The organism is Orlajensenia flava (genome assembly GCF_004801905.1).
Taxonomy (GTDB): Bacteria; Actinomycetota; Actinomycetes; order Actinomycetales; family Microbacteriaceae; genus Orlajensenia; species Orlajensenia flava.
Genome location: NZ_SSSN01000003.1, coordinates 908648 through 964863 on the forward strand (window position 1 = coordinate 908648; position 56216 = coordinate 964863).

The 56216-nt window shown below is 69.4% G+C and carries 55 protein-coding genes, 1 tRNA gene and 1 pseudogene (2 of these 57 running past the window's edge); 26 read left to right on the forward strand and 31 right to left on the reverse strand.

Going from position 1 to position 56216, the window contains the following annotated elements; translation table 11 throughout:
* Together E6C70_RS06215 and lysA are read right to left on the reverse strand one after the other, a co-directional pair.
* Positions 1-846, reverse strand: partial view of a homoserine dehydrogenase gene (locus tag E6C70_RS06215; protein ID WP_136423246.1) — the 5' portion only. The gene continues 471 nt to the left of window position 1, outside the view; only the first 846 of its 1317 coding nucleotides appear in the window; its start codon is at positions 844-846; its stop codon lies beyond the left edge, outside the window.
* A complete protein-coding gene (gene lysA, locus E6C70_RS06220; protein WP_136423248.1) occupies positions 843-2234 on the reverse strand; it encodes a diaminopimelate decarboxylase in 1392 nt (463 codons plus the stop codon). The genes E6C70_RS06215 and lysA overlap by 4 nt, the downstream gene beginning before the upstream one ends.
* Positions 2235-2399: 165 nt before the next feature.
* On the opposite strand from lysA, the gene E6C70_RS06225 reads away from it, so the two are divergent.
* The 3 genes from E6C70_RS06225 to E6C70_RS06235 all read left to right on the forward strand — a co-directional run bounded on the left by E6C70_RS06225 (position 2400) and on the right by E6C70_RS06235 (position 7485).
* Entirely contained in the window at positions 2400-3044 is a 645-nt protein-coding gene (locus tag E6C70_RS06225; RefSeq protein WP_168770865.1) for a DUF1345 domain-containing protein, read from the forward strand.
* A 94-nt stretch (positions 3045-3138) separates the two neighbouring features.
* A complete protein-coding gene (locus tag E6C70_RS06230) occupies positions 3139-5526 on the forward strand; it encodes a LuxR family transcriptional regulator (protein ID WP_136423252.1) in 2388 nt (795 codons plus the stop codon).
* A gap of 141 nt (positions 5527-5667) precedes the next feature.
* Positions 5668-7485, forward strand: a complete 1818-nt coding sequence (locus tag E6C70_RS06235) for a glycosyl hydrolase family 18 protein (protein WP_168770866.1) — start codon at positions 5668-5670, stop codon at positions 7483-7485.
* A gap of 96 nt (positions 7486-7581) precedes the next feature.
* On the opposite strand, the gene E6C70_RS06240 is transcribed toward E6C70_RS06235, so the two are convergent.
* The gene (locus E6C70_RS06240) at positions 7582-8331 is read right to left on the reverse strand and encodes an LmeA family phospholipid-binding protein (protein ID WP_136423254.1); all 750 of its coding nucleotides are present in this window, start codon (positions 8329-8331) and stop codon (positions 7582-7584) included.
* Positions 8331-10004 (reverse strand): arginine--tRNA ligase, encoded by a 1674-nt coding sequence (locus tag E6C70_RS06245; protein WP_136423256.1) that lies wholly within the window; start codon positions 10002-10004, stop codon positions 8331-8333. Before E6C70_RS06245 ends, E6C70_RS06240 begins: the two co-directional genes overlap by 1 nt.
* A 73-nt stretch (positions 10005-10077) precedes the next feature.
* On the opposite strand from E6C70_RS06245, the gene E6C70_RS06250 reads away from it, so the two are divergent.
* The 8 genes and pseudogenes from E6C70_RS06250 (at position 10078) to E6C70_RS06285 (ending at position 14625) form a co-directional block, all read left to right on the forward strand.
* The gene (locus E6C70_RS06250) at positions 10078-10683 is read left to right on the forward strand and encodes an iron ABC transporter ATP-binding protein (protein WP_136423258.1); all 606 of its coding nucleotides are present in this window, start codon (positions 10078-10080) and stop codon (positions 10681-10683) included.
* Positions 10684-10727: 44 nt separating this feature from the next.
* Positions 10728-10800, forward strand: a tRNA-Arg gene (locus E6C70_RS06255).
* A 147-nt stretch (positions 10801-10947) separates the two neighbouring features.
* Positions 10948-11277, forward strand: coding sequence for a helix-turn-helix domain-containing protein (locus tag E6C70_RS06260; RefSeq protein ID WP_136423260.1), 330 nt, complete (start codon positions 10948-10950; stop codon positions 11275-11277).
* A 109-nt stretch (positions 11278-11386) separates the two neighbouring features.
* Positions 11387-11647 (forward strand): annotated as a pseudogene (locus tag E6C70_RS06265) (family 4 glycosyl hydrolase); the annotation flags it as partial.
* Positions 11644-11925: a hypothetical protein gene (locus E6C70_RS06270; protein WP_136423264.1), complete on the forward strand. Its 282-nt coding sequence runs from the start codon at positions 11644-11646 to the stop codon at positions 11923-11925. The pseudogene E6C70_RS06265 and the gene E6C70_RS06270, both read left to right, overlap by 4 nt.
* Before the next feature lie 15 nt (positions 11926-11940).
* A complete protein-coding gene (locus tag E6C70_RS06275; RefSeq protein WP_136423266.1) occupies positions 11941-12762 on the forward strand; it encodes an arginase family protein in 822 nt (273 codons plus the stop codon).
* 60 nt (positions 12763-12822) lie between these two features.
* A complete protein-coding gene (locus E6C70_RS06280) occupies positions 12823-14265 on the forward strand; it encodes a dihydrolipoyl dehydrogenase family protein (protein WP_136423268.1) in 1443 nt (480 codons plus the stop codon).
* Positions 14266-14625 (forward strand): Fe-S oxidoreductase, encoded by a 360-nt coding sequence (locus E6C70_RS06285; protein ID WP_136423270.1) that lies wholly within the window; start codon positions 14266-14268, stop codon positions 14623-14625.
* A 16-nt stretch (positions 14626-14641) separates the two neighbouring features.
* Here E6C70_RS06285 and E6C70_RS06290 read toward each other — a convergent pair whose 3' ends face one another.
* The 3 genes from E6C70_RS06290 to E6C70_RS06300 all read right to left on the reverse strand — a co-directional run bounded on the left by E6C70_RS06290 (position 14642) and on the right by E6C70_RS06300 (position 18059).
* The gene (locus tag E6C70_RS06290; RefSeq protein ID WP_136423272.1) at positions 14642-15970 is read right to left on the reverse strand and encodes an HNH endonuclease signature motif containing protein; all 1329 of its coding nucleotides are present in this window, start codon (positions 15968-15970) and stop codon (positions 14642-14644) included.
* Between the two features lie 297 nt (positions 15971-16267).
* Positions 16268-17371 (reverse strand): sensor histidine kinase, encoded by a 1104-nt coding sequence (locus tag E6C70_RS06295; protein ID WP_136423275.1) that lies wholly within the window; start codon positions 17369-17371, stop codon positions 16268-16270.
* Positions 17364-18059, reverse strand: coding sequence for a response regulator transcription factor (locus tag E6C70_RS06300; protein ID WP_136423277.1), 696 nt, complete (start codon positions 18057-18059; stop codon positions 17364-17366). The genes E6C70_RS06295 and E6C70_RS06300 overlap by 8 nt, the downstream gene beginning before the upstream one ends.
* Before the next feature lie 86 nt (positions 18060-18145).
* On the opposite strand from E6C70_RS06300, the gene E6C70_RS06305 reads away from it, so the two are divergent.
* Complete coding sequence (locus E6C70_RS06305) at positions 18146-18751, forward strand: VanZ family protein (RefSeq protein WP_136423278.1); 606 nt, start codon at positions 18146-18148, stop codon at positions 18749-18751.
* Between the two features lies 1 nt (position 18752).
* Here E6C70_RS06305 and E6C70_RS06310 read toward each other — a convergent pair whose 3' ends face one another.
* The gene (locus E6C70_RS06310) at positions 18753-19442 is read right to left on the reverse strand and encodes a TetR/AcrR family transcriptional regulator (protein ID WP_136423798.1); all 690 of its coding nucleotides are present in this window, start codon (positions 19440-19442) and stop codon (positions 18753-18755) included.
* 127 nt (positions 19443-19569) lie between these two features.
* On the opposite strand from E6C70_RS06310, the gene E6C70_RS06315 reads away from it, so the two are divergent.
* On the forward strand, positions 19570-20430 hold the full coding sequence (locus tag E6C70_RS06315; protein ID WP_136423280.1) for an NmrA family NAD(P)-binding protein: 861 nt from the start codon (positions 19570-19572) through the stop codon (positions 20428-20430).
* Positions 20431-20521: 91 nt separating this feature from the next.
* Here the strand turns inward: E6C70_RS06315 and E6C70_RS06320 are convergent, their stop codons facing one another.
* Genes E6C70_RS06320 through E6C70_RS06345 form a run of 6 tightly spaced genes read right to left on the reverse strand, consistent with a single transcriptional unit; the run spans position 20522 to position 26906 of the window.
* Positions 20522-21547, reverse strand: coding sequence for an iron-siderophore ABC transporter substrate-binding protein (locus E6C70_RS06320; RefSeq protein WP_136423282.1), 1026 nt, complete (start codon positions 21545-21547; stop codon positions 20522-20524).
* Positions 21548-21593: 46 nt separating this feature from the next.
* The gene (locus E6C70_RS06325) at positions 21594-22400 is read right to left on the reverse strand and encodes an ABC transporter ATP-binding protein (RefSeq protein WP_136423284.1); all 807 of its coding nucleotides are present in this window, start codon (positions 22398-22400) and stop codon (positions 21594-21596) included.
* Positions 22397-23467: a FecCD family ABC transporter permease gene (locus tag E6C70_RS06330; protein WP_136423286.1), complete on the reverse strand. Its 1071-nt coding sequence runs from the start codon at positions 23465-23467 to the stop codon at positions 22397-22399. The genes E6C70_RS06325 and E6C70_RS06330 overlap by 4 nt, the downstream gene beginning before the upstream one ends.
* A complete protein-coding gene (locus E6C70_RS06335) occupies positions 23464-24516 on the reverse strand; it encodes a FecCD family ABC transporter permease (protein ID WP_235833296.1) in 1053 nt (350 codons plus the stop codon). Before E6C70_RS06335 ends, E6C70_RS06330 begins: the two co-directional genes overlap by 4 nt.
* Before the next feature lies 1 nt (position 24517).
* Positions 24518-25444, reverse strand: coding sequence for a siderophore-interacting protein (locus E6C70_RS06340; RefSeq protein WP_136423288.1), 927 nt, complete (start codon positions 25442-25444; stop codon positions 24518-24520).
* A gap of 34 nt (positions 25445-25478) precedes the next feature.
* Positions 25479-26906 (reverse strand): amidase, encoded by a 1428-nt coding sequence (locus E6C70_RS06345; RefSeq protein ID WP_136423291.1) that lies wholly within the window; start codon positions 26904-26906, stop codon positions 25479-25481.
* Positions 26907-26964: 58 nt separating this feature from the next.
* On the opposite strand from E6C70_RS06345, the gene E6C70_RS06350 reads away from it, so the two are divergent.
* Positions 26965-27777, forward strand: coding sequence for an SDR family NAD(P)-dependent oxidoreductase (locus E6C70_RS06350; RefSeq protein ID WP_235833297.1), 813 nt, complete (start codon positions 26965-26967; stop codon positions 27775-27777).
* A gap of 6 nt (positions 27778-27783) precedes the next feature.
* On the opposite strand, the gene E6C70_RS06355 is transcribed toward E6C70_RS06350, so the two are convergent.
* Genes E6C70_RS06355 through E6C70_RS06365 form a run of 3 tightly spaced genes read right to left on the reverse strand, consistent with a single transcriptional unit; the run spans position 27784 to position 29786 of the window.
* Positions 27784-28362: a GNAT family N-acetyltransferase gene (locus E6C70_RS06355; RefSeq protein WP_136423293.1), complete on the reverse strand. Its 579-nt coding sequence runs from the start codon at positions 28360-28362 to the stop codon at positions 27784-27786.
* A gap of 9 nt (positions 28363-28371) precedes the next feature.
* The gene (locus tag E6C70_RS06360) at positions 28372-29061 is read right to left on the reverse strand and encodes a uracil-DNA glycosylase (protein ID WP_136423804.1); all 690 of its coding nucleotides are present in this window, start codon (positions 29059-29061) and stop codon (positions 28372-28374) included.
* 5 nt (positions 29062-29066) lie between these two features.
* Entirely contained in the window at positions 29067-29786 is a 720-nt protein-coding gene (locus E6C70_RS06365) for a Type 1 glutamine amidotransferase-like domain-containing protein (protein WP_136423295.1), read from the reverse strand.
* Between the two features lie 193 nt (positions 29787-29979).
* Between E6C70_RS06365 and E6C70_RS06370 the strand changes: the two genes are divergently transcribed.
* Positions 29980-31146, forward strand: a complete 1167-nt coding sequence (locus E6C70_RS06370) for an epoxide hydrolase family protein (RefSeq protein ID WP_136423297.1) — start codon at positions 29980-29982, stop codon at positions 31144-31146.
* Positions 31147-31171: 25 nt separating this feature from the next.
* Here the strand turns inward: E6C70_RS06370 and E6C70_RS06375 are convergent, their stop codons facing one another.
* The 4 genes from E6C70_RS06375 to E6C70_RS06390 form a co-directional block, all read right to left on the reverse strand.
* On the reverse strand, positions 31172-32083 hold the full coding sequence (locus E6C70_RS06375) for a MetQ/NlpA family ABC transporter substrate-binding protein (protein ID WP_136423299.1): 912 nt from the start codon (positions 32081-32083) through the stop codon (positions 31172-31174).
* Between the two features lie 67 nt (positions 32084-32150).
* Positions 32151-32900: a methionine ABC transporter permease gene (locus E6C70_RS06380; RefSeq protein ID WP_136423301.1), complete on the reverse strand. Its 750-nt coding sequence runs from the start codon at positions 32898-32900 to the stop codon at positions 32151-32153.
* Entirely contained in the window at positions 32897-33904 is a 1008-nt protein-coding gene (locus E6C70_RS06385; RefSeq protein WP_136423303.1) for a methionine ABC transporter ATP-binding protein, read from the reverse strand. The genes E6C70_RS06380 and E6C70_RS06385 overlap by 4 nt, the downstream gene beginning before the upstream one ends.
* Before the next feature lie 152 nt (positions 33905-34056).
* Complete coding sequence (locus E6C70_RS06390; protein WP_136423305.1) at positions 34057-34539, reverse strand: hypothetical protein; 483 nt, start codon at positions 34537-34539, stop codon at positions 34057-34059.
* A gap of 54 nt (positions 34540-34593) precedes the next feature.
* On the opposite strand from E6C70_RS06390, the gene E6C70_RS06395 reads away from it, so the two are divergent.
* A complete protein-coding gene (locus E6C70_RS06395) occupies positions 34594-35220 on the forward strand; it encodes a class I SAM-dependent methyltransferase (protein WP_235833298.1) in 627 nt (208 codons plus the stop codon).
* Positions 35221-35312: 92 nt separating this feature from the next.
* Here E6C70_RS06395 and E6C70_RS06400 read toward each other — a convergent pair whose 3' ends face one another.
* Together E6C70_RS06400 and E6C70_RS06405 are read right to left on the reverse strand one after the other, a co-directional pair.
* Complete coding sequence (locus E6C70_RS06400) at positions 35313-35978, reverse strand: potassium channel family protein (RefSeq protein WP_136423309.1); 666 nt, start codon at positions 35976-35978, stop codon at positions 35313-35315.
* Between the two features lie 10 nt (positions 35979-35988).
* Entirely contained in the window at positions 35989-36786 is a 798-nt protein-coding gene (locus tag E6C70_RS06405) for an SDR family oxidoreductase (RefSeq protein WP_136423311.1), read from the reverse strand.
* A 41-nt stretch (positions 36787-36827) separates the two neighbouring features.
* On the opposite strand from E6C70_RS06405, the gene E6C70_RS06410 reads away from it, so the two are divergent.
* The 6 genes from E6C70_RS06410 to E6C70_RS06435 all read left to right on the forward strand — a co-directional run bounded on the left by E6C70_RS06410 (position 36828) and on the right by E6C70_RS06435 (position 43780).
* A complete protein-coding gene (locus E6C70_RS06410; protein ID WP_136423313.1) occupies positions 36828-37928 on the forward strand; it encodes an acyltransferase family protein in 1101 nt (366 codons plus the stop codon).
* 109 nt (positions 37929-38037) lie between these two features.
* A complete protein-coding gene (locus E6C70_RS06415; protein WP_136423316.1) occupies positions 38038-39369 on the forward strand; it encodes a bifunctional o-acetylhomoserine/o-acetylserine sulfhydrylase in 1332 nt (443 codons plus the stop codon).
* Positions 39370-39433: 64 nt separating this feature from the next.
* Positions 39434-40636 (forward strand): homoserine O-acetyltransferase MetX, encoded by a 1203-nt coding sequence (gene metX, locus E6C70_RS06420; protein WP_136423317.1) that lies wholly within the window; start codon positions 39434-39436, stop codon positions 40634-40636.
* 39 nt (positions 40637-40675) lie between these two features.
* Entirely contained in the window at positions 40676-41839 is a 1164-nt protein-coding gene (locus E6C70_RS06425; RefSeq protein ID WP_136423319.1) for a sensor histidine kinase, read from the forward strand.
* Positions 41836-43083 carry a hypothetical protein gene (locus tag E6C70_RS06430; RefSeq protein ID WP_136423321.1) on the forward strand — a complete coding sequence of 416 codons (1248 nt, stop codon included), beginning with the start codon at positions 41836-41838 and terminating at the stop codon, positions 43081-43083. The genes E6C70_RS06425 and E6C70_RS06430 overlap by 4 nt, the downstream gene beginning before the upstream one ends.
* Before the next feature lie 43 nt (positions 43084-43126).
* The gene (locus E6C70_RS06435; RefSeq protein WP_136423323.1) at positions 43127-43780 is read left to right on the forward strand and encodes a response regulator transcription factor; all 654 of its coding nucleotides are present in this window, start codon (positions 43127-43129) and stop codon (positions 43778-43780) included.
* A gap of 863 nt (positions 43781-44643) precedes the next feature.
* Here E6C70_RS06435 and E6C70_RS06445 read toward each other — a convergent pair.
* Both E6C70_RS06445 and E6C70_RS06450 read right to left on the reverse strand, forming a co-directional pair.
* A complete protein-coding gene (locus tag E6C70_RS06445) occupies positions 44644-45918 on the reverse strand; it encodes an MFS transporter (protein WP_136423325.1) in 1275 nt (424 codons plus the stop codon).
* Between the two features lie 55 nt (positions 45919-45973).
* A complete protein-coding gene (locus E6C70_RS06450; protein WP_136423327.1) occupies positions 45974-46324 on the reverse strand; it encodes an ArsR/SmtB family transcription factor in 351 nt (116 codons plus the stop codon).
* A 431-nt stretch (positions 46325-46755) separates the two neighbouring features.
* On the opposite strand from E6C70_RS06450, the gene E6C70_RS06455 reads away from it, so the two are divergent.
* Positions 46756-47163: an arsenate reductase ArsC gene (locus tag E6C70_RS06455; protein ID WP_136423329.1), complete on the forward strand. Its 408-nt coding sequence runs from the start codon at positions 46756-46758 to the stop codon at positions 47161-47163.
* Positions 47164-47178: 15 nt separating this feature from the next.
* On the opposite strand, the gene E6C70_RS06460 is transcribed toward E6C70_RS06455, so the two are convergent.
* The 3 genes from E6C70_RS06460 to E6C70_RS06470 form a co-directional block, all read right to left on the reverse strand.
* Complete coding sequence (locus E6C70_RS06460; RefSeq protein WP_136423331.1) at positions 47179-47487, reverse strand: thiamine-binding protein; 309 nt, start codon at positions 47485-47487, stop codon at positions 47179-47181.
* Between the two features lie 10 nt (positions 47488-47497).
* Positions 47498-48793 (reverse strand): glycosyltransferase family 87 protein, encoded by a 1296-nt coding sequence (locus E6C70_RS06465; RefSeq protein ID WP_136423334.1) that lies wholly within the window; start codon positions 48791-48793, stop codon positions 47498-47500.
* Between the two features lie 104 nt (positions 48794-48897).
* Positions 48898-49737, reverse strand: a complete 840-nt coding sequence (locus E6C70_RS06470) for an ADP-dependent NAD(P)H-hydrate dehydratase (protein ID WP_136423336.1) — start codon at positions 49735-49737, stop codon at positions 48898-48900.
* A gap of 24 nt (positions 49738-49761) precedes the next feature.
* Here E6C70_RS06470 and E6C70_RS06475 point away from each other — a divergent pair, with 24 nt between their 5' ends.
* Positions 49762-50418 carry an HAD family hydrolase gene (locus tag E6C70_RS06475; RefSeq protein WP_136423338.1) on the forward strand — a complete coding sequence of 219 codons (657 nt, stop codon included), beginning with the start codon at positions 49762-49764 and terminating at the stop codon, positions 50416-50418.
* Entirely contained in the window at positions 50415-51515 is a 1101-nt protein-coding gene (locus E6C70_RS06480; RefSeq protein ID WP_136423340.1) for an NADH:flavin oxidoreductase/NADH oxidase, read from the forward strand. The genes E6C70_RS06475 and E6C70_RS06480 overlap by 4 nt, the downstream gene beginning before the upstream one ends.
* Before the next feature lie 14 nt (positions 51516-51529).
* Here E6C70_RS06480 and E6C70_RS06485 read toward each other — a convergent pair whose 3' ends face one another.
* From E6C70_RS06485 to guaB1, 3 genes are all read right to left on the reverse strand, one after another.
* Positions 51530-52576 carry a hemolysin family protein gene (locus tag E6C70_RS06485; protein WP_136423342.1) on the reverse strand — a complete coding sequence of 349 codons (1047 nt, stop codon included), beginning with the start codon at positions 52574-52576 and terminating at the stop codon, positions 51530-51532.
* Positions 52573-53883 carry a hemolysin family protein gene (locus E6C70_RS06490; protein WP_136423343.1) on the reverse strand — a complete coding sequence of 437 codons (1311 nt, stop codon included), beginning with the start codon at positions 53881-53883 and terminating at the stop codon, positions 52573-52575. Before E6C70_RS06490 ends, E6C70_RS06485 begins: the two co-directional genes overlap by 4 nt.
* A gap of 231 nt (positions 53884-54114) precedes the next feature.
* Positions 54115-55554: a GMP reductase gene (gene guaB1, locus E6C70_RS06495; RefSeq protein ID WP_136423345.1), complete on the reverse strand. Its 1440-nt coding sequence runs from the start codon at positions 55552-55554 to the stop codon at positions 54115-54117.
* A gap of 133 nt (positions 55555-55687) precedes the next feature.
* On the opposite strand from guaB1, the gene E6C70_RS06500 reads away from it, so the two are divergent.
* On the forward strand, positions 55688-56216 hold the start of the coding sequence (locus E6C70_RS06500) for a multifunctional oxoglutarate decarboxylase/oxoglutarate dehydrogenase thiamine pyrophosphate-binding subunit/dihydrolipoyllysine-residue succinyltransferase subunit (protein WP_136423347.1). 3275 nt of this gene lie beyond the right edge of the window; 529 of the gene's 3804 nt are visible here — the first part of the coding sequence; it begins with the start codon at positions 55688-55690; its stop codon lies off the right edge, out of view.

The following is a 56216-nucleotide window of genomic DNA, read 5'->3' on the forward strand; positions in this document are numbered from 1 at the left end:
CGCGGCCAGCGGATGCGTGCGGCTCACCATCGCGGGGTAGACGCGCACCGAGACGCCGTCGCGCCCGTCGTCGTCGGTGAGGCGCTCGCAGATGGCGAGCAGCTTCACGACGTGGCCGGACCGCGCAGCGCTGGCGATCTGCGCCGCCGTCACGGTACGCATCCCCTCGCGGTGAACCGCTTCCACGGGGACGTCCGTGTGGAAGGCCAGGCTGGCGAGGATCGCCGCCTTCTGGGCTGCGTCGTACCCGTCGACGTCGGCGGTCGGGTCGGCTTCGGCGAGGCCGAGTCGCTGAGCGTCGGCCAGGACGTCCTCGAGTGCGCCGCCCTCGGTGTCCATGCGGTCGAGGATGTAGTTCGTCGTGCCGTTGACGATGCCCAGGATCCGCACGATACGGTCACCGGCCAGGCTCTCGCGGAGCGGGCGGATGATGGGGATCGCGCCGCCGACGGCCGCCTCGTAGTAGAGCTGCGCGCCGACCTGCTCGGCAGCCGCGAACAGTTCCGGGCCGTGCGTGGCCAGCAGCGCCTTGTTGCCGGTGACCACGTCGGCGCCCGACGCCAGCGCCTTGAGTACGTGCGTGCGCGCCGGCTCGATGCCGCCCATGAGCTCCACGACGACGTCGGCGCCGAGGATGAGCCGGTCGACGTCGGTGGTGAACAGCTCGCGTGGCAGGTCGACGCTACGGGGCGCGTCGACGTCGCGGACGGCGATGCCGACGAGTTCGAGGCGGGCGCCGACGCGCTGCGAGAGCTCGTCGCCGTCCTCCAGAAGGGCTCTGGCCACTTGGGCGCCGACCGATCCGCCACCGAGGAGGGCGACCCGCAGCGAGCGATAGGAGATCATCGGGCGTCTTCCGTCGGGGCGATGCCGGCGTCTCGAGCGAGGAGGTCGCGCTCGGTCTCGCCACGAACGATGACCCGGGGCTCTCCATCGCGTACCGCGACGACAGCCGGACGGGCCAGGTAGTTGTAGTTGCTGGCGAGCGAGAAGCAGTACGCCCCGGTCGCGGCCACCGCGAGGAGGTCGTCGGGCCGTACGTCCGACGGCAGGTACTCGGCGTCGACGACGATGTCGCCCGACTCGCAGTGCTTGCCCGCCACGCGCACGAGGGCGGGTTCGGCATCCGTCACCCGCGCCGCCAGGCGTGCCGAATAGTCCGCTCCGTACAAGGCGGGACGGGCGTTGTCGCTCATGCCGCCGTCGATGCTCACGTAGGTGCGGACACCGCCGTCGACCTGCACCGGCTTGACGGTTCCGACCGTGTAGAGCGTCACGCCGGCCGGGCCGACGATCCAGCGCCCGGGCTCGATGGCGATGCGGGGAACCGGGATGCCGTGCTCCGCGCACGCGGCACTCACGGCCTCGGCCATGCCGATCGCGATCTCCTCGATGGGAGTCGGCGTGTCCGCCGACGTGTACGCGATGCCGAAGCCCCCGCCGAGGTTGAGTTCTGGCACGTCGGCCCCGAGCTGGGCGTGAACGGCGATGAGGCGCGAAGCCGACTCGGCGAAGCCGCCCGATTCGAAGATCTGCGACCCGATATGGCAGTGCAGCCCGAGGAATCGGAGCGAGGCGTGAGCCCGGATGGCCTCGACGTGGGAGGGAGCATCGGCGAGCGGGACGCCGAACTTCTGATCGTCGTGGGCGGTGGCGAGGTAGTCGTGGGTGTGCGCGTGCACGCCGCTGTTCACCCGCAGCCGCACCGGCTGCACCCGTCCGCTGGCTGAAGCGGCCGCGGCGACGCGATCGATCTCCTCGCGACTGTCGATGACGATGGCGCCGACCCCGGCGGCGACCGCCCGTTCGATCTCGGCGACCGACTTGTTGTTTCCGTGGAACCCGAGCAGGGCCGGGTCTGCGTCGGCGGCCAAAGCCACGGCGAGCTCTCCGCCCGAGCACACGTCGACGCGGAGACCCTCCGCTGTGACCCAACGCACCACCTCGGTGCACAGGAACGCCTTGCCGGCGTAGTAGACGACGACCTCGGCACCGAAACGGTCGAACGCCTCGGCGAACGCGGAGCGGATGCGCACGGCGCGCGATCGCACCTCCTCCTCGTCGAGCACATAGAGAGGAGTGCCGAACCGGGCGGCGAGGGCCGTGACGGGGATGCCGGCGATGAGCATCCGTCCGTCCTCGCGGAGAGCGGATGCCGGCCACACCCCCTCCGCGAGCGCGTTCGCATCGGCGGGCACGTCGAGCCACTCGGGGGCGGTGGGACGGCTGGACACGGTGGATCCTCGCAGGGAGTCGGCGGAGCGAGCGGGAAGCGCGGTGCGAGCGGGCCCGGATTGGCCCCTGAAGCGGCAGGGGAATTCTATCGGTGACGGCGCGCGAGGCCCGAATCGATGACGCGCCTGGCCGGGTGCGACCGTCTTGCGTGGCACCATGACGCTATGGACACGACCCCTCGACCGCGCTCGGCCTGGCGATTCATCGGCATGCTGGTGATCGGGCTCGTGCTCGGAGTGGTGGTCGGGACGCTCACCCGGTGGCAGTACGGTCTGCTGGTGGGATGGGCTGCAGCGTGCGGCACCTACATCGGCTCATCGGTGGCCATCACGATCAACCTCTCCTCCGCCGAGACGAAGACACATGCACTGCGCGAGGACCCGGGTCGCGCGGGATTCGAGATCGGCATCATCGCGGCCAGCATCTCGAGCATCGTCGTGATCGTCGTGCTGCTCATCGGCGCGGACGCGAGCCACGGGATCGACCGCTACGCGATCCCCATCGTGGGCCTCGTGACGATCTTCCTCACCTGGACGCTCCTGCAGACGCTGTACACCCTGCGTTACGCGCGCCTGTACTACGGCGGGGACTCCGAGGGCGGCATCGACTTCAACGGCAGCGGCGACCCCGACTATCGCGACTTCGCCTACGTCGCGTACACGCTCGGCATGACGTACCAGATCTCGGACACGAACATCTCGTCCAAGGACATCCGCTGGACGATCCTCCGGCACTGCGTGCTGTCGTACCTGTTCGGCGCCGTCATCCTGGCCTCGACGGTCAACGTGGTGGCGGGACTCGCTGGTTGATTCGGGGGACAGAACACGGCAAGATGGGTACAACCCTTTTGTAAGGACGACTAACATACCGCGCGACGGACGAGCGGATGTTCCGGGAGGCCGCGTGAGACGACCCGCTCGACAGGATGAGAACGCATCCCTCGCCGATCTGCTCGCGACCGGCATGCTGATCGCCCCGGACGTGTGCGACCTCCTCGAGAACCGCCTCGGGCGCGACGCAGCCTCAGTGCGCGAAGTGGCGGCGCGACTGACGGACGGCCAGCGTCGCGGGGTCGCCGCGCTGCCCGATCCGCTTCCCGTCACTCCGGCCCAGTCCGAGGTGTACGACCCCGTCATCGAGCGCCTCACCGACATCGAGCGCAGCATCCTGCTGATCGCGGCGGTGAGCGTCGTGGATCGCACGGACGTGCTGCTCGAGGCGGCGTCAGCCGGCATGGACGCGATCATCGACGGCGACCTCGCCCGCCACCTGCGGCTGGTTTCCGGCAGGTTCGCGATCGCGGATCCGCGGTTGCGAGCGGTCACTCACGAACGGGCGGACCTCGGCGAGCGCACCGCTGCACACGCGGCGTTGGCGAGGACGCACGCCCGTCGGGGGCAACGCCTCCTGTCGGCGTGGCATGCGGCCCTGTCGACACTGGAGGGCGATGAGACCCTCGCGCCCCCGCTCATCGAACTGGCCAGGGATGCCCTCGTCGCCGGCGACGCTCGCTGGGCGTTCGCGGTCGCGCGGGAGAGTGCCAGTCACGCGATCGGGGCCGATCTCGCCCGCTCCCTCCGACTCGCCGGCACCGCGGCGCTCCACGCGGGCTGGGTGGAGGACGCCGCCGCGTGGCTCAGCCGATCGGTCGACTCGGATGACGATGTCGAAGCCGCCCGCGGTCTCGCGAGCTACGCGACGGCCGTGACGCTCTCCTCCGGCGTCGTCCCCGAGGACGAGGTGCTCTCCTTCGCCGCTGACGTCGAGGCTGGCCACGGGAGCGACATCCAGGCGTCGATCGCGGCGGCACTCGACGCCACGGCGGCGCTGTTCGCGGAGCGCGGGGACGCCGGCTGCGCGGAACGGATGCGGAAGCGCGCGAGCAGCCACGATCCGGTCGGACCCGGACCGTTCCCGGTGCGGCCGAGCGCCGCCTGGTGCGATGCCCTGCTCGCTGGCCTGCCCTCGACCGACTCCGCCGCCGGCGATCACGGCCGGATGCGGCGGCCGATGCACGTGTTGCCCGCTGCGAGCCCCGGCGTCGAGTCGGTCGCCGACCGCTGCGCTCGCGCCATCACCGAGGCGGTGGTCCTCGCTCGGTCCGAGAACTTCGACGCCGCCCGAGTCGTGCTCTCCCGGGCCGCACGGCGCTTCGCGCCGACGGGCGGATTCCCGAGTCCGGGCTCGCGTGATGCGCCGCCTCGCCCTCGCGCGACGCCGCTCGTCGAGGCGCACCTCGTGGTGGCGCACGCGCTGGTGGACGCCTGGTCGGGTCGCTTCGACGCCGCGGCGACCGAACTCGCCGATGCGGCCGTGCGCCTGCCGATCGGTCTCCCGTTCGCCGGAGCCGGTGTGGCTCTCGCCCGGCGACTCGAGGTGCTGATGGACCTTCCCGCGTCGACGACGACGGAAGCGCTCAGCGTCGCGACACCGGCTCTCGAGCGCGAGGGCGAGATCGTCGACGGCCTCATCGACGCGGCCATCCGCCGTCGCCGCGACGGCGACCTGCTGGGGGCGGCATCCCGGCTCGCGATCGTCTCGACGCGACCGTCGCCGGGACGCGCCGCCTCCTTCCCCCTACCCGAGGGCGATCGGGTCGTCGTGCTCGCTCGCGCCGGCATGCTCGACCGGGCGGAGGACGAGCTCGGCCGCCTCCACCGTGCCGACCCTGACGTGTTCCCGTTCGCCCGGCTCGGACTCATCGCTCGAGCCGAACTCGCCATGAGCACGGTGTCGGAGCTGCCGGGGCGGGCGGTCGCCGCGGAGGCCATCGCCGGGCGGCTGCCCTCCCCGTTCGATCGGGCGATGACCAACCGCGCGGTCTCCGAGGCGCTGTACGAGCTCGACGACGCCCGTCGGGCTCGACTCGCGCAGGTCGCCTCGCTCGAGCACCTGCGCGAATCCGGTGCTGCCGAGCTCGACCAAGCCGGCGACGATCGATTCGACCTCGGTCGAGCCGTGACTCGACGGGCCTCCGGGACGCTCATCGCTCGCGTGGCGCAGGACATGCGCGACGTGGCCGCCGTGGAGCACGCCGGAGAGGAGCACGCCGTCGAGGAACACTGGGCGCGCGACCTGACGACCCGCGAGCGAGAGGTGGCCGGGCTCGTCATCCGCGGCCGTTCCAATCGTGAGGTCGCCGCAGCGTTGCACGTCGCCGTCCGCACGGTCGAGGTCCACCTGGGCCACGTCTTCGCCAAGACTGGAGTGCGCTCACGCACCGAGCTGAGCTTTCTGGCGTCCCGGCCGTCCGAGACGGTTCGACGCGCGGTCGGCGACTCCTCTACGTGATTACCCGTAGGCCCATCTCGATGAGCGGCCGATTCCTGTGGATTGCCGCGATCCGCTCGGCGCTGCGGGCTCCTACCGTGGGGGCATCCCCCGCGACCCGGTCGCGACGGGACCCCTTCCACTGACGCAAGGACAATCCGAATGGAACGAAACTCCAGAACGCTCCGTCGCTGGCTCGGCACCGCCGGGGTGCTCGCCGGCGCGGCGATGATCGCGGGGGCGGTGGTGTCGATCCCGGCGCAGGCCGCCACCGCGCCAACGAGCGGCATCAACGGCTACCGCAACGTGGGCTACTTCGCACAGTGGGGCGTCTACGCCCGCGGCTACAAGGTGAAGGCGATCGACACCTCGGGCGCGGCGGACAACCTCACCGCCATCAACTACTCCTTCGGCAACATCGACAACCAGAGTCTCAAGTGCTTCATCGCCAACAAGGCGCAGGGCACGGGACCCAACGGCTCGGACGGCGCGGGTGATGCCTGGGCCGACTTCGGCATGGGCTACTCGGCATCCGACTCCGTCTCCGGCGTCGCGGACGCCTGGGATCAGCCGCTCGCCGGGTCGTTCAACCAGTTGAAACAGCTGAAGGCCAAGCATCCCGGGGTCAAGCCCGTCATCTCCCTCGGCGGCTGGACCTGGTCGAAGAACTTCTCGCGGGCCGCGGCGACGGATGCCTCGCGCAAGACGCTGGTGTCCTCCTGCATCGACCTCTACATCAAGGGCAACCTGCCCGTGATCGATGGGCGAGGGGGAACGGGTGCCGCCGCCAACGTCTTCGACGGCATCGACATCGACTGGGAGTGGCCCGGATCGCCCAACGGCCTCGACGGCAACTACGTCGACGCGGCCAACGACGCCAAGAACTTCACGCTGCTGCTCAAGGAGTTCCGCACCCAGCTCGACGCCTACGGGGCGACCAACGGCAAGCACTACACGCTCAGCGCGTTCCTGCCGGCGAACCCCGTCGACATCGCGGCCGGCGGATGGAACAAGCCCGAGAACTTCAGCTATCTCGACTATGGAAACATCCAGGGCTACGACCTCTGGGGCGCCTGGGATCCCACCCTCACCGGCCATCAGGGCAACCTCTACCCCGATCCGACCGACCCTCGCCCGAAGAAGTTCGACATCGACACGGCGGTGAACGCCTACATCAATGCGGGCATCAAGCCGTCGCAGCTGGGACTCGGCCTCGCAGCCTACGGACGCGGATGGCAGGGCGTGAAGTCGAGCACCCCGTGGAGTGCGGCGACCGGCGCTGCGCCGGGCACGTACGAAGCCGGTAACGAGGACTACGACAAGCTGAAGACCCTCGGCACCGACTACTACGACTCCAAGGTGGGCGCCGCCTGGCGCTACGACGGCAACCAGTGGTGGTCCTACGACAACCCGCGCTCGATCGCCCAGAAGGCGGATTACATCGTGTCCAAGGGCCTCGGTGGCGGCATGTGGTGGGAGCTCTCCGGCAACCGCGACGGCAGCCTGATCTCGACGCTGACGACCAAGCTGCGCGCGGCGACGACGGGTCCGGTGGCCACTCCGGTCACGCCGACGCCGACGCCTACTCCCACCTCGACGCCGACGCCAACCCAGACGCCCAAGCCGACCTCAACGCCCACTCCGACCCCCAGCCCCACGACTCCGCCCGGCACCTGCTCGGCGAACGCGTGGAGTACCACAGCGGTTTACACCGCTGGCGCCGTGGTGAGCTACCAGGGCTCGGAGTACACCGCCAAGTGGTGGACGCAGGGTGAGACGCCCGGAACCGCCGACGTGTGGTCGCTGAGCAAATCCTGCTCGGGCAGCACGCAACCGCCGGCATCGAACGCGTGGGTCTCGACCAAGGCGTACGTGGGCGGCTCGATCGTCACCTACAACGGCAAGACCTACAAGGCCGCCTGGTGGACGCAGGGCGATGTGCCCGGTGCCGACCCGGCCGGTCCGTGGAAGCTCGCCTGAGCTCTCCAGCCCGCTGAACGCGAGGGCGGATGGTCGACGCGAGTCGATCATCCGCCCTCGTCGTTCATCTCCGAAGCCCCTATATCGTCGAAGCCTCTAGCAGGTACCCGTCGTGCCGGCGTCGGCGAGCACGAGGTCCTTGGCCGTGAAGCCGATGCGCGCCTGGCCCGGAGTCACGGCGATGTCGGAGATCTGCAGGCCCGCCGGGAGCGAGGATGCGACGCAGACGGAGAAGCCCGAGTCGCTCACCACGCTGTCGACGAGAGAGGAGACGTCGAAGGATGCCCCTCCCGCGGTGAGCTTCGCGCTCTGCGGGGTGAAGACGATGGTGCCGCCCTTCGGTGCCGCGGCGGCGGTGACCGTGAAGCCGAGCGGAATGCCCAGGAATGTCTTGTCGACCTCGTAGCCGACCGTCCCCGATTGCAGGGTGACCGCGGCGTCGTTGCCGCTCGCGGCGACGAGCGCGTTCACGGCCGCCTCGTCGAGCACGGCCGACCCCTCGACATCGCCGATGGGCTGTGTCGTGTCGGTGGGCACGGACGCGGCGCGTGCGTGCAGCGTGATCGGTGCGCCCTGCACCTTCACGTCCGCGGCGTCGACGACGACGGACTCGAACCGGCCGGACGCCAGTTGGGCGAGGAAGCTGACTCCCCCGATACCGACCGTCACCTGGCTGGGATCGGCGCCGGGGATGCGCGTGGCGATCTCGCTGCTCACCTGCTTCTCCGCGATGCCGCGGGCGATGTTGTCTGCGACGAAGAAGGCGCCGACGAGCGCGGCGAGCACCACGATGACGATGATGAGCGCGAGCGGCCCGCGGCTCCGGCGGCGGGCGTCCGTCGTCATCACATCCGCTCCGGGGCCGACACTCCCAGCAGGTCCAGACCGTTGCGGATGACGACGCCCGTAGCGTCGTTGAGCCACAGCCGGGTGCGATGCACGTCGCCGACCGGCTCATCGCCGAGCGGAATGACGCGGCAGGTGTCGTACCACCGGTGATAGAGGCCGGCCACCTCCTCGAGGTACCGGGCGACGCGGTGGGGCTCGCGCAGTTCAGCGGCCTGGGCGACGATGCGCGGGAACTCCTGCAGGGCGCCGAGCAGCGCAGACTCGGTCTCATGCTCGAGCAGCTCGGGGGCGAACACGCTGCGGTCCACGCCGGCGGCGAGCGCGTTGCGCGCGACCCCCGAGGTGCGGGCGTGCACGTACTGCACGTAGAAGACGGGGTTGTCGTTGGTGCGACGACGCAGGATCTCGGGGTCGATGGTGAGCGGCGAGTCCGCGGGGTAGCGGGCGAGTGTGTAGCGCAGCGCATCCGTCCCCAGCCATGCCTGCAGGTCGTCGAGCTCGATGATGTTGCCGGCGCGTTTGGAGAGCTTGGCGCCGTTGACGCTCACGAGCTGGCCGATCAGGATCTCGATGTCTTTCTCGGGGTCATCCCCCGCCGCGCCGGCGAGCGCGCGGAGGCGGTGCACGTAACCGTGGTGGTCGGCGCCGAGGAGGTAGATCTTGTGGTCGAAACCGCGGTCGCCCTTGTCGAGGTAGTAGGCGGCGTCAGCGGCGAAGTAGGTGTACACGCCGTTTCCGCGACGGATGACGCGATCCTTATCGTCTCCGAAGTCGGTGGTGCGGACCCAGACCGCGTCGTCGTCGTCGAAGACGTGGCCCTGGGCGCGCAGCCGCTCGACCGCCGTGTCAACGGCGGAGAGGCCATCAGGGCCCGGCTGCTGCAGGGCACGCTCACTCGCCCATACGTCGAAATGCACGTTGAAGCGATCGAGGGACGCCTCGATCTCAGCGAGCTGCAGCTCGTAGGCGATCTCGCGAGCCGTGTGCAGGGCGACGTCGTCGTCGAGCTCCAGCAGGCGCGGTTCGCGCTCGAGCACCCGCGCGGCGAGGTCGGCGATGTAGCTGCCGGGGTAGCCGCCCTCGGGGGTCGGTTCGCCCTTGGCCGCGGCGAGGACGGAACGCCCGAAGGTATCCATCTGGTTGCCCGCGTCGTTGATGTAGTACTCGTTAGCGACGTCGGCGCCCGCAGCGCGGAGGACGCGGCTGATCGAGTCCCCCAGGGCCGCCCAGCGGGTGTGACCGATGTGGAGTGGACCGGTGGGGTTCGCCGAGACGAACTCGACGTTGATGCGTGGTCCGGCGAGCGAATCGGACCGGCCGTAGTCCGCCCCCGCCTCGACGATCGTCTTCGCGAGCGCGCCCGCCGCAGCCGCTTCGAGACGGATGTTGATGAAGCCGGGCCCGGCGACCTCGACGTCGGCGATGCCGTCGACCGAGCGGATGCCCTCCGCCAGCTCGGTCGCGAAATCGCGCGGGTTCACGCCGAGGCGCTTCGCGAACCGCATGGCCACGTTCGACGCCCAGTCTCCGTGATCGCGGTTGCGCGGACGCTCGAGCACGACATCCGTCACCGAGATCTCGCCGTCGAACTCGGCTCCCTCGCCGCGGCGTCGCTCGACGAGCACGCTGAGCTGGTCGAAGAGGGCCTGGGAGAGTTCGAGCGGAGTCACGGTGCCCCATCCTACCGGGGCTCGCCGGGGCGTCGGCCGGGAGCGGATGGGCCCGATTGGTAGGGTTCTGCCCATGCGCCGACGCCCCTACGCCCTCATCGTCCCCGCCGCCGTCGTGCTCCTGGCACTCGCCGGATGCACCCCTGGTACGACCGGTCCGACGGCGACGAACATTCCCGGTGAGACCCTGACGCCACGACCCACGTCGACCAGTACGGCGACCGTTGCACCCACCTCGACGGCGGCACCGGGCACGCCCGTGACCGTCACCTGCGAACAGCTGCTGAGCCCGCAGGACATCTACGACTTCAACCCCAACTTCGGCGTCGCGCCGAACTACGCCCCGAAGGCCGGAACTCCGCAGAAGGCGGCGGTCGACGATGGCGGGATCGCGTGCGGTTGGTCCAACCAGACCAGCGGCGACCTGATCGAACTGGCCGTCTCCCACCCGTCTGCCGAGCACCTGACGGAGCTGCGGACGCAGGCGGCGGCATCCCTCAGCGCGGTACCCACCTACGGCACTCCCCCGGCGGTCGACGGATTCTTCGCTTCGAAGGATGGCGCCGGAAGCCTCCAGGTGTTCACCGACACGTACGCGCTGGTGGGGTCGTCCACCGCGTTCTTCGAGCCCGGTGACGCCGCCCAGCTGGTGCAGGCGGCGCTCTCGCACCTCTCCTGACGGCGTCTGTCGGCTCCCGTGCGATGGGGTAGTCTCGACACCGCGCCTCCGTAGCTCAGGGGATAGAGCGCCGGTTTCCGGTACCGAAGGTCGGGGGTTCGAATCCCTCCGGGGGCACACTTTTCTGATCATCGCCGTGCGCGGGCACTGCTCGGCTCCTCGCGCGGTCAGGACCCTGTTCTGCTGTGAGCAGAACAGGGGGTTCTCGCCTGTCCGCAGGTCCCGGTGCTGGCTAGTGTCATCCTCAGACGAGAGGAGCGACGGATGCTGCTGCGCGACGCGATCGGCGGGGTTCTGCGACAGGCCCGCGAACGCCAGGGCAAGACTTTGACCGATGTCGCCGGCGATGGCCGACTCTCCGTGCCGTACCTCTCGGAGATCGAGCGCGGACGCAAGGAGGCGTCGTCGGAGGTGATCGCGTCGGTGTGCATCGCTCTCGGCATGGATCAGTCCGAACTCCTCCTACGGGCGAGTACGCTCCTGCAAGCGCCCCGGCCGGTTCTCGACCTCACTCCGCGCATACGCGAGAGCTCGTCCGTGCTCGAGATCGCTTCGATCGGCACCGACTCCGCCCGGGTCGCGCTCGCTGCCTGAGTCTCCTGGCTCACGCGCATCGTCGCTGTGCCGACGCCCGACCTCATCGTTCTCACAACATCGGTAACGATCGTGTTTCCACTCTTTCTATAAATGCCCCGACGACCACGTCATCGAGGTGCCAGCGGTCGTACGGGCGGGCGGGCTGGAGCCTCTGCCGGTCCCGGCGCTTCCCGACGACATGACCGGGCTCATCTCGGCCGTCGCGGGCTACGAGCGACTGGCACTCGACGCCGCCGTCCATGGCGGTCGCGACCGAATGCTGCGGGCGATGCTCGCGCATCCGCTCGTCGGCCAGGTCGACCGGGCCGAGAAGCTGACCGACCTGCTGATGGCCGGCAACCGACGGCATCTCGCGTGGGCGCGGTGACCCAGGCGGTCGTGGCGCTCGATGGCGGCGGATCCACGACCCCCGCGGTGCTGCTGGATCTCGACGGGCGCGAGCTGCGACGCGCTGAGGCTGCATCGGCGAGCCCGCGGCGGTGGGGTCGTCGCGGCACGGCATCCGCTGCTGCTGGAGCGGATCGGGTCGGGCCTCCGCGCGTCTGCGCCGCTCGCCGAGCTGACGCTCGTGACCGAGCCGCCGGTCTCGGGCGCCATCGCGCTCGCGCTCGCGCACGTGCGGCGGGAGCGCCGCTGGTCTCCTGACGGCATACTGATGTCATGGCGGCGACGTTCGTGGTGATCCCCCAGTGGCAGGGTTCGGTGTCGGCTCGCGCCATGCGGCTCGCGGACGGGGCGGACGCCATCCGGGGTGACCTGCCCGCATCCGCCACCCGTGTCGTCGAGGTGCCCGTCGGGGCCGGCGAGGCGCTCGGAACGGGCGTCCATCGCTACTCGTCGCTGTTGCGCGTCGCCGAGCACGCCCGCGAGGAGCTCGCTGCGGTCGCAGGACAGGCGGTCGTGATCGGCGGGGACTGCGCGGTCACGCTGCCCGCCATCGAGCGGGCGCTGGCGACGGATGCGGACACGACCGTGCTGTGGTTCGACGCCCACCCCGACCTCAACACCGCCGAGACCAGTCCATCAGGGGCGTTCGGAGGCATGGTGCTGCGCGCGCTGCTGGGCGATGGGCCTGAGGATCTCGTGCCGTTGACCCCGCTCTCCCCCGCGCGCGTGGTGCTGTGCGGCGTTCGGGACATCGACCCCGGCGAGGAGGAGTACCTCCAGAACGCCGGCATCACCCTGCTCGACGTCGACCAACTGACCGATGCCGACGCGCTCTTGGCCGCACTCGGAGACACGTCGAGCGTCTACCTGCACATCGATCTTGACGTGCTCGACCCCGCTACCATCGCGGGCCTCGACTACCCGATGCCGTTCGGCCTGTCGGTCGAGTCGCTCACGGCGCTGATCGCGGCGGTCAAGGGACGAGCATCCGTTCTCGGCGCCACCATCGCCGGCTTCGCACCGGCCTCTCCCGCCGACGCTGCAGACGACCTGCCGAGCATCCTCCGCATCATCGGTGCCATCACGCGCGGCTGAGACACCTCCGAGTGGTCAAGCCCTGCTGATGACGGACGCCCCGGCCGTAGGCTCAAAGGCATGCAGACATACGACGTGATCGTGATCGGAGCAGGACCCGTCGGCGAGAACGTCGCCGATCGAGCGCAGGCAGGCGGCCTGTCGGTCGTGGTCGTCGAGTCGGAACTCGTCGGCGGTGAGTGCTCGTACTGGGCGTGCATGCCGTCCAAGGCGATCCTCCGACCGGGCGCAGCACGCAGCGCCGCTCAGCGGGTCGCCGGAGCGGCGGAGGCCGTCACGGGCGAACTCGATGTCGAGGCCGTCCTGAAGAGGCGCGACTCGTTCGTGCACGACTGGGACGACTCCAGCCAGGTCGAGTGGTTGGACGGCATCGGGGTCGACTTCCTGCGCGGGCACGGTCGCATCACCGGTCCTCGCCGCGTCAGCGTGACGGCTCCCGATGGCGCTGTCACCGAACTGGAGGCGAACCAGGCGGTGGTCGTGAGCACCGGATCCGCCGCCGTCCTGCCCGATATCCCCGGCCTGGCCGATGTCGAACCGTGGACCAGCAGGGAGGCGACCGGGGCGAGCACCATCCCCCGTCGACTCGCCGTGCTCGGCGGCGGTGTCGTCGGAAGCGAGATGGCGACGGCGTACCTCTCCTTCGGCACCGAGGTGACGCTCATCTCGCGCACCTCTCTGCTCGGGCGGATGGAGCCGTTCGTGAGCGACGCGGTGGTCGCCTCCCTGCGTGAGGGCGGTGCGACCGTGATGTTGGGCCGCTCGCTGGCGCACGCGGAACGCAATGAGGCCGGTGAGGTCGTGCTCACTCTCGACGACGACTCGGTCGTCGTGGCGGATGAGGTGTTGGTCGCGATCGGCCGACGACCGCGCACCGAGGACCTGGGGCTGGAGACGGTCGGCCTCAAACCCGGCAGCTGGCTGGAGGTGGACGAGACGCTGCGCGTGCAGAGCGGCGGACATCCGTTGCTGGATGGCGGCTGGCTCTACGCGACCGGCGACGTCAACCACCGCGCCCTCCTCACCCATCAGGGCAAATACCAGGCCCGGGCCGCGGGCGACGTCATCGTCGCGCGGGCGAAGAGCGACACGGTGCACAGCGGCGAGTGGGGCATGCACGCCGCCACGGCCGACCACAAGGCCGTCACCCAGGTGACATTCACGGATCCGGAGGTCGCATCCGTCGGCATCACCGCCGCCGAGGCCGAGGAGGCCGGACTCAACCACCGCGTTCTCGATTACGACCTGGCCAGCGTCGCCGGCTCCTCGCTGCACGCCGACGGCTACGCCGGTCATGTGCGTGCGATCGTCGACGAGGACCGGCAGGTCATCGTCGGCATGACGCTCGTCGGACAGGATGTCGGCGAGATGCTGCAGTCGGCGACCATCGCGATCGTCGGCGAGGTGCCGATGGAGCGTCTCTGGCATGCCGTGCCGGCCTATCCGACCATCAGCGAGTTCTGGCTGCGTCTGCTCGAGACCTACGGCCGCCCGCAGGCGTAGATGCGTTCTCTTCTGCTGGATTCGCCCATCAGTCGGCTCGGCTACCTGTGGGGGACGACGGTCGGGTTCACCTGGGGTTTCATCTGGAGCGCTGGGCGGGTCGAACGCCGCGGTGGACTCTGGGTGTTCCGCGGGATGCCGAACTGGACGTTCGGCCGCGGCGGCGTCTGCGTCGGCGGCTGTTATCTCACCCACGACAACGTCAGCGACACCGTGCTCGAGCACGAGGCCGTTCACCAGCAGCAGTGGCGGCGCTACGGGTTTCTGATGCCGTGGCTGTACGCGATGGCCGGGCGGGATCCGCTGAAGAACCGGTTCGAGATCGAAGCGGGTCTGGAGAAGGGCGGATACCTCCGCTGAGCCGGGGCGCCCGGTCTCAGAAGGGTGGGCCGTCGCGGTTGTAGCCGTCGCTGTCGTACCCGCTCGAATCACCATCGGGTCGGTCCCGGCCTAGTCCGTCGCTGTCGTACCCGGTTGGCGTCGTCACCCGGATACCTCCGTGTGGTCTGGCGGCGAAGGTGATGCCCGTCATGGATTTCAACCGGTGCAGCCGGGGCTTCAGCGGCAGGAGGTTCTCGATCTCGGTCATCCCGCCGTGCTGTCTCTCATGAACGTGGTCGATCTCGGCATCGATGGAGACGAAGTCGGTCGCGTCGGGATCGAGTCCGTAGCGAAGGGTGAGCCAGTCCCGCTGAACCTTGTTGGGACGGTAGGTGTTTCGGTCGATGGTGAGTCGAGCGGGACGGATGGGGTCGCGGTAGAGACGACCGAACGACGGGCAGTCTCGGAGAGACTTTCCGGCACCGGCCGGGTCGACCAGTCCGAAGCCTTGTAAGTCGCCGGTTCCGTCAGGATTGACGAGCAGGTACGGCCGCACGATCGCCGCCGTGGGAGTTCCGTCTCCCGCGAGCCAGGCGACGGCGGCGTCCGCCTTGAGTTGAGCCTTGGTTCTACTCTGCCCCGGCTCATTCCCCATGCGCACCGCGGTGCGACTGAGGCGAGCATCTATGCGCACCGCGTCGACGGCGGCGATATACAGATGCATCCACGCCATGGCGTCGGGAGTCGGTTCGACCTCGATTCTTCGCGCGTCGAGGGCCCGATCGTGGCGCGCCTGGAGCGGCTCGGTCGCAAGCTTCCCAGCCAAGGCGAGCGCCGCCCGGCGGAATGCGCCCGGTGCCATCCGTCCAGCGGCATCGGCCAGTTCGGAGTCGTAGCGGGCGAGGCCCGATGGGTCGGTCACCGCACTGGCGGCTTCGACGGCCGTTCTCACCTGCACGTACGGAGCGACCCCGGCGAGGAAACGATCCCGAAGCAGTGGCATCGCCGCATCGAGCGTTTCCGCCACGTGCTGGTGGCGCCTGACCGTCTGTTCGGACAGGTGTAATCGAACTGCGAGGTCGAACACGGCGCCCCGCTCGCTGAAGTTCACGGCGTCGCTGTCCCGAACCTTGGCGCCCGGGCGATGCGGCACGTAGATCTCGGGATGAGCCCGTGCGATCGCGAGCGTATCGCCCACCGCCATAACGAGAAGGGCTTCCTCGCGATTCGCGGCCCATTGCCGCGACTCGGCAACGCTCAGCGTGCGTTGAATTCCATCCATCGCCCGGTCTTCGCTGGAGTTCGACTCCAAATCGAGGTCGCTGTGCAGGATGTCGGCCTCGTCAATGAGGTCGTCCATCCTGTCCGCGAACCCGATCTCCATGCTTCGACACTACGGACACCCACCGACATTGACTCGGCCGCCGATACACCGTCCGGTCAGGAGACCTTGGACAGTGGAACGGGCCGCGGCTATCAGTCCTCTCGGACTTCGTCGGGCAACTCCGCGGGATCGAGGATTACCCTCCCGGGTGGCGCCGAGTGGAACGGCAAGGGCTCTGCCAGGCTGCCGGTCAAGCGGAGCTGGCCGACGTTGCGAAAAGCGTCGGCGGCGCTCGACGCGTCACCGCGTCCGTAGACGAGGTGACGGATGCGTCTCATCAACGACACGCGGCTGACGCTACCTGACGAGCACAGCGGACAACCGCACGGTGACGCGAAGGCCGCCTCCCGCGCGAGGCGCGATCGAGAGGGTCCCGCCGTGCGCATCCGTGATGCTCTTGACGATCGCCAACCCGAGACCGACGCCCGCATGATCGGTGCGCGTGCGATCACTGCCGCGTTGGAACCGTTCGGTGAGCAGCGGGATCATCCGGGGGTCGAGTTCCTCGCCGGTGTTGGCGACGTCGATCGAGACACCGTCGTTGTCCGCTGACGCGGTCACCCAGACGACCCCACCCGCGGCGACATTGTGGACGATGGCGTTGTGCAGAAGGTTCATCGTGAGTTGCAGAAGGAGTGCGCGCGAGCCGCTCGCAGTGGCGATCTCACCGGACGTCTGGATGGCCACGCCGTTCTTCTCGGCCAGGGGAAGCAGCGTCTCGACGGCCTCCTCCGCGACGAGCGAGAGATCCACGCGCTCTCGAGCGAAGGATCGTTGATCGGCACGGCTCAGGATCAGGAGTGCCTCGGTGAGGTCGATGGCGCGTTGGTTGACCGCCTGAAGACGCTCTACGAGGACATGGTCGTCACGATCCTGCGGGTCGCGGGCGGCGACGTCGAGAAGGGTCCGGGTGATCGCCAAGGGTGTGCGCAGTTCGTGGGAGGCGTTCGCTGCGAACCGCTGCTGTTCGGCGACCTGCGCTTCGAGACGGCCCAGCATCGTGTCGAAGCTGTCGGCGAGTTCGCGGAACTCGTCCTGTCGGCCGTCCAACTCGACACGGTGGGACAGCGAGCCCGACGCCGCACGTCTGGTCGCGTGGGTGATGCGGGCGAGCGGGGCCAGCATCCGGCCGGCGAGAAGCCATCCCCCGACGAGACCGAACACGAGAAGCGCGAGAAGTGCCCAAGCGGCTGCTGGTACGAAAGCACGCACGAGATCCTCCTGGCTCGGACTCGCGCCACGAAACAGGTCGCCGCTGGCGGGCTGCTCGGAATAGGTCGGCACGTAGCGAAGCAGGAACACCCAGACGGCGGTGAGCAGCACGACTGCGGCAACCATCAGGAACCCGGTATAGCTGAGGGTGAGCTTGAGCCGTACGCTCGGCCCTGGCGGCCTATCCACGCGCGCCCTGCTCTCCCGGTGCGTCGAGACCGGTGCCGATCCGGTAGCCGACACCCGGGACCGTCGTGATGACCCAGGGTTCGCCGAGTCGCTTCCGCAACGCCGAGACGGTGATGCGCACGGCATTCGTGAACGGATCGGCGTTCTCATCCCACGCCCTCTCCAACAGTTCCTCGGCGCTGACCACCCCACCCTCCGCAGCGACGAGGGCCTCGAGAACCGCGAACTGCTTGCGGGTGAGCGCGACGTAGCGACCGTCGCGGTACACCTCCCGGCGAAACGAATCCAGACGCAGGCCCGCTATCTCCCTCACCGGCGGTCTGTTGTTCGCTCGCCTCCGGTCGAGCGCTCGTATCCTGAGGACCAGCTCTCCCAATTCGAACGGCTTGGTCAGGTAGTCGTCGGCCCCGAGGCCGAACCCGGAGGCCTTGTCGTCGAGACGATCAGCGGCCGTGAGCATGAGGATGGGCATGCCCGATCCGGAAGCGACGATGCTCATCGCCACCGCGTCTCCCGACGGCCCGGGGATGTCCCGATCCAGGATGACTATGTCGTAGGCGTTGATGCTCAACAACTCGAGGGCGCTGTCACCGTCGCCGGCGAGGTCGGCCGCGATCGCCTCCAGGCGCAGCCCATCGCGGATGGCGGTGGCCATCAACGACTCGTCCTCGACAACCAGCACGCGCATGGCCCGATCCTACGAGCCGAGGCATATCGTCGGCATATCGGCATTCTGATACGCGCTGGCAACACGCCATCTTCTTGACTCGACGTATGACTGAAAGCTCGCCGTCCACGGAGGCATCCAGAGACCGGATGCCCGGCAAGGCGCTCCCCATCGCGCTGTTCTCAACCTACCTGCTCTTGCTCACCTGGGTCGTGTTGTGGAAGCTCGAGATCCCCTGGATCGGCAGGGATGCCGACCGGACCATCAAACTCATCCCCTTCGTGGCCGGCGGCGGCTCCGGCGCCAGTGCTCCGTTCGAAGTCGCCGCGAACCTCGCACTCTTCGTGCCATTCGGCGTCTACCTCGGCCTGATCGCGCGCTCGTGGGCGTGGTGGCGGTCGGCGGCCGTGATCGGGGCGACGAGTCTGGCGTTCGAGGTTGCTCAGTACGTCTTGGCCGTCGGCAGCTCCGACATCACCGATGTCATCGTCAACACCACCGGCGGAATCGTCGGAATCGGCCTGCTCGCCCTCGTGAGGCGAACATCGCGCTCGCCGGCGCTCGTCATCCGCATCTGCTCCGTCGGCACCGTGCTCGCCCTTCTGGCAGGCGCGGCTGTGCACTTCTCACCCCTGCGTTACGGGCCACCGGGTGCCGGCCCGGGTGGATTCGATGACCTGCGTCGCGAGAACTCGCGAACGCTCGAGCCGTGAGTCAGGAGTCCGTCACGACAACCCGGTCCAGCCATTCTGCGAGGAGCAGCCGTTCCGAGGAGCTGAGCTGGTCGAACGTCGGCGCCCACGATCGGAAGGCGACGGTCGCCGCAAGGCGTCGGTCGTCGGCCGCGACCGGAGCGTCCGAGAGTATCTGAGCCAGGACGCCCTCCAGTGCGGCGTGGGTGAGGCCCGGATCGCGGTCATCGGGCGGCGTGGCGAGGACCGTCGTGATCACTCCGACGCCCGCGGCCTGGAAGAGACCGACAGCACGTTGCTCAGTCACCCGAAGACGCCCCGTGACGGCGACGCGATGGATTCGAGCTTCGAGCACCCGCAGCCCTCGACGCGCTGCAGCAGAACTCGCAACGCGGCTGGGGTCGCTCAACAGCCGAAAGAGGGCCGGGTTGCTCAGGCCGAAGTCGATCTGCCCGTTCCATCCCGCGCGAAGGTCCTCGACGGGATCGAGGTCGTCGGCTTCGGCCGCAGCGACCGTCGCGGCCTTGGCGGACACGAAGTCGGCCATGACGTGCTCGGCCACCGCTTCCAGAAGGCCGTCCTTGTCTCCGAAGAGGCGATAGATCGCCGGCGCCTGAACGCCGGCCCGCGCGGCCACGCCGCGGGTCGTCACGGCGCCAGGCCCGTCCTCTCTCAGCAGCCGCGCCGCTTCCTCCACGATCCGAGTACGCATATCGGTTGGAGTCGTCGTTTCAGCCACGGTATCGATGATACCGTATTTGTGATTCCTTTGATATCAGCGCGATCTCGCCCCGGATCCCCTGTGCATTGGCACACCCCCGCTTCGGAAAGGCTTTTCCATGATCATCATCACCGGCGCAACGGGCGCCCTGAACGGCGCCACCGTCGACCACCTGCTAGAGACCATCGCCCCCGACGAGATCGTCGTCGTGGCCCGAGATGCCGCCAAGGCCGCCCGATTCGCGGATGTCGGCGTCGAGGTTCGCACCGGCGACTACGCCGACGCCGCGTCCCTGCCTCGAGCCTTCGCCGGCGCCGACCAGCTCCTCCTGGTCTCCTCGAGCGACCCGCACGCAGACGCCGTCAGCCTCCACCGATCAGCCATCGAGGCAGCCAGCGCAGCGGGCGTCGGGCGCATCCTGTACACGAGTCATCAGGGCGCCGCGCCCGAGACTCCCTTCGGCCCCGGGAGAGACCACTTCGCGACGGAGCAGATCCTCGCCGACTCGGGCATCGCGTGGACCTCCCTGCGCAATGGCTTCTACGCCCACAGCCTCACCTGGTTCCTCGGAGCCTGGCGCGACAGTGGCGTGATCCAGGTGCCGACGGATGGACCGGTCTCGTGGACCGCACGCGAGGATGCCGCGGAAGCGGCCGCGCGCATCCTTCTCTCCAACGGCGCCTACGACGGTCCGACGACTCTGACGGCGCGAGACGCGCCCACCTTCACGCAGATCGCCGCGATCGCGACCGAGGTCGCCGGTCGCCCGGTCGAGACGCAGGTGCTGGGCGCAGACGAATGGGTCGCTGCACAGGTGGCCTCGGGTCAACAGGAATTCATGGCCCGATTCATGCTGGACATGTACCAGGCGGCGGCCGACGGGTACTTCGCCGGCACGAGCCCGCTTCTCGGCGAGCTGCTCCACCGCGAGCCACGCACCGTTCGGAGCCTGCTCGAGGCAGATGCGGCAGTGCACTGAGAGCGGCGGCATCCGCCGCGAGTCGGAAGGGTCTTCCTCCTCGCGGGCCGGCGCTCCCGCGGACCTGCCACGAGAGCGCCGACCGCAGGACTCACGCCTTGGCGGCCGCCCCCGCGAGCGCCGTGGTGAGGTCGTCGAGACCCCACGTGAGGGAGAGCGCCGTTGGGGGCGAGACCGCGGCGACGAACTCGGTGCCGACGACCTGCGCCACCGCGCCCCGTCCAACGGCGGGGATGGCCTGCATGGTCGGCGAGGCGAGGAACGCATCGGCGTCGGCTTGATTGTCCGAGTAGTTGACCACGATGTCGCTGTCGAGCTTGTCCAGCTGCTCGTAGCTGAGCGTGTAGTAGAAGGTCTCCGAACCGTTGGCGAGAGCGTCGACGGACGGCGCGTTCTTCAGGCCGAAGCCGCTGAGGAATTCCACGCGCGCATCCGCGTGCTTGTAGACGTAGAAGGTGCCTCCGACATCCCAGACCGCCGCCACCGTCTTGCCGGCGAGCTCCGGGTTGGCTGCGGCCTTCGCGGCGACGGTCTTGTCGAGATCGGCGATGACCTTCTTCGCCTGCGCCGACTTTCCGAGCGCCGTGCCGACCGTCGTGATGACGTCCTTCCACGGCGTCGACCAGGCGTCGCCCGTGTACGCGACGACGGGAGCGATGTCGCTCAGCGTCTCGAACTGATCCTTCGTGAGACCCGAGTACGGGGCGAGGATGACGTCGGGCTTGGCCGCGATGACCTGCTCGTATGGCACGCTCTCGCCGTCATCCTTCAGGATGGGCGGGGTCTTCTCGCCCATGTCCTTCAGCTTCTTCGCCACCCACGGCAGGACGCCGTCCTTGTTCGCCGCGTAGGTCTGCTGCGCCATCGCCACCGGAGCCACGCCGAGAGCCAACGTCGCCTCCGTGGATCCCCATCCCCAGGTCGCGACGCGGGTGGGCGCCTTGTCGATCGTCGTGGTGCCGAAGTTGCTCTCGAGAGTGACAGGGAACGCCCCATCGCTCGCGGCGGCTGAAGTGGTGGCGGACGGCTCGGCTCCGCTCGCGCAGCCACTCAGCGCGATCGCCGTGATGGCGGCCGCGAGAACGGCGGTGATGCGGATGCTGGGTCTGAAGGGCACGGTCTCTCCCGGAGATTATCGATGGTGTGAGGTTAGCCTAACCTAATTAAGCACCCGGCGCTGACCGGTGATGCCGTCCGATCGGCACGATCAGCGGCGTGCCGGCCACGGGATCGACCGTCACGACGCTGTCGAGGTCGAAGGCGTCGGAGATCGTCGACGCCGTCAACACCTTCGTCGGTGAGCCGGACGTGACGATGCGCCCAGCCGACATGACCACGAGATGATCGGCGTAGCGGGCGGCCAGGTTGAGATCGTGCAGCACCATCACGATGGTCGCCCCGCGGTCGCGGTTGAGGTCGGTGAGCAGGTCGAGCAGCTCGAGCTGGTGGGTGGCGTCGAGGAATGTCGTGGGCTCGTCGAGCAGCACGATATCGCTGCGCTGAGCGAGCACCATGGCGATCCACACGCGCTGTCGCTGCCCCCCCGAGAGCTCCTCCACCCGTCGGTCTGCCAGGCCGAGCGTGGCGGTCGCGGCCAGAGCGTCGGCGACGATGCGATCGTCGTCGCTCGAGCGGGAGCGGAACCAGCCCTGGTGCGGATGGCGCCCGCGGGAGACGAGGTCGGCCACGGTGACGCCATCCGGTGCCACCGGCTGCTGAGGCAGTACGGCGATGGTGCGCGCCACCTCCCGGGGCGCGATCTGGTTCAGGTCTCGTCCGTCCAGCATGACGCGGCCCGCGCTCGGCTTCAGCAACCGCCCGAGCCCGCGCACGAGCGTGGACTTGCCGCACGCGTTCGGGCCGACAATCGCCGTGATGGCGGCGTCGGGCACGTCGAGGTGCAGGTCATCGACGATGGTGCGTCCGTCGTAGCCGAGGGTGATGCCCTCGGCGCGCAGTCGTGCGGTCATCCGTCCGACCCCTTCCGATTGCCGGTGGCGATGAGCCAGAGAAGATAGGGAGCGCCGATCAGCCCGGTGACGATGCCGACGGGAACGCTGATGCCGCCGGGCAGCGCGTACTGGCCGACGAGATCGGCGACGAGCACCACGAGGGAGCCGACGAGAGCGGATGCCGCCAACGCGGACGCTCCCCCGCGCACCAGGGAGCGGGCGATCGGCGCCGAGACCAGGGCGACGAAGGCGACCGGACCCGCCAGCGCCGTCCCGGCGGCCACCAAGGCGACCCCGAGGACGATGACACCCGCCCGCGCGCGGCCGGCATCGACCCCGAGGGAGCGCGCACTGTCATCGTCGAGTTGCAGGACGGGCATCCGACGGGACACGCCGGCCACCACGATCAGGAGGCCGAGGATGGCCACGCCGACCACCCCGATGGCCGGCCAGGAGGTGTCCCCGATTCCGCCCACCGTCCAGACCAGCGCCCGGCTCGCGTCCCGCACGTCGGCCCGGGTGATCAGGTAGCCGAGGGCCGCCTGCACGAGGGCGGCGAGCGCGACGCCGATGAGCACGAACCGGTACCCCACGAGGCCGCCGCGCCAGGCGAGCGCCCACATGAGGGCCGCGACGATGAGGGCGCCGGCGAAGGCCGCGACGGCGATGCCCGGCCCGTCGACGCGCAGGATGAGCGTGGCGAACACGGCCGCGAAGCTCGCGCCCGCCGTCACACCCAGGATGTCGGGACTCGCGAGCGGGTTGCGCAGTGTGCTCTGGAACAGCGAGCCGGCCAGCCCGAACGCCGCCCCAGCGAGCACGGCCGTGGTCGCCCGCGGAAGCCTCAGCCGGAAGACGACGAAGTCGGAGAGGCGATCGCCGCGGCCCACGAGGGCGGCCAGTGCGTCGCCCAGTCCGAGCCCGGTCGCCCCGAGGGAGAGCGAGACGACGACGGCGACCACGATGAGCGCGGCGAGCACGGCGGTGACCGTGACGGCACGGCGCCGACGGCGGTGGCGCCCTTCGGCGACGATGCTCGCCGCATCCGTCGTTCCGGGGCCGTCCCCGATCACAGGTGTCGTCATACGCCCGCCAGCTTCGCTCGACGGATGATGGCGATGAGGAGGGGAGCCCCGATGAACGCGGACACGATGCCGGCCTCGAGCTCGGCGGGAGCAACGACGACACGGCCGATGACGTCGGCTGACAGGAGGAGCACGGGACCCAGCGTGAGGCAGAACGCCAGGACCCAGCGGTAGTCGGGGCCTGTGATGCGGCGAGCCACGTGCGGGACCACGAGCCCGATCAGGGCGATCGGACCTGCGAGCGCCGTGGCCGTTCCCGCGAGCACGACGACTGCCACGGCTGCGAGCGCGTGAGTCACGGCCGGCCGGTCGCCGAGCCCGCGCGCAACGTCATCGCCGAGTGCGAGCAGGTTCAGTCGACGGGCGAGGATGGCCGCGAGAAGGATTCCGACCACGAGGAACGGCCACACCGCGCCCGCTGTGTCCAGCGGTCGCCCGACGAGCGCGCCGACCGACCAGAACCGGAACTGGTTGAGGGTGTCGAGGCTGCTCAGCAGCACGATGGTGATGAGCGGCGTGAACGCGGCCGTGACCGCGGCGCCCGTGAGCGCGAGCTTGACCGGCGTGGAGCCGTCCCTTCCCCGCGAGCCGACGACGAACACGATCACGGCGGCGAGCGCGGCGCCGGCGAACGCGAACCAGACGAAGCCGCTCGGCGAGACGATGCCGAAGACCGAGATGGCCAGCACCACCGCGAAGGACGCGCCAGCGTTGATGCCGAGCAGTCCCGGGTCGGCGATGGGGTTCCGCGTGACGCCCTGCAGGATGGCCCCGACGAGCGCGAGCGCGGCTCCGGCCATGAGGCCGATCACCGTGCGCGGAACCCGCAACTCGCGCACCACCACTTGGTCGACGTCACCGTGCCGAGGCGCGAACAGGGCGCCGAGCACCTCGTCGAACGACAGCGGCCGGGCGCCGATGGTGAGACTCGCGACCACGACCACGACGAGCAACAGGACGGATGCGACGAGCCAGGCGCTCCGCACCATCCGTCGTCGGCGCACGCCGCTCACCACGCCGGCGGTCGCGGCGGTCGTCGAGACGCTCACGTCAGTCGAGTTCTGCGCGGCCGAGCCGCCAGTAGCCCATGAAGGCGACGGATCGGCGGTCGAGACCCGCCTCGGAGACGAGGAACCGACGCAGGTTCTTGATGACGGATGCCTCGCCGGCCAGCCACGCGTAGAACTCACCGTCGATGCTGCGACCGGGCGGCACGTCCCACAGCAGATCGCGGTCGACGTCGATGTCGTCGAGGGGCTCCTGGTCGGTGGTCGCCGACAGGCGCCGCGCGGTCCAATCACGCACCGCCGGAATCAACGTCGAACCGTGCGGCACTCCCCCGCCGCGGCCGAGCCAGCGCACGTCGACTCCGGCCGGAGCGGTCACGTCCATCGCGTCGTCGGGAGTGGGCACCTCGATCATGGCGCAGCCGGTCGCGTCGGCAGGGAGGCTCTCGAGCACGGCGCAGATCGCGGGGGCGGCCGTCTCGTCTCCGGCGAGCATGACCGTCCGCACGTCGCCTGGCCGCCAGTCGATGCCGATCGCGCGGCCGGCGCTGCGCTCATCCGGCCCGATCAGCAGGGCCGCGTCGCCGACCGAGGCGTTCACGGCCCAGCGCGAGGCCGGTCCCGTCTCGCCATGACAGACGAAGTCGATATCGACCTCACGCTGCAGCGGGCGCACCCGGCGAACCGTGTACGTGCGGAAGGGATTCCGCTTGTCCTCGGGCAGTTCGCGCCAGTCGCGGTACCACTCGTCCGAGCGGGGGAAGTGCTCGAACCCACCGTCGAGCGGGAGCACCACCTTCACGCGCTGGTCGAGCCCGGCCGTGCCGAACGCCGCGAGCTGGTCGCCTCCGAACGTCACCCTCAGGAAACTGCTGCTCAGCCGCCGGACGGCCACGACGCGAGCGTCGAAGGCACGGTATGCCGGTCGATCTTCACGGGCGCGTGCGACGGCGGCGGGTGAGGTAAGCATTACCTAAGTCTTACACAACACCTCGCGAAGCGGCTCACCAGATCGGCGGCCGCCGGTTCGGCCAGCGGATGCGACGCTCCAGTTGAGCGCCGAGGGCGAACAGCGCCGCCTCCCCTCCCGGCCGCCCGATGAGCTGCACCCCCATCGGCAGTCCGGCATCCGTCTGGTGCACAGGGAGCACGATCGCGGGCAGCCCCGAGACGTTCACCATCGACGTGAACGGGGTGTAGAGCACCTGCTGCGCGAAGTTGCGATCGCCGTCCTCCTGGTCGTACCAACCGATCGGACGAGGGGTCATCGCCAGCGCGGGCGTGAGCACGGCGTCGAACGGCGCGAGCCGCGCGATGAACGACCGCTCGAATGTCGTGAGCGCATCGAGGGCCTGATTCAGTTCCCACGCGAGCAGCGACCGTCCTCGACCCACGAGCCATCGGGTGAGGGGTTCGAGGAGATCGAGGTCGGCGGCCGACTCGACCGGGATGCCGCCCGCGCCCGCCTGCCAGAGCGTCCGGAAGGCCGGAGCATACGTCTCGTCGGTCGGCAACGAGACCTCCTCGATGCCGTGCCCCATCGACGAGAAAGCCTCGACGGCCCGGTCGAAGGCAGCCATCGCCTCGGGCTCCACGAGCACGTCGTAGGCCGCATCCCATGCCGAGCTCGTCATCGCGCCCAGTTGGTATCGCCCCTCGCCGTGAACGGCGGCGGACAGGAACGGGCCGTCCTCCCCCGGCGCACGCAGGGCGTAGTGGTGATCGGACGGCGCACCGACCGGCTGGATCATGGCGTCGAGCAACAGTGCCGCGTCCGCCACCGTCCGGGCGATCGGCCCACCGACCACCAGCCCGCCCAGGCTGTCGATGCCGCTCGCGGAGGGAATGCGTCCTCGCGACGGCTTCACACCCACCAGGCCGCATGCCGCTGCGGGAATACGAACGGATCCGCCGCCGTCCGAGCCGGGCGCGAACGGCAGCATTCCGGCCGCGACCGCTGCTGCCGCTCCCCCACTCGACCCGCCCGGCCCGAGCTCGGTGTTCCACGGGTTGCGCGTCGCGCCATGGGCGATGCTCTCGGTGTAGGAGGGGAAGCCGAACTCGGGCGCAGCCGTCTTGCCGAGGCTCACGGAGCCCGCCCGCTCCAGGACGTCGACGATCTCGTCCGACGCCTCGGGAACGAGGTCGGCGAACAGGCGCGAGCCGAACCCGGTCGGTACACCGGCGGTGCGCCAGAGATCCTTCACCCCGATCGGCAGGCCCCACAGTGGCGCGGCGCGTGACGGATCCCGCTCGAGGGCGTCGGCGCGTTCGAAGGCGCGATCGGCTGTCACCGTGACGAACGCGCCGATCTCCGGGTCGATGCGCGCGATCCGCTCGAGATAGTGCTCCGCGAGCTCGCGTGGTGTCAGCTCGCCCTGCTGCAGCAGGCGCCACTGCGTGAGCGCGGTGTATTCGTGAAGGTCCGCCATCCTCGTGAACCTAGCCCGGCACCGGCATGGCGGCAACTCGCCTCGCTACGCTGGAGGGATGCCGAGACATTACGACCCGATGGGAACCACCGCACTCGTGACAGGCGCCTCGAGCGGCCTCGGCGTGGAATTCGCACGCGAGCTGGCGCGGCGCGGCGCCGATCTCGTGCTGGTCGCCCGCCGCCAGGATCGCCTCGAACAGTTGGCCGTGCAGCTCGCGGAGAGCTACGGCACGGTCTCGACCGTCATCCCCATGGACCTGACGGCGTCGGATGCGGTGAGCGAGCTCCGCGCCGACCTCGCCGAGCGTGGGGTGAGGGTCGCCACCCTCGTCAACAACGCCGGGTTCGGTACCTTCGGGCGGCTCGACGGGATCGCCGAGCAGCGGGTGCACGACGAGGTGAGCCTCAACGTGCTGGCCCTCACCGAGCTCACCCGCGCGTTCTGGCCCGAGCTCGTCGCCCACGCCCGCACGTCGCCGGGCAACGGAGCACTCGTCAACATCTCGAGCACCGCCGCCTACCAGCCGATCCCGTTCATGGCGGTCTACGGGGCGACCAAGGCGTACGTCCGCAGCTTCACCGAGGCGCTCTGGTGGGAGGCCAAGGGCACCGGGCTCAAGGTCACCGCCCTCGCTCCCGGCGCGACCGACACGGAGTTCCGTCAGGTCGCGGCCAACGACCCGGTGATGGTCGGCCCGCACCAGGACGCCGCGACGGCCGTCGCCACCGCGTTCCGGGCGCTCGACGCACGCTCGACCCCGCCATCCGTCGTCAGCGGGGCACTCAACGCCGTCGGCGCGCGCGGAGTCGGGTTCGTGCCGCGCCGCTCCCTGCTCACCGTGCTCGGCCGGTCGATCGCGCCGAGCTGAGCTGAGCTACTTCAGGCTCTTCTGCATCATGACGGTGCCGAGCCAGCGGTCGAATTTGAAGCCGACCCGACCCATCCGGCCGATCTCGTGGAAGCCGAACGTCTCGTGGAGGTGGATGGACGCGTCGGCGCCCTGATCGGCGATCACCGCGATGATCTCCTTGAGGCCCGCCTTTTTGGATCGCGTGATGAGTTCGCCGAGCAGTACCTTGCCGAGGCCCTTGCCCGCGGCAGCAGGCCCGAGGTAGATCGAGTTCTCGACCGTGAAGCGATAAGCCCGCTTCTGCTTCCACGGCGCGACGAGGGCGTAGCCGAGGATGAGCCCGCGCGGTGACTCGGCGACGATGAAGGGCATGCCGAGCTTGTGCAGGTAGGCGAACTTCGACTTCCACTCCCGCAGGGTCATGGCGTCCAGGTCGAAGGTGACCGTGCTGTTGGCGACGTAGTAGTTGTAGATCTCGCGGACATGCGGCAGATCGGCCGGCCTGGCCTCGCGGATCGTGTACTCGAACAGAGGCTCCTGCTCGGCCGGCTTGCGCAGGTGAGGCGGCAGGCGCCTGGGCTGCTGGTATTCCTCCTCGAGCATTGCTACAGGCTACGCCAGCGACCAGTCGACGGGCGGGGCGCCCCGCTCGGCCAGCAGTGCGTTGGCCCGGCTGAACGGCCGGGAGCCGAAGAAGCCACGGTGCGCGGAGAGCGGGCTCGGGTGAGCGGACTCGATGACCGGGGTCTCACCCAGCATCGGCACCAGGCTCGCCGCATCCCGCCCCCAGAGGACGGCGACGAGTGCGGCATCGCGGGCGACGAGGGAACGGATGGCGTGCTCGGTCACCCGCTCCCAGCCCTTTCCACGGTGCGAGCCGGCCTCCCCGGGGCGCACCGTGAGCACACGGTTGAGCAGCATGACGCCGTTCCGGCTCCACCCGGTGAGGTCTCCGTGCGCGGGCGGGGCGATCGCGAGGTCGGCGGTGAGCTCGGTGTAGATGTTCGCCAGGCTGCGCGGGAGTGGTCGCACGTGCGCGTCGACGGCGAAGGACAGGCCGATCGGATGACCGGGAGTCGGGTACGGGTCCTGCCCGACGATGAGCACGCGCACGTCGGCCAGCGGGTAGCGGAAGGCACGCAGCACGTTCTCGCCGGCGGGGAGGTAGCCGCGGCCGGAGGCGGTTTCGGCGCGGAGGAAGTCGCCCATCGCAGCGATGTCTGCAGCGACGGGCTCGAGCGCCTCGGCCCAGCCGGCATCCATCAGCCCCGCGTCGCCGAGCTCCGTCAAGGACATGGGCATCGCGCTCATGCCCCCAGGGTGCTCACGATCACGCCCGATTCGGCCGGGATGACGCGCCAGACACTGCCTGCGCCCGAGACCGTCAGCCCGCCCTCGCCGACGACGAGCACGGTGTCCTCGTCGATCGCGAGTCCGCCATCGACCAGGCCTGCCTCGGCGGCGGCCACGAGCCGGGAGAGCGTGCCCCATTGGGCCGCGTGCACGTCGATCGAGACGTCGACGAGTCCGACGCCCTGTTGCACCGTCAGCTCGTCCAGGTCTTCCGACGCGTCCTCCGGGGCGACGGGAACGCCGCCCACCTGCCAGCCGCCGATGACGGCACGATCGGCGGCGATCATGGCGCCTGCGGAGAAGCCGAGGTAGGGCACGCCGTCGGCGACCTGGCGTCGCAGCTCGAGAGCGTGCGGCATGACGGCGTCCAGGTAGGCGGGCGTCAACCCGCCGCCGACGACGATGCCGTCGACGTCCGCTAGCGCACGAGGGGCGAGCTCGTCACCGTGGTCGATGACGGTCGCGTGCGCATCGAACTCGCCGGCCGCCGAGAGCAGGGCGACCAGGGTGTCGGAGTGCGTCGCATCCGCCCCGTCCCGCACGGTGATGATCGCGATGCGGGCCGGGTCTCGGCCGACGGATGCTGCACGCGCCGCCGCTTCGATCAGAAAGGCTCCATAGACCTCGGGCGCGGGGTCGGGCGAGGCGCCGCCGCCCACCAGGTGGATGCTCATGATCCGAGCCTAGGGCGCGGACGTCCCGCCGCGAGTCGTCCCGCCGCGTCTCGTCTCGTCCCGCCGTGTCTCGTCTCGTCCCGCTCGTCTCGTCTCGTCCCGCCGTCTCGTCGCGGCGCGCCGCGTCTCCGCTCGCCTCGTCTCGTCCCGCTCGTCTCGACGGTGCGGGCGAGCACGGCAGTATCGTCGGTGCATGTCGGACACCCGCATCGAACCGTTCACGGCGCACACCGATCCGGCGACCATCGCCGACCTGAGGGCGAGGCTTCGCGCGACGCGCTGGCCCGACGTCCCCGGGGACATCGGCTGGGGGCTCGGCACCGACATCGACTACCTGCGCGAGCTGGAGGAATACTGGGCGAACGACTTCGACTGGACGGCGCGGGAGGCGGACCTCGCTCTCCTTCCTCGCTTCCGCGTCCCGATCGGCGGCGGCCGGATCCACTTCGTCCATGCGCCGGCCGCAACGGCAGCGGACTCGACCATTCCCCTCATCCTCTGCCACGGCTGGCCCGACTCGTTCTGGCGCTACAGCAGGGTGATCCCGCTGCTGACCGACCCCGGCGCTCACGGAGCCGACCCGGCGGACGCGTTCGAGGTGATCGTTCCCGACATGCCCGGTTTCGGTTACTCCGACCCGCCCGTCGGACCCGCGCTCGACTCGATCGCCGTTGCGGAGCGGTTCGCTGAACTCATGACCGTCCTCGACCACGAGCGGTTCTTCGCGGCCGGCGGGGACATCGGCTCCCACGTCAGCCGCTACCTCGCGCTCGATCACCCGGAGCGGGTGGTCGCCGTGCATCGCATGGACGCCGGCCTGCCCGTGCCGGGGTTCCAGAACGACCTGACCGACGAGGAGCGGCAGTGGCTCACCGGCGCTGCCGCGTGGGGCGCAGCCGAGGGCGCGTACGCCGCCATGCACCGCACGAAGCCGCAGACCGCCGCCTTCGGCCTCACCGACTCCCCGGTCGGTCTCGCCGCCTGGATCGTCGAGAAGCTGCGCGCCTGGAGCGACTGCGGTGGAGAGATCGAGCGGAGCTTCAGCAAGGACGAGATCCTCACCGACGTCACGATCTACTGGCTCACCGGGACGATCGGATCCTCGATGCGGATGTACAACGCCAACGCCGCGATCCCTCCCGCACAACTCTCCCGCCGGGTCGAGGTGCCATCGGGATTCTCGCTCTTCCCGGCAGACATCGTGCGACCTCCCCGCGCCTGGCTCGACCGCTCGACCAACCTGCAGTACGTGAGCGAGCCGACGCGCGGCGGCCACTTCGCGCCGTTCGAGGAGCCCGAGCTCTACGCGCAGGAGCTGCGCGACTTCTTCCGCCCGTACCGGGAGACGGCGAGCGGATGACGCCCGCCGTCTCCCGCAAGCCCGGTCAGTTCGCGTCGAGCGGCAGCAGGATGCCCTTGACGCGCGAGTCGGTGGCGAGGAACTCCTGCACAGCCGGGTCCTTGAACGCGGCGACGAGGGCGGTGATGTTCTTCGTCGATGAGAAGCGCGACCCGATCGTCAGCTGGCCGGCGAACTCGTCAGGCGCGGGCGGCGCGTAGATCTGCTTGGACTCCGGGATGCCGGCCGCGAGGTAGTACTCGGTGTACCCGACGGCCGCGTCGAGATCCTGGAGAGAACGCGACTGTGCGGCGAAGTCCAGCAACGTGAACGTGAGGTTGCGGGGGTTATCGGCGATGTCGTCCTGCGTCGCCTTCCACTTGTCGACGCCCGGCTTGAGCGTGATCAGGCCGGCTCGTTCGAGGATCCAGAGGCCCTGAGCCTCGTTGGCCGGGTCGGAGTAGAGCGAGATGTTCGCTCCATCCGGAATCTCGTCGACGCTCTTCCACTTGTCGCTCCACAGGCCGAACCCCCAGCGGAACACCGCGGTGGCGGCCTTCTCCTTGAAGTCCGGATTGGCCTGCAGCACCTGGCCGAGCCAGAGCTTGTGCTGGTAGACCGTTCCGGCGATCTCCCCGTCGCTCACCGCACGGTTGAGCGTCGTGCTGTCCGAGAGCCCTTTGAAGGCCACGTGGATGCCGTACTTCGGTGCCACCTCCTTGGCGACGAACTCGACGAGCGCCTGTTCGCTCGCGTTGCCTTCCGCGGTCGCGACGACGAGGGTGGCGCCCTCGGTGTCGTTGGCTGACGCCGACGGAGCGAGCCGAGGCACGATCACCGCGGCGGCGATCGCCACGACGATCACGGCGCCTCCCACGATCCACGGCCACCGCCTGCGACGGCGAACCGTGAAGCCGTGGTCGGTGGGAGTCGGGGCGGTCGGAGTCGTTTCGGGCATGGCCGTACCTTTCGAGATTGGTGAAGGGGGGTGAGGGAAAGCGAGGGGGGGATCGGTGGGCTTCGGTTCAGACGGCGACGTCGACAGGCTGACGGGGAACCGCGCGTCCGGCTCGTCCAGCGCGTCGAGCCGTCGGCGTCAATCGCCGGACCGCAGCGTCGCCCGCCCACTGGATGAGGGCGACCGTGGCGATCAGGACGACGATCGTCGTGATCATGACGACGTGGTCGAAGCGCTGATAGCCGTAGGTGACGGCGACGTAGCCGATGCCGCCGGCTCCGATCGTTCCCGCGATCGCCGAGTACTCGATCATCGCGATCGTGTTGATCGTCAGGCCGCCGACGAGGGACGGGATGGCCTCGGACAGTTGCGCGGTGCGGATGACCTGCACCGGGGATGCACCCGATGCGAGAGCCACCCGTGCGTACTCCGGCGGCACCCCGCGCAGCGAGTTCTCCACGATGCGGGTGAAGAAGGCGATGCCCGCGATCGACATCGGTACGATCGCGGCGGGGATGCCGATGTTCGTGCCCGTGATGAGGCGCGTGAACGGGATGATCGCAGCCATCAGCACGAGGAATGGCAGCGATCGACCGACGCTGACGATCCAGCTCAGCGTGGTGTGCGCGGTGCGGTGCGGGAACAGGCCCGACGGCCCGAGGTTGTGCACGAGCGCGCCGAGCGGCACGCCGACGACGACGACGATCGCCATCGTGATGCCGACCATGATGAGCGTGTCCCCGAGGGCGGGCAGCACGAGTGGAGCGAGCTGGTCGAGCGGCACGAGCACCTGCTGGTGCGGGAGGACGGCGCTCATGCGACCTTCTCCAAGACGATCGCATCACGCAGAACGGCGGATGCCGGCGCTCCGTCGAGACCGAGTTCGTCGAGGGCGGCGCGCAGGTCTTCCACGGCCGGCGCGGGAATCCCGATCACCGCGCGACCCACTGGTTCACCGCCGACGGTCTCAACCGCTGCGCCGAGCAGCGAGATCGGCTCGCCGAGCCTCGTCCCCAGCCGCAGCAGCCAGTCCGGCTCGACGGCACCGGAGCGATAGCTGACCTGCCAGGCCTCATCGCCGGCACGCGGCGACAGGTAGGGGCGAGTCGGTCGCAGGAGGGAACCAAGCGGGGACGACGGGTCGCGGAGCAGCTCGACGACGGTGCCGCTCTCGGCGATGCGACCGTCGTGAAGCGCTGCCACGGAATCCGCAACCTCGACGACGGCGTCCATCTCGTGGGTGATGAAGAGGATGGAGAGGCCGAGATCGTCTCGCAGCTCCCGCAGCAGGGCGAGGATCGATGCGGTCGAATCCGGATCGAGGCCCGAGGTGGCCTCATCCGAGAGAAGCACGCTCGGCCGCAGCGCCAGGGCCCGCGCGATGCCGACGCGTTGGCGCTGGCCGCCGGACAGCTCGTGCGGAAACGCGCCGGCGCGGTCGCCGAGCCCGACCCGCTCGAGGAGTTCGCCCACCCGCGTGCGGATCTCCGGTCGCGTCACGCCGAGGTACTCCAGCGGCAGCGCCACGTTCGCGGCTGCGGTGCGCCGCGCGAACAGGCCGTCGCGCTGGAAGATGGTGCCGATCCGTCGCCGTGCTTCGCGCAGGTGCGCGGCGCCCAGAGCGGTGAGGTCGACGCCGTTCACGAAGACCGAACCGGATGTCGGCCGCTCGAGCAGGGTGACGCACTGCGCAAGGGTGCTCTTGCCCGCTCCGCTCGGGCCGACGATGGCACGGATCTCGCCGGCGTCGACAGAGAGGTCGAGGCGGTCGAGCACGTTCTTCGTGCCGTAGCTCTTCGAGAGCCCTTCGATGAGGATCATGGTGCCCGACCCTATGAGTCGACTCCGCTCTGCGGGGCCAACGTGACAGCGTGCGACCCCGCATTACCGCGGATTTCGCGGCCGTTGCGGTCGACGGTGCTGACCAGATCGAGTCGTCGAGCGCGCGGCCGCCGACTCGGAGCGACCCACCGTCACGGAATGGCGATGCCCTCACTCGTGCGGGGATCGACGATGAGGTTCGCGCTGATGAGCTGCTCCCCGTCCGCCGCCTCGGCGCCATCGGGGACGAGTCGGAACGTCGGACCCCTCGAAGGTTCGACCGCGACCGCACCGCCGCCGCAGCCGACCAACCAGCCGCCCTCGACATCGGGAGTCGGATTGACGATGAGGCAGTACCCGGTGCCATCCGAACTCCGGGCGGCGAAGACCGGCATCGTCCGGTAGGCGCCGAGGTAACGAGCCGAGTCGAGGTCGAGCATCATCGCCGCGTGCTTCGACAGCGACGGAAGGGCGTCGGCATCCGTTTTCGGGCGATCGAGGTCGGAGTAGGCCTGTCCGCTCAGGCAGGCCGTCAACGCGAGTGCGGATGCCGTCGCCACCGCGAGTGCGACCGCGATGCGGAACGATCCGCGCATCCGTTCGCGCACGCTCATGCGCCGGCCTCCATCGCCCATCCCGACATCATGCCGTTTTCGCGTCTGATCGGGCAAGCGCGTTATGGTCGAACGGTGATTCCCGGGACGGATGCCGACGTGCGCGCGGCCTACGTCGCCCGGGCGGCCGAGTACGTCTCGGTCATCGGTTCGGTGGAGCTGAACGACGGGCGCGACCGCGGACTCATCGCGCGGTGGGGGCGTGCGCGGTCGGGACACGTCATCGACGCCGGGTGCGGGCCCGGCCACTGGACGGACCTCCTTCAGCGCGAGGGCTGCGACGTCGAGGGCGTCGACCTCGTTGCCCCATTCATCGATCAGGCGCGCGTTCGCTTTCCCCGCGTGACCTTCCGCGTCGGGTCCATCGACGATCTCGGCGACGCGGACGGGCAAGCGGATGGCATCCTCTCCTGGTATTCGCTCATCCACGCCGACCCTGAGCGTGTGCCGACGATGCTGGCGGAGTTCGCACGCTGCCTCCGTCCCGGCGGAAGTCTGCTTCTCGGGTTCTTCGACGGCGAGCGCGTCGAGCCGTTCCCCCACCGGGTGAGTCCGGCGTGGTTCTGGCCCGTCGACGAGATGGCTCTGCGACTCGTCGAGGCGGGATTCACGGTCGAGGAGACGCACACCCGCGTCGACCCGGGCCATCGCCCGCATGCCGCCATCGTCGCGCAGCGCACCGGTTCTCCACTCGACCTCTGAAGCCGAAGCACCCTGAGCAGTGCGATATCGACCGGAGCCGCCTTCAGCCGGCCGAGCCGAGCGTCGGAACGATGGTCAGGCGCCGGAGGTGCTCAGTCCTCCTCATCGTGGTGACGGGAGCGGACGTTCTCGTTGACGTAGGAGATGACCGTCGCCGAGGCGACGCCGACGATGGCGATGCCGCCGATCATCAGCAGCACGGCGAAGAATCGTCCGACCACCGTGACCGGGTAGGTGTCGCCGTAGCCGACGGTCGCCATCGTCACGCACGCCCACCAGACCGCGTCGCCGAACGACGTGATGGTCGCACCCGGGGCGTCCCGCTCGACGCTCAGTTCGGCCAACGCGATCATGTAGACGTAGAGGATGGCGAAAGTGGCCGCGTAGGCCACCAGCCTCGTGCGCACCGCATCCCCGCTCCGCCGCCGGAAGTAGGGGATGTCGCGCATTCCGTGCATCAACCGGAACACGCGGAAGACCGGCAGGAAGACCGCGGCCAGATCGGCGAGGTTGTGGCGGATGAACGCCCAGCGCCCGTGCGGACTGAGCGCGAGGCGCACCACGTAGTCGATCGCGAACGCCGCCCAGCACAGCACCAGCACGCCCACCAGCAGCGGCCGCCACGGATCCGCCTCATCAGGGGCGAGCACGTGGATGGAGTAGGCGATGAGGAACACGAGGGCGATGATCAGCATCGGCCACGCGGTCGCCTTCTCCCACGCCGCCCTGCGTGGACCGATCGTCTCCTTCGTCGACATCCGCGCGCCTTCAGCTCTCGGGTGCGGCAGGCGACTTGGGCGAGAGCGCGCCCTTGGCCACCAGGTGAGGCGCGGACTGCGCGACCGGCTTGATGACGATGAGGTCGAGGTCGACGTGGAACGGTCGCCCGATCGCGTGGACGATCTCCTCGGCGACGTCATCGGCCGAGAGGGGATTCGGCACCTCGGCGTAGACGGCATCCGCCCGCTCCTGGTCGCCATCGAACCTCACGAGGGAGAACTCCTCGGTGTGCACCATGCCCGGGGCGACCTCGATCACGCGGATGGGCTCGCCATTCAGTTCGAGACGCAGCACCGCCGTCATCGCGTGGGCGGCGAACTTGGCGGCGTTGTATCCGCCCCCGCCGACGTAGGCGACGAGGCCCGCGATTGAGGTGACATTGAGGATGTCGACGCTGCCGCCCTCGTCGGCGACCGTGCGCCGAAGCAGCGGAAGGAGCGCACTCGTGACGCGCTTGACGCCGAGGACGTTGATCTCGAACATCCACGCCCAGTCGTCCACATCGCTGGCCTCGACCGAGTCCAGCCCCTTCGCCCCTCCCGCGTTGTTGACCAGTGCGTGCAGCGGGCCGGTCGCGGCGAGGTGGTCGCGCAGGGCGTCGACGTCGGCCTGCTGGGTGAGATCGGCCACGAAGACGGATGCCCCGGTCTCCGCGGCGAGCGCCTCCAGGCGGTCGGCTCGCCGAGCGACGCCGACGACATCCCAGCCGTCGCTGCGGAAACGGCGAACGGTCGCCGCCCCGATTCCCGAGCTCGCACCGGTGACCACAACACGCCTGTTCGCCATGAGGTCATTCTGTCAGCCCGCCCACCCGTGAGAATGGAGGCATGACGAGCCTCGATCCTCAGCCGCGCGTCCGTCCCCGTCGACGGGTGCCGCTGTGGGACAACGCGCGCTGGATCGCCATCACCCTCGTCGTGATCGGCCACGGCATCCTCCCGCTCATCGGCGCCTCCGACACCTCCTACTCCGTCTACCTGTTCATCTACGCCTTCCACATGCCCGTCTTCGTGCTGGTGAGCGGTTACTTCGCCAAGTCTGGACCGCCCGGGCCGAGCCAGCTCAAGCGCGTGATCACCGACATCGTGCTGCCCTACCTGATCTTCGAGACCATCTGGACCCTCGTGCACTGGTTGGTCGGCGGGAACTTCTGGCTGGACTACGCCACGGCCAGCTGGACCCTGTGGTTCCTGCTCTCGCTCGCGGTGTGGCGCATCGTGCTGCCCTACCTCGTCATGCTGCGCTATCCGCTGGCGATCTCGATGGTGGTCTCGGTGTTCGCGGGATACTTCCCCTCCATCGACTCGACCTTCTCCCTCTCGCGCACCATCGCCCTCCTGCCGTTCTTCGTCTTCGGATGGGCGATCCGGCAACGTCAGCTCACCGGCCGATGGCTGGCACTGCCGCCGCGCATCATCTGGCGCTGGCGCGGGGCCGCCATCGCGTTGTTCACGGCTCTGGCGGTCTTCATCGCGCTGAACATCGACTGGCTGCGGGCCATCAAGATCCGTCGATTCCTGCTGTTCGACGAGGCGTATCCCACCATCGGCTACGACCAGTTCTGGGCGGGTGGCATCCGTCTGGCGGTGATGGTGCTCGCCATGGTGCTCGCACTGGCGTTCCTCGCGCTCATGCCCCGACGGGCGACCTGGTTCACCGCACTCGGCTCGGCGACCATGTACATCTACCTCCTGCACACCTTCCTCCTCTACCCGCTGCGCGAGACGCCGGTGCTCGCGGGCGACAAGCCGTGGTGGGTGCTCCCCGCCGTGATCGCGCTGTGCATCGCGATCGCGATCGTGCTCTCGCAGCCGTTCATCCACCGCATCTTTCGCCCGCTCGTTGAGCCGCGGGCACGCTGGCTGTTCCGGCAGGAGCCCCGCACCGAGACGGGAACCCTCGTGCTGCCTCCGGACATCCGCGGCTGAACCCCCGCATTACCGCGTGTGTCGACGCGCATTGATACGTCTGCATCGGATGCCTAGCCTCGTGCAGGAGTAGCGGAGGAAGGTCCTCCAGCACCCCAAGGAGAACCCGATGAGCGAGACCAACGCGACCTGGGCGTTCGAGACGCAGCAGGTGCACGCCGGAGCCGCCCCCGATCCGACCACCAACGCCCGGGCGACGCCGATCTACCAGACCACGTCCTACGTGTTCAACAACGCCGAGCACGCCAAGAACCTGTTCGCGCTCGCGGAGTTCGGCAACATCTACACCCGCATCCAGAACCCGACCCAGGCGGTCGTCGAGGAGCGCGTCGCTGCGCTCGAAGGCGGAACCGGCGCACTGCTCGTCGCGTCAGGACAGGCAGCCGAGACCTTCGCGGTGCTCAACATCGCTCAGGCGGGCGACCACATCGTCTCGTCGTCGTCCATCTACGGCGGCACGTACAACCTGTTCAAGTACACGCTCGCGAAGCTCGGCATCGAGACCACGTTCGTGGAGAACCAGGACGACGCCGACGAATGGCGCCGTGCGGTGCGCCCGAACACCAAGCTGTTCTTCGCCGAGACGATCGGCAACCCGAAGATCAACATCCTCGACATCGAACTGGTGGCGGGCATCGCCCACGACAGCGGTGTTCCGTTGATCGTCGACAACACCATCGCCACGCCCTACCTCATCCGTCCCTTCGAGCACGGCGCCGACATCATCGTGCACTCGGCCACCAAGTTCCTCGGCGGCCATGGCACGACCATCGGCGGCGTCATCGTCGACGGCGGAAAGTTCGAGTGGTCGAAGAACGTCGAGAAGTTCCCCGGCCTCACCGAGCCCGACCCGTCCTACCACGGGGCGAGCTACACGGCAGCGGTCGGCGACGGTCTGGCCTACGTCATCAAGGCTCGCGTTCAGCTGCTCCGCGACCTCGGCGCCGCGATCGCGCCGAACAGCGCGTGGCTGCTCATCCAGGGCATCGAGACGCTCTCGCTCCGCATCGAGCGGCACGTGCAGAACGCCCAGGAGATCGCCGAGTGGCTCGACAACCACCCCGACATCGCCTCGGTGAACTACTCGGGCCTGCCGGAGAGCCCGTGGTACGCCGCCGCCAACAAGTACGCCCCGAAGGGCGTGGGCGCGGTGCTCTCGTTCGAGCTCAAGGGCGGCGTGGACGCCGGACGGGCCCTGGTCGACAACCTCAGCCTGTTCAGCCATCTCGCCAACATCGGCGACGTCCGTTCGCTGGTCATCCACCCCGCATCGACGACCCACTCGCAGCTGACACCCGAGCAGCAGCTCACCACCGGCGTCACGCCCGGACTGGTGCGCCTCTCGGTGGGCATCGAGAACGTCGAGGACCTCAAGGCCGACCTCGAGGCCGGGCTGGCCGCGGCACGCGCCGTGACCGCAGCGGCCCTCGTCGCCGAGTAGTCCGCACCGACCAGCACCCCGTAACAAACCGAGTGCCGCCGGTGGTCTGCCGGAAGATGGAATCATGGACTGGCAGACCCCGGCGGACTACTCCACCACGGTGATCACCGAGGCTCAAGTCCGTCAACTGGCGGGCAAGCCGCCCGTGTCCGGCGCGTGGCGCGACGGTGATCCAGCCGGTGAGCGCCGATTCGCACCGGTCGGTCGCATCGAGCTCGAGTCCGGTGAGTCGATCCCCTTCGTGCGCGTCGCCTTCGAGACCTGGGGCGAGCTCTCCCCCACCGCGGACAACGCGGTCCTTGTGCTGCACGCCCTCACCGGCGACAGCCACGTCACCGGCGATGCGACCCGCGGTCACGTCACGTCGGGCTGGTGGAAGCACATGGTCGGGCCGGGAGCTCCGATCGACACCGACCGCTACTTCGTCGTGGCGCCCAACCTGCTCGGCGGATGCCAGGGCTCCACCGGCCCGGCGTCGTTCGCCCCCGACGGCGTCGAGTGGGGTTCCCGGTTCCCGTTCGTCACCATCCGCGATCAGGTCACCGCCCAGGTCGCCCTCGCCGACGAGCTCGGCATCCGGAGCTGGGCCGGCATCGTCGGCGGCTCGATGGGCGGAATGCACGCCCTCGAGTGGGCCGTCACGCATCCCGACAGGGTGGAGCGCCTCGCCATCCTCGCCGCGCCGCCTGCCCTCACCGCCGATCAGGTGGCCACGAACTCCCTGCAGATCGAGGCCGTGCGCAGCGACCCGCACTTCCACGGCGGCGACTACTACGACTCCGACGAGGGCCCCGCATCCGGCCTCGCCCTCGCCCGGCGGATGGCGATGCTCAACTATCGCAGCGCGACCGAGCTCAACGACCGGTTCTCTCGCAGCTGGCAGAGCGGCATCTCACCGCTCGGCGACGGCGGCCGCTTCGCGGTGGAGAGCTACCTCGACTTCCACGGCAACCGCTTCACCCGACGGTTCGACGCCAACAGCTACATCTGCCTCGTCGACGCGATGAACTCGCACGACGTCGGCCGTGGCCGTGGCGGCGTCGATGCGGCGCTGGCCCGCGTGAGTGCGCTCACCCTCGTGCTCGGGATCTCGAGCGACCGCCTCTTCCCCGTCGACGGCCAGCGGGTGATCGCTGCGGGCATCCGCGACACCCTCGACGGCTCCGAGCCCGTCGTGCTGGACTCCGCCTTCGGGCACGACGGATTCCTCATCGAGGAGGAGGCGGTGGGCGCGCACCTGCGTCGCCTGCTGCGCACCGTGCCTTAGAGTGCTCTCAGCATCATCACATCGAGAGTGGCGGGTCCCATGAAGCGCATCCTCAAGGAGCGCGACCGCCTGCTCAGACGCACCGCCCGACTGGGTGGCCTGATGAGCGTCGCGATGGCCGTCATCGTCCTGTGCGTGCCCGGAACGACGGATGCGATCACCCTCGCCGTCTCCCTCATCCTCCTGGCGCTGGCGAGCATCGCCCTCTACCTGCTCGGCTGGACGGGGCAGTTGCGCTGGGTCGCCGCGACCCTCGTGATCGGTCTCGCGGCCATCACCGTGATCGGCTTCGGCGACCCCGGCCACAACGAGTCGTCGACGACCGCCGTCATCGTCATCGCGGGCGGCGTCATCGCAGCTGCCGCGCTCATCCTCCCAGTCAGCACCGCCCGCATCGGGGTGTTCGTCGCCGGATTCATCATCACCGCGGTCGTGGCGACCTTCGCGTCGGCCGGCTACGGCGCCGTGAGCATGTACGCGAGCCTGTTCGTCGTGGCCGGTTGGGCATCGGCCGGACTCGTCGGCTGGTGGATGGGCCAGAGCGTCCCGAGGGTCATGCACCGCATCGCGAGCGTCGGCCGCGCCCATCGCAGCGAGCGGCAGGCGAGCGAGCGCGAGGCGCAACGCCGTCAGGACGCCCGCCTGCTGCACGACACGGTGCTCGCCACCCTGACGCTGCTGGCGCACTCCGGCGTCGGCGTGAGCGAGCACGCGCTCCGTCTCCAGGCGGCGGATGACGCCCGGTTGCTGCGCCAACTCCGCCTCGGCGGGAAGCCGATGCCGCGCGCCTCGGGGGTGTACACGCTCGAGCCGGTGGCCGAGACCGAACTCGGCACGACGCTCGAATCCGTCAAGCAGCGCTTCAGCCGCATGGGCCTCGAGGTCAGCTGGCACGGGCACGGGCAGGTTCTGCTGCCCAGCAACGTGCTCGACTCGTTCCTCGGCGCGCTGGGCGAGTGCCTCGAGAACGTCCGCAGGCACGCCGAGGTCACCGAGGCCGACGTCACCATCACCGACGACGACACCACCGTCCGCGCGATGGTGACCGACTCCGGCGTGGGATTCGACATCGGCCAGATCGCCGACGGCCGGCTGGGCTTCGCCGAGTCCGTCGTCGCCCGGCTTCGGGACGTGGGCGGCAACGCCCGCCTGTTCTCCTCCCCCGGCTCGGGCACCACCGTCGTCCTGGAGGTTCCCAAGTGAGCCACGTCGAGGAGAACACTCTCGGCGTCGTCGTCGGGCGTGAGAACCTGCCCCGACGTACGCGCCAGTTCCGTCGCCCGCAGCGCACCGTCAGCACGACGCGTGCCAATCAGCACGTGCTCGGCAACCGACATCTCACCGTCGGGACGGTCGCCGCATCCGCCGCCCTCACCCTGTTCTTCCTGATGCTGTTCATCATGGAACTGCCGCGGATGCCCTCGCCGCTCCCGGCCGTGATCGCGTGGATCGTGCTCGGCGGGATCGTCGCCGTGACCGCGCTCATCGTGCGGGCGCTGTCCATGCGGATGCCGACCTGGTTGTTCGCGACCAGTCTGGTGGGCGGCGCCAGCGTCATCCTGCTCGACCAGGTCGCCACCTGGGGCCTCAGCGAGCAGCATGTCGCCTCCACCGCGGCACTCGCCGTCCCCGCCCTGCTGCTCGCGATCGTGACCCTGCGAGAGACGATGCAGGTCATCATCGCCGACGCCGTCATCGGAGTGGCGCTCGTCGTTTGCGCGGCGGTGGAGAAGCGGACCGACCTGCTGAGCCTGGCGCCTGAGCTCATGCTCATCGGAATCGCGATCGGCGCGCCTCTTCTGGGAGTCGCCATCGTGCGGGCGTACCGGCGCATGGTGCAGCTCGAACTCGACCTCGCGCTCGTCCAGAGCACGGTGCAGGCGCCTCGACTGGCTGTCGGCATGCTCGCGTCCGAGGAGCTCACCCGTCTCGACGACGACGCCGAGCGGCTACTCGACGATGTCGCCGAAGGTCGGCTTCCGCTTCCCCTCGCCAGCCAGCAGTCCACGACGGCGGCAGCGCTGGCGACCGCCCTCCGCCTCAACCTCATCGAGGGCCGCAAGGAGACCTGGCTTCGACATGCCGTCGCCGAGTCGGAGTTCCTCGCGCCGGCCGTCACGATCGATGACACCTCGAGCCTCGCCGGCCTCCTCGGAGCCGAGCAACGCGATGCGCTCCTGCTCGCGCTCTGGCTGCTCGTGAGCAACGGCGACCGCTGGGGTGCCACGGTGCACCTCGTCTTCGGTCCGGCCCGACCGCCCGTAGCCGGCTCGTTCCGACGGGTGAGATTCCCGATCGTGCTGGAAACCACCGGAGTGCCGCGGCGCCGTGTGGACTCCGCGGCGTGGGACGCTATGGGTACCGTCGGTCCGCACGTCGACACGGTGCGCGAAGGCAGCCTCCGTGTCGAGATCGACTGCAGTGTCGACCGCCCGAGCGACACCTAGAAGATGACCAGGCGGCCCAGGCTGCCGACAGGAGGAAAACACAGTGGCACGTTCAGGTCCGATCCGGCTCGCCCTCGTCGACGATCACCGGATGCTCTTGGGAGCGCTGACCGAGTGGATCCGCAACGCCGCGGATGACATCGAGCTCGTGGCGGCGGTGACCACCTGGCCCGAGCTGCTCACCAGTCCCGAGTTCCCGGTCGACGTCGTGCTGCTCGACCTCGACCTCAAGGACAACATCCCCATCTCGCTCAAGCTCTCGACGCTCAAGACGACGGGCGTCAAGACCGTGCTCATGAGCACCTACTCGGAGCCCGCCGTGGTCAAGCAGGCGCTCGACTCCGGTGCACTCGGCTACCTCGTCAAGAGCGAGGAGGCCGGAATGATCGTGGAGGCCATCCGCGCCGCGAATCAGGGCGAGTCCTACATCTCCGAGGAGCTCGACCTCGCCATCAACTCGGTCTCCGCAGGCGACGCCCCGAGGCTGTCCGCACAAGAGCGCCGGGTCATGGCGCTCTACGGCGCCGGTGAGCCCGTGAAGTCGGTCGCCTACCAGCTCGGCATCTCGGAGGAGACCGCCAAGAGCTACCTCAAGCGCATCCGCGAGAAGTACCGCCAGGCTGGCTACGACGTGGGAACCAAGGTCGCGCTCCGCAAGCGCGCCATCCACGACGGCATCCTGCTGCAGACCGACTGAGCCCGGTCGGCGCTGTCGGGCGTGCGGGGGCGGTAGGCATATGCCGCGTCCCTCGCCGCGCCGGTTCGGTGCCATAACGCGCATCCCCTCGCGCGGCGGTGCCATAACGCGCATCCCGCTGCGGCCGCGCGCAAGATGCCAGCGGCCCACGTTCACCGCGGTGCCATAACGCGCATCAGCCCGCAGCCGTGCCGCATCGCGCTGCCGCTACTCTCACCGCAGCGCCATAACGCGCATCCCCGCGCCCGACACGGCCATAACGCGCATCCCGTCGCGGTTGCGCCCGAGCTACCCGCGTCCCCACGATCACCGCGGTGCCATAACGCGCATCAGCCCGCAGCCGTGCCGCATCGCGCTGCCGCTACTCTCACCGCAGCGCCATAACGCGCATCCCCGCGCCCGACACGGCCATAACGCGCATCCCGTCGCGGTTGCGCCCGAGCTACCCGCGTCCCCACGATCACCGCGGTGCCATAACGCGCATCCCCTCGCGCGACAGTGCCATAACGCGCATGCCGCCTAGAGAGCGGTCCCATACCGCTGTTCCGCCGCAACGCAACACCTCTCTGCCGCCGCGTCCGCCGCAACGCAACACCTCTCTGCCGCCGCATACGCCGCAGTGCAACACCTCGCCGCCGCGTCCGCCGCAACGCAACACCTCTCTGCCGCTGCGTTCGACGCAGTGCGATAACGCGCATCCACTCGTGCAGCAGTGTGATAACGCGCATCCGGCTGCCCCGAAGCGGCAGCTCACGCCCCCCGGCCGACGCCGATTCAGGCAATGGGGCGTCGTTCAGGCTGGAATCCGAGAACGGTGCCTGAGCAGCTCGTCATCGCCTGAATCGCGGGTGACGAAGACCTCTTCAGGCCACGTCGACGGATGTCAGCGCGCCCGTCCCATACGGCACGTCCACCCCGCGCACCCGCCGCGAGCGGTCGATGCCGAACGAGACGACCGCGAGGATGATGCCGGCGATGGTCAGCACCACGCCGATCCAGATTGGCGCGACGTAGCCGAGCCCGCCGGCGATCGCGAGCCCGCCGAGGAACGCCCCCAGCGCGTTGCCGATGTTGAGTGCCGAGTGGTTGAGGGCGGCCGCGATCGACTGGCTGTCGCGGGCGACATCCATCAGCCGGGTCTGGATGGTCGGCGAGAGAGCGGATGAGAACCCCCCGACCAGGAACGCACCGATGAACAGGCCGGCGATACTCGAGGCCGTGAGCGCCAGCCCAACGAGGGCGAGCAGGAGCAGCACGAAGCAGACGTACATCGTGCGGCGAACACTCCGGTCGGCCATGTGGCCCCCGACGATGTTGCCCGCCGTCATCCCGAGTCCGAATACCACCAGCACGAACGGCACGAATGCCGCCGGGAGCCCCGCCACGTCGGTAGCGATCGGGGCGATGTACGCGTAGGCGGCGAAGAAACCGCCGAACCCGATGGCGCCGATCGCCAGCGCGAACCACACCTGCAGGCGGGTGAACGCCCGCAGCTCGTTGCGCATGGTGGCCTGCGGGTTTCCCGGCTGCCACGGCACCGCGAGAGCGACGGCCACGAAGGTGAGCGCGAAGATGGCGGCGACGGCGATGTACGCGATGCGCCATCCGGCGACCTGCCCCAGCCAGGTGATGGACGGCACTCCGATGACGTTGGCGATGGTCAGCCCGCTGAGAACGAACGCGACGCCGCGGGCGCGCTTGCCTGGGCCCATGAGCTTCGCCGCCACGAGTGACGCGATGCCGAAGTAGGCGCCGTGGGGCAGTCCGGCCACGAATCGCGCCACAAGCACCCAACCGAAGGTCGGCAGCAGGGCCGAGGCGAGCGTAGCGAGCGTGAACGCCGTGAGTAGGGCGAGGAGGAGCTTCTTGCGCGGCCAGCGTGCGGCGAAGGCGGCGATGGTGGGCGCGCCGACGACGACGCCGAGCGCATAGGCCGAGATGAGCCAACCGGCCTGGGCGATCGCGCCCTCGGTGTCCGAGGCATAGAGCCCCGGCATGAGGTCGCTCGCGAGGTTAGGCAGCAGTCCCATGGCAACGAATTCGGTGGAACCGATGCCGAAGCCGCCCAGCGCGAGGGCGAGGAGGGCGAAACGGATGCGGGCCGGCGAGAGAGCGGTCCCGTCGGCTGCGAGGGTCACGAGCCCAGTGTAGCGAACGAATCGAATCGATTCGACTCGGATGGCGAAACCCGGGTCACGCTACGCGGATGAACGTCGAAAGCAGATCCAGCGACCCGGGGATGATGCGGAAGTACGCCCACGTTCCCCGCTTGCTCCGGGCGAGGAATCCGGCGTCGACGAGAATCCTCAGGTGGTGAGACACGGTCGGCTGGCTGAGGCCCAGCGGTTCCGTGAGGTCGCACACGCACGCCTCGCCATCCGCGTGGGCCGCGACCATCGAGAGCAGTCGCAGGCGAGCGGGATCGGCCAGGGCCTTAATCGACCGGGCGAGCGACTCGGCGTTCCGGGCGGAGATCACTTCGCGGGTGATCGGCGCGCAGCACGCCTGCAGGTCGCGGAGGGGAAGGAGTTCGAGGGTTTCCACCGCGTCATCGTCCCATATGTATTGACATTCATCGATGTTTAATCGCAGACTTCATCCATCGGCGAATGTCGATGGAGGAGGTCGACCATGGGTGACTGTTCCGAACCGTGCACCTGCCCGCTGGAGTCCGGTGGCTGTTGCGAGTCAGGCTGCTGCGCGTCCGGCTGCTGCTGATTCAGGTGCAGCGGATGGGGCCGTCGGCTCGGCGACCCCATCCTGCACCACCCGCGTGGACGTCACCACCTCGCCCCGACCTCATCACGCCGGCACCCGGCCCCGACGCCATCCGCACCGCCCCGACCTCACGACCCCGCACCATCCCGACCTCACCCACCGCCCCGCCCCCACCCGCACTGACCCCGCGTCGACCTCACCCACGCCGGGCCGGCACCGCCACCGCCACCGCCACCACCACCACCACCGAGGAACGCATGACCCCCACCGTCCTGTTCGTCTGCGTCCACAACGCCGGGCGCTCGCAGATGGCTGCCGGCTACCTGCGATCCATCGCCGGGGACGCCGTTCGCGTGCTCTCGGCCGGCTCGGAGCCCGCCGATCGCATCAACCCGGTCGCCGTGGCGGCCATGGCCGAGGAGGGCATCGACATCACCGCGGAACTGCCCAGCATCCTCGACGTCGAACAGGTGCGGCTCTCCGATGCCGTCATCACGATGGGCTGCGGCGACGCCTGCCCGGTCTTCCCGGGCAAGCGCTACGAGGACTGGGAACTCGAGGACCCGGCCGGGCGCCCGCTCGAGGAGGTCCGGCCCATCCGGAACGACATCCGTCGCCGCGTCGAGCTCCTCGCGTCCGACCTGCTTCGCGTCGCGGACGCGTAACGAGAGGGAAGGAGCTCAGTCCTCGGCGTCGATCGCCTGTTCCAATCGCTCGACCTTGGCGTCGAGCTCTCCGGAATACCCGGGACGGATGTCGGCCTTCAGCACCAGTGAGACACGGGAGCCGAATGCACCGACGGCATCCGTCGCCTTCTTGACCACGTCGAACACCTCGTCCCACTCCCCCTCGATCTCCGTGAACATCGAGGTCGTGCGATTGGGCAGGCCCGATTCGCGGACGACTCGGACCGCCGCTGCGACGGCGTCGTGCACGGAACCGTCCGACCGACCGGTGCCGGACGGTGCCACGGAGAATGCGACGAGCATGATGACTCCTTCAGTCGGCCGCTCGTTCGAGCGACGCGTCTCCACTCTTCCAGACGGAACCGGCGCGGCGCACGGCCGTCGACGAATGAGAACCCGCCGACCACAGCGCCACCGCGCACCACACCAGGAGGACGACCTCGAGGAGGTTGCGCAGGGTGAGGACGGCGACGATCATCGGTTCCGCCGCCAGCAGTGCGCCGTAGAAGAACGGGTAGATCACCTGCGTGAGACCCGCCAGGACGAGCGCCATGGTCGCCGGGGCGCGCCAGTGACGACCGCGGTAGAGCAGTCCCAGGATGACGGGAGCCGCGATCCAGCAGAGGTACTGGGGCGAACCCACCTTGTTGACGGCGATGAACGCCATCACGAAACCGAGCGCCAATGGCGGGAACACCCGTACGAACTGACCGCCGGAGAGGACGGCGCGCACCCCGAGCGCCGCGACCGCGAGCACGACGACGGCCAGCAGAGGAGTCATGATCGCGGCGGCCACCTGAGTGCCCGCACCCGCTACCTCGAAGGTGTTGAGCGCGTGGTCGTAGAAGATGCGGGCATCGCCGACCCGAGCGGCCGCCAGCCAGAGCCACGGGATGCTCGCGGGAGCCTCGATCTGCAGGTCGCGCTCGGTCTGATCGCCGATGAAGCTGAACACGTTGGCGCCGGCACCGAGGACGAGGGCTACCAGCACGATGGCGGCCGAGGTGCCGACCACCGCGATGAGCACGCGCATCCGTCGCCGCGAGGCGATGACGAGCGCCCCGATGAGGGCGGCCGGCCACACCTTGATCCACGTGGCGATCGCGAGGAGCACGGCCGCCAGCCGAGGCCGTCCGGCCACGAACAACAGCGCGACGATGGCGAGCGGCACCGTCACCGCGTCGATGCGGCTGAGCGATATGGGGCCGAGCAGCGCGATGAACGCCAGCCACCACCAGGCCGCGCGATGCCTCCGCGCCGGACGCCCACCCCAACCGATCAGGATGCCGAACGCCACGGCGTCGAACACGATGACGAGGCCGAGCCAGACCGCTCCGTAGGCCGGTATTCCGGCGACGCCGGCCAGCAGCAGCGGAATGATCGCGACGATCGGATAGACCCACGGCCCGTCGATGCCCACGACGTACCCGCCGTCGAGCGCGGGCCTCACCCACTCGGGGTAGATGTAGGTGACATCGCCGAGCGGAATGCCGGGCCCGAGGAAGGCTGCGATGATGACGATCGCGTGGGCCGCAGCTAAGCCGATCCAGAGCACGAGCGGGCTCCGGGCCCAGCCGATCGCCGCCGTGCGGTCGCGGTCGGCCGTCATGGAGCCATCGTAACGGGCGTCAACATTCACGGGCGGTCGCTGAACCCGCGGTGCGCGAGGACGCGCGAGCACGCGTGCGCAGATGAAGCGCCCCACTGAACGCCTCAGCCCAGCAGGGCGGCGATCGTCGTCGGCAGGTCCTCCGCGACGTCGAGTGCGGTGATGGGGCCGCCTCCCGAGGCCAGCTCGGCCGCCCGTGCGTGCAACCAGGCCGCCGTCGCCGCGAGGGCGGGCATGGCCGTGGCGGCATCCGTCTCGATCTCGCGGGCGTGGGTGGCCACGAGCGCCCCGAGCACCCCACCCAGCACGTCGCCCGTCCCGGCGGTCGCGAGCCAGCCCGGCGCATCCGTCACGCTGATTGCAGCTGATCCCGGATGCGCGACCCACGTGGTCGCTCCCTTCAGCAGCACCGTCACGCCGAGCAGGTCGGCGCCCCGCTGCGCCCAGCGCGGCGGGTCGGAGGCGATCGCGTCGACCGTCGCGTCGGAGTCGTGACCCGCCAGCGCCCGCTGCAGTTCGCGGAAGTGCGGGGTCATGACGACCGGGCCGGTCGCGTCGCCGACGAGGTCGAGCGCTCCCGCATCGATAACGCACGGTACGCCCTCCCGCACGGCCCTTCCCAACTCGTCGGCGAGCGTCGGCGAGCGCTTCTGCGCATCCATCCCCGAGCCGATCAGCCACGCCTGCACCCGGCCGACGCCTCCGACCACCTCCGGCCGACGCGCCAGCACGGCGCCGGTCACTGCGCTCGGGCCGACGTAGCGCACCATGCCCACGCCGGTGCGCATCGCCGCGTCCACACCGAGCACCGCGGCGCCGGGATACGGCGTCGAACCCGTGATGACGCCGAGAACCCCCCGCGAGTACTTGTCATCGCCCTGCCGCGGAACGGCTACCCACTCCCGGGCGGCGCCCGCATCCCAGACCCTCGGCGTGCTGCTCATGTGCTCACGATAGGTTGTCGAGCGATGAACAGCACAGCCCGATCCCCCATCAGCCTGCCCGGACGAGTGGTCGTGTTCGACTACGGAGAGGTCATCTCGGTCGAACCGACCGCGGCCAACCGGGCCGAACTCCTCGCGATCGCCGGTGTCGCCGACGTCGACGCCGACGCGTTCTGGACGGCGTACTGGGCTCCCCGCGCGCCGTTGGATGCCGGAACCATCAGCATCCGCGAGTACTGGGACGCCGTCGCCGCCACGATGGGCCGGCAGTGGGACACCGCGACCGTGCACCTGCTCTGGGTGTGCGACGTGACCGGATGGATGAGCGTCAACACCGCGACGCTCGCGGTCATCGAACGCCTGGTCGCCGGAGGCACGCGCACAGCCCTGCTCTCCAACGCGGGCGCCGACTACTCCGGCTTCTTCCGGAACGGCTCGTTCGGCCACCTGTTCGAGCAGCACTTCATCAGCGGTGAGCTGCACCTCGTCAAGCCGGACGCCGCCATCTATCAGCACGTGTTGGACGCCCTCGGCATCGCCGCCGACCAGATGATCTTCATCGACAACCGGGCCGACAACGTCGCCGGCGCTGAGGACCTCGGCATCACCGGTCACGTCTTCACTAGCGCCGAACAGCTCAGCGCCTTCCTCGAGACGGCCCAGGTGGGGGTTTCCGCGTGAGCGCCCTGTTCACTCCCCTGACCGTGCGCGAACTCGCACTGCGCAACCGCCTCTGGGTGCCGGCCCTCTGCCAGTACACGGTCGAGAAGAAGGACGGCGTGCCCACCGACTGGCACCTCGTACACCTGGGCGCGATGGCATCGGGCGGGGCCGGACTCGTCATCGCCGAGGCGACGGCCGTGGTGCCGGATGGGCGCATCAGCGACGAGGACACCGGCATCTGGAACGACGAGCAGGCCGCAGCCTGGGCCCGGGTGACGGCGTTCATCCACTCCCAGGGCGCCGCCGCCGGAATGCAACTCGCCCACGCCGGGCGCAAGGCATCCGTCTGGCCCGAATGGGGTCACGACCGTCACGGCACCATGTCGATCGAGGACGGCGGCTGGCAGACGGCGTCGGCCTCCGCGGAGGCATTCGGCGAGTACGACGCCCCCGTCGCCCTCGACCAGGACGGCATCGAGGGTATCGTCGCAGCCTTCGCCGCCGCTGCCGTGCGGTCGGTGGAGGCGGGGTTCGACGTGGTCGAGGTGCACGCCGCGCACGGCTACCTCATCCACCAGTTCCTCTCCCCGCTCTCGAACCGCCGGACGGATGCCCACGGCGGCCCCCTCGAGAACCGTGCGCGTCTGCTGCTCGACATCGTGCGTGCGGTGCGGGCGGCGGTGGGAGAGGCCGTGCCCGTCTTCGTGCGCTTCTCCGCGACGGACTACGCCGAAGGCGGCTGGAACCGCGAGCAGACCGCCGTCGTCGCCGGGTGGGCGAGGGATGCCGGGGCCGACCTGTTCGACATCTCCAGCGGCGGAAACCTCTCGGGCGTCCGCATTCCGCTCGGCCCGGGATACCAGGTGCCGTTCGCCGAGTTCGTGAAGGAGCAGGCGGGGGTGCCGGTCGCGGCCGTCGGACTCATCACCGACGCGGAGCAGGCCGAGGAGATCGTCGCGTCCGGCCAGGCCGACGCGGTGCTGCTCGGGCGTGCGTTCATGCGCGATCCGCACTTCGGGCTGCGCGCGGCCTTCGAGCTCGGCCTCGAGGACGACGCGCTGTGGCCGCAGCAGTACCTACGGGCGCGGCCTCAGGTCAGCGGCGGGCAGTGGTGACGGCGCGCTGAGCCTCAGCCGCGACGGGTGGCGTCCTGAACCTCGCCCACGAGCTCCTCGATGATGTCCTCGAGGAACAGCACGCCCGTCGTCTCGCCGTCGGCGTCGAACGCCTGGGCGAGGTGGGCTCCGCTCCGACGCATGGCCGCGAGCGCATCCTCGAGGTCGGTGCCCTCGTAGATCGCCGCGAGCTGACGGATGCGCTTGGTCGGCACGGGGCGGTCCGCCTTCTCGGCGTCGGCGATGTCGAGGTCGAGCACGTCCTTGAGGTGCAGGTACCCGGCCGGTGCGCCGTCGGCGTCCACCACGAGGTAGCGCGAGAAACCGTGCTTGGCCACGGCGCGTTCGACATCCGTCGGCGTCAGTCCCTCACCCAGGGAGACGACCTCGGCGAGTGGGATGGCGACGTCCTCCACCTTCTTCGTCGTGAACTCGAACGCCGCCTTGAGGGCGCCGGAGCGATCCTGGAGCACCCCCTCGCGCTGCGACTGGCTGACGATGGTGGCCACCTCGTCGAGTGTGAACGTGCTGTTTGCCTCTGATTTCGGCTCCACTCCGAACAGGCGGAGGGCGCCATTGGCGATGGCGTTGAGCGCGCCGATCACGTGTCGGAACATGCGGGCGATCGCCACAAGCGGCGTCGCGAGCAGCAGCACGGCCTTGTCGGGTGCGCCGAAGGAGAGGTTCTTGGGAACCATCTCGCCGAGCACGACGTGCAGGTAGGAGACCACGACGAGGGCGACGATGAACGCGACCGTGCCGATCACCTCCTCCGACCAGCCGGTCAGACCCAGCGGGCCCTCGAGCAGGTGGTGGATGGCGGGCTCGGAGACGTTCAGGATGATCAGCGAGCACACCGTGATGCCGAGTTGGCAGGCGGCCAGCATGAGGGTCGCGTGCTCCATCGCCCAGAGCGCGGTCTTCGCCCGCCTGCTGCCCTTCTCGGCCAGCGGCTCTATCTGGGAGCGGCGGGCCGAGATGACGGCGAACTCGCTACCGACGAAGAAGGCGTTCACCGCGAGGAGGATGAACAGCCAGAGGATGCCGATCCAGTCGCTCATCGGGTCGCCTCCTCGTCATCGCGCGCCGTGAACCGCAACCGGTCGATGCGGCGGCCATCGAGGCGCTCGACGCGCAGCTCGCCGCCATCCGTCAGCACGGTGTCGCCGACGACGGCGAGCCGTCCGAGCCGAGCCAGGACGTAGCCGGCCACCGTCTCGTAGTCACCGTCCTCCGGCACGACGATGCCGGTGCGCTCGCGCAGCTCGTCCGGACGCAGGATGCCGGGGAACGCGATCGAGTCCGCTCGCCGCACCACGCCCGCCCGGGAACGGTCGTGCTCGTCGGCCACCTCGCCGATGAGTTCCTCGACGAGGTCCTCCAAGGTCGCGACGCCGGCGGTTCCGCCGTACTCGTCGAGCACGACGGCCATCTGGTAGCCCCGGCCACGCAGCTCGCCGAGGAGCGTGTCGAGGCCCATGGTCTCGGGCACGCGCAGCGCGTCGGACTGCAGCGCCGAGACCGGCACGTCCGCCCGACGGGCACGAGGAACGGCCATGGCCTGCTTGACGTGCACGACGCCGACGACGTCGTCCACGTCCTCGTCGATGACGGGGAACCGCGAGTGGCCGGTCTGAGCGGCGAGGGAGAGCACGGATGCCGCGGACTCGCCGCGCTGGATGCTCACCAATCGAGGGCGCGGGGTCATGACATCCGCCGCCGAGTGGTCTGAGAACAGGAGCGTGCGGTTGAGCAGGGTGGCGGTGTCGCTCTCGAGCAGGCCCGCGCTGGCGGATCGACGCACGAGGCTGGAGAGCTCCTCCGCGGTGCGGGCTCCGGAGAGCTCCTCCTTCGGCTCGATGCCGAACATCCGCAGCAGTCCGTTGGCGCTTCCGTTGAGCAGCAGCACAGCGGGCTTGAAGACCGTGGTGAACACCGTCTGGAAGGGGATGACGACCTTCGCGGCCTGACGCGGCAGCGCGAGGGCGAAGTTCTTGGGAATCAGCTCGCCGACGATCATCGAGAGGAGCGTGGCCACCGACACCGCGACGATCGTGGCGATCGGGACCATGACGGGCGCCGGGACGCCCCAGGCCTCGAACGGTCCAGCGAGCAGCGACGTGATGGCCGGTTCCATGGTGTAGCCGGTGAGCAGGGTCGTCAGCGTGATGCCGAGCTGGGCACTGGAGAGGTGCGTCGAGGTGATCGCGAGCGCCGAGATGGTCATGCTCAGTCGCGTCTCGCCGCGTTCGCGTCGCGCTTCGAGGTCGGCGCGGTCGAGGTTGACGAGTGCGAACTCGCTCGCCACGAAGAAGCCCGTGCCCACGGTCAGGATGAGGCCGATGCCGAGGAGGATCCACTCAGACACGGGCGATACCCCCCAGGTTCACGGGCGAGGGTCTGTGGCCGGGGATGCTACTGGGCGGGTCGTCCATCGTGCTTCCATCCTAACGGCCGCGCGTGCCATCGCCCGTGCCCGCGGTCGAGTTGACGACAACTGTCGCTCAGCCTCCCCGGGGCCGACAGTTGTCGTCAACTCGGTGAGGAGGTCGGCCGGGAAGGTGTCGGCAACGGAGGGGCGAAGCGAGGTGGGCGCCCGCTACCAGCTGACCGGCAGGGCCTTGCCCTCCTCGTAGCCCGCGGCGCTCTGGATGCCGACGAGCGCGCGCTCGTGGAACTCCGGCACGGTCGAGGCGCCCGCGTAGGTGAACGAGCTCCGCACGCCGGCGGTGATCATGTCGAGCAGGTCCTCGACCGAGGGACGCAGGGGGTCGAGGAAGATGCGGCTCGACGAGATCCCCTCCGCGAACAGCTCCTTGCGCGCCAGCTCGAACGCGTCGAGGCGCCCGAAACGCTCGCGGACGGCCTTGGTCGACGCCATCCCCCAGCTCTCCTTGTAGAGCCGCCCGACGCCATCCGTCGCCAGTCGACCCGGCGCCTCGATGGTGCCGGCGAACCAGGAACCGATCATGACGGATGCCGCGCCCGCCGCGAGCGCGAGGGCGACGTCGCGCGGGTAGCGCACCCCGCCATCCGCCCAGACGTGCGCGCCGAGCTCTCGAGCTGCTGCAGCCGTCTCGAGCACGGCCGAGAACTGCGGCCGCCCGACCGCCGTCATCATGCGGGTCGTGCACATCGCGCCGGGTCCGACCCCGACCTTCAGGATGTCTGCTCCCGCAGCGACGAGGTCGGTGACGCCCTCCGCCGTGACGATGTTGCCCGCGACGATCGGGATGCCGAGATCGAGGTCCTTCACGATGCTGATCGCGCGGATCATGCCCGCCTGGTGGCCGTGAGCCGTGTCGATCACCAGCACGTCGACGCCCGCGGCAGCGAGTGCGCGCGCCTTGGCGGCCACGTCGCCGTTGATGCCGACCGCGCTGGCCACCTGCAGCCGACCGTCGCGATCCAGGCTCGGCGAGTAGATGGTCCCGCGCAGCGCGCTCTTGCGACTGAGCGTTCCGACCACCACGCCATGCCTCAGCACGGGAGCGAAGTCGAGGTCGGCGGCGGCCATGACGTCGAACGCCGCGCGAGGGGAGGTCACGTCCTCGGCGTCGAGCGAGGTCAGTCGTCCGTGCAGCAGGTCGCCCAGGCGCGCATCCGGAAGCGCCGTCTCCAACCGGGCGGCGGCGATGCAGCCGAGGTAGGCGTCATCGGCGTCGTGGATGACGATTCCGTGACCGGCGACGGCCGGTACCCGCACGAGCGCCTCAGCCACCGTGTCATCGGGCCCCATAACATGCGGGGTGTCGTAGGCCACCGGCTGGTCCTTGACCCAGCGGATGGCCGCATCCAGGTCCTGCAGGGGCATGTCCTGCGGGAGGACGCCGAGACCACCGCGCCGCGCGAGGGTGGCGGCCAGGCGCGGTCCGGTGACGGAGTTCATGTTCGCGGAGACGATCGGGATGCTCGCAGCCGTACCGTCACCGGGTGCCAACGAGACGTCGAAGCGGCTGCGCAGGTCGGAGTGGCTCGGTACGAGGAAGACGTCGGAGTAGGTCAGATCGTGCGTCGGTGTCGTCTGGTAGAACTCCATGAAACCCACGGTAGACCGTGTGCATGGCCCACGCCCTCATCATTCGGGTTTAGGCTTGGGACGGTGCGCGTGAGGCCCCTTCTCGGCCCGCGCCGAACATTGCGGAAACTACGAAGAGAGTGGGCGATCGGCTGTGTCGAGCCAATTGACCGGTACCAATTCAGACGAGACCGCGGCAGCCGAATTCGGCGCCAACGAGTGGCTCGTCGAGGAGATGTACGAACAGTACGTCGCCGACAAGAACTCGGTCGATCCGGCATGGTGGCCGACGTTGGAGACCTACCACCAGGGCCGTGGCGCGCAGAACGGAGCGGGTAGCGGCGCAGCACCCGCTGAACCGACACCGGCCGCACCAGCAGCCCCCGCATCATCGGCGCCCGCACCAGCAGCTCCCGCATCATCGGCGCCCGCACCAGCAGCTCCCGCGCCCGCGGCACCCCCGGCGGCCGACGCCCCCCAGCAGGCGCACCCCGTCACGGCACCCATCCCCGTGATCGGCTCGCAGCCCGCCGCGCGCACGACATCCGTCGCCCCCAAGCCCGAGCCCGTTCCCGCAGACATCCCCATCACGAGCCCGCAGCCGGTCATCTCCGACGGTGCCGTCGACCAGCGCCAGGACGAGGTCCTCGCACTCAAGGGCATGGCCAAGAGCCTCGCGGCCA

Excerpts from the sequence above, each read along its gene's own strand:
- E6C70_RS06225 (WP_168770865.1), top strand. The coding sequence starts at position 2,400 with ATGGACACGACCCCTCGACCGCGCTCGGCCTGGCGATTCATCGGCATG.
- E6C70_RS06235 (WP_168770866.1), top strand. The coding sequence starts at position 5,668 with ATGGAACGAAACTCCAGAACGCTCCGTCGCTGGCTCGGCACCGCCGGG.
- E6C70_RS06240 (WP_136423254.1), bottom strand. The coding sequence starts at position 8,331 with ATGACGACGGACGCCCGCCGCCGGAGCCGCGGGCCGCTCGCGCTCATC.
- E6C70_RS06250 (WP_136423258.1), top strand. The coding sequence starts at position 10,078 with ATGCGCCGACGCCCCTACGCCCTCATCGTCCCCGCCGCCGTCGTGCTC.
- E6C70_RS06260 (WP_136423260.1), top strand. The coding sequence starts at position 10,948 with ATGCTGCTGCGCGACGCGATCGGCGGGGTTCTGCGACAGGCCCGCGAA.
- E6C70_RS06275 (WP_136423266.1), top strand. The coding sequence starts at position 11,941 with ATGGCGGCGACGTTCGTGGTGATCCCCCAGTGGCAGGGTTCGGTGTCG.
- E6C70_RS06280 (WP_136423268.1), top strand. The coding sequence starts at position 12,823 with ATGCAGACATACGACGTGATCGTGATCGGAGCAGGACCCGTCGGCGAG.
- E6C70_RS06285 (WP_136423270.1), top strand. The coding sequence starts at position 14,266 with ATGCGTTCTCTTCTGCTGGATTCGCCCATCAGTCGGCTCGGCTACCTG.
- E6C70_RS06290 (WP_136423272.1), bottom strand. The coding sequence starts at position 15,970 with ATGGAGATCGGGTTCGCGGACAGGATGGACGACCTCATTGACGAGGCC.
- E6C70_RS06300 (WP_136423277.1), bottom strand. The coding sequence starts at position 18,059 with ATGCGCGTGCTGGTTGTCGAGGACGAGTCGTTGATGGCCACCGCCATC.
- E6C70_RS06305 (WP_136423278.1), top strand. The coding sequence starts at position 18,146 with ATGACTGAAAGCTCGCCGTCCACGGAGGCATCCAGAGACCGGATGCCC.
- E6C70_RS06310 (WP_136423798.1), bottom strand. The coding sequence starts at position 19,442 with ATGCGTACTCGGATCGTGGAGGAAGCGGCGCGGCTGCTGAGAGAGGAC.
- E6C70_RS06315 (WP_136423280.1), top strand. The coding sequence starts at position 19,570 with ATGATCATCATCACCGGCGCAACGGGCGCCCTGAACGGCGCCACCGTC.
- E6C70_RS06325 (WP_136423284.1), bottom strand. The coding sequence starts at position 22,400 with ATGACCGCACGACTGCGCGCCGAGGGCATCACCCTCGGCTACGACGGA.
- E6C70_RS06330 (WP_136423286.1), bottom strand. The coding sequence starts at position 23,467 with ATGACGACACCTGTGATCGGGGACGGCCCCGGAACGACGGATGCGGCG.
- E6C70_RS06340 (WP_136423288.1), bottom strand. The coding sequence starts at position 25,444 with ATGCTTACCTCACCCGCCGCCGTCGCACGCGCCCGTGAAGATCGACCG.
- E6C70_RS06345 (WP_136423291.1), bottom strand. The coding sequence starts at position 26,906 with ATGGCGGACCTTCACGAATACACCGCGCTCACGCAGTGGCGCCTGCTG.
- E6C70_RS06350 (WP_235833297.1), top strand. The coding sequence starts at position 26,965 with ATGCCGAGACATTACGACCCGATGGGAACCACCGCACTCGTGACAGGC.
- E6C70_RS06355 (WP_136423293.1), bottom strand. The coding sequence starts at position 28,362 with ATGCTCGAGGAGGAATACCAGCAGCCCAGGCGCCTGCCGCCTCACCTG.
- E6C70_RS06360 (WP_136423804.1), bottom strand. The coding sequence starts at position 29,061 with ATGCCCATGTCCTTGACGGAGCTCGGCGACGCGGGGCTGATGGATGCC.
- E6C70_RS06365 (WP_136423295.1), bottom strand. The coding sequence starts at position 29,786 with ATGAGCATCCACCTGGTGGGCGGCGGCGCCTCGCCCGACCCCGCGCCC.
- E6C70_RS06370 (WP_136423297.1), top strand. The coding sequence starts at position 29,980 with ATGTCGGACACCCGCATCGAACCGTTCACGGCGCACACCGATCCGGCG.
- E6C70_RS06375 (WP_136423299.1), bottom strand. The coding sequence starts at position 32,083 with ATGCCCGAAACGACTCCGACCGCCCCGACTCCCACCGACCACGGCTTC.
- E6C70_RS06380 (WP_136423301.1), bottom strand. The coding sequence starts at position 32,900 with ATGAGCGCCGTCCTCCCGCACCAGCAGGTGCTCGTGCCGCTCGACCAG.
- E6C70_RS06385 (WP_136423303.1), bottom strand. The coding sequence starts at position 33,904 with ATGATCCTCATCGAAGGGCTCTCGAAGAGCTACGGCACGAAGAACGTG.
- E6C70_RS06390 (WP_136423305.1), bottom strand. The coding sequence starts at position 34,539 with ATGGGCGATGGAGGCCGGCGCATGAGCGTGCGCGAACGGATGCGCGGA.
- E6C70_RS06400 (WP_136423309.1), bottom strand. The coding sequence starts at position 35,978 with ATGTCGACGAAGGAGACGATCGGTCCACGCAGGGCGGCGTGGGAGAAG.
- E6C70_RS06405 (WP_136423311.1), bottom strand. The coding sequence starts at position 36,786 with ATGGCGAACAGGCGTGTTGTGGTCACCGGTGCGAGCTCGGGAATCGGG.
- E6C70_RS06410 (WP_136423313.1), top strand. The coding sequence starts at position 36,828 with ATGACGAGCCTCGATCCTCAGCCGCGCGTCCGTCCCCGTCGACGGGTG.
- E6C70_RS06415 (WP_136423316.1), top strand. The coding sequence starts at position 38,038 with ATGAGCGAGACCAACGCGACCTGGGCGTTCGAGACGCAGCAGGTGCAC.
- metX (WP_136423317.1), top strand. The coding sequence starts at position 39,434 with ATGGACTGGCAGACCCCGGCGGACTACTCCACCACGGTGATCACCGAG.
- E6C70_RS06425 (WP_136423319.1), top strand. The coding sequence starts at position 40,676 with ATGAAGCGCATCCTCAAGGAGCGCGACCGCCTGCTCAGACGCACCGCC.
- E6C70_RS06455 (WP_136423329.1), top strand. The coding sequence starts at position 46,756 with ATGACCCCCACCGTCCTGTTCGTCTGCGTCCACAACGCCGGGCGCTCG.
- E6C70_RS06460 (WP_136423331.1), bottom strand. The coding sequence starts at position 47,487 with ATGCTCGTCGCATTCTCCGTGGCACCGTCCGGCACCGGTCGGTCGGAC.
- E6C70_RS06465 (WP_136423334.1), bottom strand. The coding sequence starts at position 48,793 with ATGACGGCCGACCGCGACCGCACGGCGGCGATCGGCTGGGCCCGGAGC.
- E6C70_RS06470 (WP_136423336.1), bottom strand. The coding sequence starts at position 49,737 with ATGAGCAGCACGCCGAGGGTCTGGGATGCGGGCGCCGCCCGGGAGTGG.
- E6C70_RS06475 (WP_136423338.1), top strand. The coding sequence starts at position 49,762 with ATGAACAGCACAGCCCGATCCCCCATCAGCCTGCCCGGACGAGTGGTC.
- E6C70_RS06485 (WP_136423342.1), bottom strand. The coding sequence starts at position 52,576 with ATGAGCGACTGGATCGGCATCCTCTGGCTGTTCATCCTCCTCGCGGTG.
- guaB1 (WP_136423345.1), bottom strand. The coding sequence starts at position 55,554 with ATGGAGTTCTACCAGACGACACCGACGCACGATCTGACCTACTCCGAC.